This window comes from Streptomyces sp. NPDC093586, from assembly GCF_044764905.1.
Taxonomy (GTDB): Bacteria; Actinomycetota; Actinomycetes; order Streptomycetales; family Streptomycetaceae; genus Streptomyces.
Window position 1 is genome coordinate 1 of the sequence record NZ_JBIWJA010000043.1, and the last position, 42,459, is coordinate 42,459.

At 73.1% G+C, this 42,459-nt stretch carries 45 protein-coding genes; 31 read left to right on the top strand and 14 right to left on the bottom strand.

What is annotated here, in order from left to right; all coding sequences use genetic code 11:
* Positions 1 to 139 precede the first annotated feature (139 nt).
* From ACIRFH_RS31000 to ACIRFH_RS31010, 3 genes are all read right to left on the bottom strand, one after another.
* The gene (locus tag ACIRFH_RS31000) at positions 140 to 553 is read right to left on the bottom strand and encodes a DUF3151 domain-containing protein (RefSeq protein ID WP_403528027.1); all 414 of its coding nucleotides are present in this window, start codon (positions 551 to 553) and stop codon (positions 140 to 142) included.
* A gap of 84 nt (positions 554 to 637) precedes the next feature.
* Complete coding sequence (locus ACIRFH_RS31005; RefSeq protein ID WP_403528030.1) at positions 638 to 1,717, bottom strand: hypothetical protein; 1,080 nt, start codon at positions 1,715 to 1,717, stop codon at positions 638 to 640.
* Between the two features lie 13 nt (positions 1,718 to 1,730).
* Entirely contained in the window at positions 1,731 to 2,750 is a 1,020-nt protein-coding gene (locus ACIRFH_RS31010) for a hypothetical protein (protein WP_403528033.1), read from the bottom strand.
* 251 nt (positions 2,751 to 3,001) lie between these two features.
* On the opposite strand from ACIRFH_RS31010, the gene ACIRFH_RS31015 reads away from it, so the two are divergent.
* The 10 genes from ACIRFH_RS31015 to ACIRFH_RS31060 all read left to right on the top strand — a co-directional run bounded on the left by ACIRFH_RS31015 (position 3,002) and on the right by ACIRFH_RS31060 (position 14,103).
* Positions 3,002 to 3,859 (top strand): tryptophan 2,3-dioxygenase family protein, encoded by an 858-nt coding sequence (locus ACIRFH_RS31015; protein WP_403528035.1) that lies wholly within the window; start codon positions 3,002 to 3,004, stop codon positions 3,857 to 3,859.
* On the top strand, positions 3,852 to 5,111 hold the full coding sequence (gene kynU / locus ACIRFH_RS31020; protein WP_403528038.1) for a kynureninase: 1,260 nt from the start codon (positions 3,852 to 3,854) through the stop codon (positions 5,109 to 5,111). Before ACIRFH_RS31015 ends, kynU begins: the two co-directional genes overlap by 8 nt.
* A 174-nt stretch (positions 5,112 to 5,285) precedes the next feature.
* Positions 5,286 to 6,182, top strand: a complete 897-nt coding sequence (locus tag ACIRFH_RS31025; protein ID WP_403528041.1) for an alpha/beta hydrolase — start codon at positions 5,286 to 5,288, stop codon at positions 6,180 to 6,182.
* A gap of 333 nt (positions 6,183 to 6,515) precedes the next feature.
* Positions 6,516 to 7,505, top strand: a complete 990-nt coding sequence (locus tag ACIRFH_RS31030) for an alpha/beta hydrolase (protein ID WP_403528044.1) — start codon at positions 6,516 to 6,518, stop codon at positions 7,503 to 7,505.
* A complete protein-coding gene (locus ACIRFH_RS31035) occupies positions 7,498 to 8,712 on the top strand; it encodes an acyltransferase (RefSeq protein ID WP_403528047.1) in 1,215 nt (404 codons plus the stop codon). The genes ACIRFH_RS31030 and ACIRFH_RS31035 overlap by 8 nt, the downstream gene beginning before the upstream one ends.
* Positions 8,705 to 10,063, top strand: coding sequence for a sensor histidine kinase (locus tag ACIRFH_RS31040; RefSeq protein ID WP_403528050.1), 1,359 nt, complete (start codon positions 8,705 to 8,707; stop codon positions 10,061 to 10,063). Before ACIRFH_RS31035 ends, ACIRFH_RS31040 begins: the two co-directional genes overlap by 8 nt.
* Positions 10,060 to 10,746: a response regulator gene (locus ACIRFH_RS31045; protein WP_403528053.1), complete on the top strand. Its 687-nt coding sequence runs from the start codon at positions 10,060 to 10,062 to the stop codon at positions 10,744 to 10,746. The genes ACIRFH_RS31040 and ACIRFH_RS31045 overlap by 4 nt, the downstream gene beginning before the upstream one ends.
* Positions 10,747 to 10,799: 53 nt before the next feature.
* Positions 10,800 to 12,182, top strand: a complete 1,383-nt coding sequence (locus ACIRFH_RS31050; protein ID WP_403528056.1) for a sensor histidine kinase — start codon at positions 10,800 to 10,802, stop codon at positions 12,180 to 12,182.
* Positions 12,179 to 12,853, top strand: coding sequence for a response regulator (locus ACIRFH_RS31055; protein WP_403528059.1), 675 nt, complete (start codon positions 12,179 to 12,181; stop codon positions 12,851 to 12,853). The genes ACIRFH_RS31050 and ACIRFH_RS31055 overlap by 4 nt, the downstream gene beginning before the upstream one ends.
* A gap of 47 nt (positions 12,854 to 12,900) precedes the next feature.
* Positions 12,901 to 14,103, top strand: a complete 1,203-nt coding sequence (locus ACIRFH_RS31060; protein WP_403528063.1) for a cytochrome P450 — start codon at positions 12,901 to 12,903, stop codon at positions 14,101 to 14,103.
* On the opposite strand, the gene ACIRFH_RS31065 is transcribed toward ACIRFH_RS31060, so the two are convergent.
* Genes ACIRFH_RS31065 through ACIRFH_RS31075 form a run of 3 tightly spaced genes read right to left on the bottom strand, consistent with a single transcriptional unit; the run spans position 14,087 to position 16,888 of the window.
* The gene (locus ACIRFH_RS31065) at positions 14,087 to 14,311 is read right to left on the bottom strand and encodes a hypothetical protein (RefSeq protein ID WP_403528066.1); all 225 of its coding nucleotides are present in this window, start codon (positions 14,309 to 14,311) and stop codon (positions 14,087 to 14,089) included. The genes ACIRFH_RS31060 and ACIRFH_RS31065 overlap by 17 nt on opposite strands.
* Positions 14,312 to 14,363: 52 nt before the next feature.
* Positions 14,364 to 15,983 carry an ABC transporter permease gene (locus tag ACIRFH_RS31070; protein ID WP_403528069.1) on the bottom strand — a complete coding sequence of 540 codons (1,620 nt, stop codon included), beginning with the start codon at positions 15,981 to 15,983 and terminating at the stop codon, positions 14,364 to 14,366.
* A complete protein-coding gene (locus ACIRFH_RS31075; protein WP_403528072.1) occupies positions 15,980 to 16,888 on the bottom strand; it encodes an ATP-binding cassette domain-containing protein in 909 nt (302 codons plus the stop codon). Before ACIRFH_RS31075 ends, ACIRFH_RS31070 begins: the two co-directional genes overlap by 4 nt.
* 74 nt (positions 16,889 to 16,962) lie before the next feature.
* Here ACIRFH_RS31075 and ACIRFH_RS31080 point away from each other — a divergent pair, with 74 nt between their 5' ends.
* A complete protein-coding gene (locus ACIRFH_RS31080) occupies positions 16,963 to 17,472 on the top strand; it encodes a GbsR/MarR family transcriptional regulator (RefSeq protein WP_403528075.1) in 510 nt (169 codons plus the stop codon).
* A gap of 256 nt (positions 17,473 to 17,728) precedes the next feature.
* On the opposite strand, the gene ACIRFH_RS31085 is transcribed toward ACIRFH_RS31080, so the two are convergent.
* A complete protein-coding gene (locus ACIRFH_RS31085) occupies positions 17,729 to 18,613 on the bottom strand; it encodes a diacylglycerol kinase family protein (protein ID WP_403528078.1) in 885 nt (294 codons plus the stop codon).
* A 184-nt stretch (positions 18,614 to 18,797) separates the two neighbouring features.
* Here ACIRFH_RS31085 and ACIRFH_RS31090 point away from each other — a divergent pair, with 184 nt between their 5' ends.
* From ACIRFH_RS31090 to ACIRFH_RS31100, 3 genes are all read left to right on the top strand, one after another.
* Entirely contained in the window at positions 18,798 to 20,081 is a 1,284-nt protein-coding gene (locus ACIRFH_RS31090) for an adenylosuccinate synthase (RefSeq protein WP_403528081.1), read from the top strand.
* 77 nt (positions 20,082 to 20,158) lie between these two features.
* Positions 20,159 to 20,359, top strand: coding sequence for a hypothetical protein (locus tag ACIRFH_RS31095; protein WP_403528083.1), 201 nt, complete (start codon positions 20,159 to 20,161; stop codon positions 20,357 to 20,359).
* 91 nt (positions 20,360 to 20,450) lie between these two features.
* Positions 20,451 to 20,741 carry a hypothetical protein gene (locus tag ACIRFH_RS31100; RefSeq protein WP_403528086.1) on the top strand — a complete coding sequence of 97 codons (291 nt, stop codon included), beginning with the start codon at positions 20,451 to 20,453 and terminating at the stop codon, positions 20,739 to 20,741.
* Between the two features lie 30 nt (positions 20,742 to 20,771).
* On the opposite strand, the gene ACIRFH_RS31105 is transcribed toward ACIRFH_RS31100, so the two are convergent.
* The 3 genes from ACIRFH_RS31105 to ACIRFH_RS31115 all read right to left on the bottom strand — a co-directional run bounded on the left by ACIRFH_RS31105 (position 20,772) and on the right by ACIRFH_RS31115 (position 23,718).
* The gene (locus tag ACIRFH_RS31105; RefSeq protein ID WP_403528089.1) at positions 20,772 to 21,422 is read right to left on the bottom strand and encodes a hypothetical protein; all 651 of its coding nucleotides are present in this window, start codon (positions 21,420 to 21,422) and stop codon (positions 20,772 to 20,774) included.
* Between the two features lie 66 nt (positions 21,423 to 21,488).
* Complete coding sequence (locus tag ACIRFH_RS31110) at positions 21,489 to 22,247, bottom strand: GntR family transcriptional regulator (protein WP_403528092.1); 759 nt, start codon at positions 22,245 to 22,247, stop codon at positions 21,489 to 21,491.
* A gap of 115 nt (positions 22,248 to 22,362) precedes the next feature.
* Positions 22,363 to 23,718: an aspartate aminotransferase family protein gene (locus ACIRFH_RS31115; protein ID WP_403528095.1), complete on the bottom strand. Its 1,356-nt coding sequence runs from the start codon at positions 23,716 to 23,718 to the stop codon at positions 22,363 to 22,365.
* Between the two features lie 187 nt (positions 23,719 to 23,905).
* On the opposite strand from ACIRFH_RS31115, the gene ACIRFH_RS31120 reads away from it, so the two are divergent.
* The 3 genes from ACIRFH_RS31120 (at position 23,906) to ACIRFH_RS31130 (ending at position 27,080) form a co-directional block, all read left to right on the top strand.
* Positions 23,906 to 24,529, top strand: a complete 624-nt coding sequence (locus ACIRFH_RS31120) for a type 1 glutamine amidotransferase family protein (protein WP_403528098.1) — start codon at positions 23,906 to 23,908, stop codon at positions 24,527 to 24,529.
* Positions 24,526 to 24,990 (top strand): MarR family winged helix-turn-helix transcriptional regulator, encoded by a 465-nt coding sequence (locus ACIRFH_RS31125; protein ID WP_403528101.1) that lies wholly within the window; start codon positions 24,526 to 24,528, stop codon positions 24,988 to 24,990. Before ACIRFH_RS31120 ends, ACIRFH_RS31125 begins: the two co-directional genes overlap by 4 nt.
* 74 nt (positions 24,991 to 25,064) lie before the next feature.
* On the top strand, positions 25,065 to 27,080 hold the full coding sequence (locus ACIRFH_RS31130; RefSeq protein ID WP_403528104.1) for a serine/threonine-protein kinase: 2,016 nt from the start codon (positions 25,065 to 25,067) through the stop codon (positions 27,078 to 27,080).
* Positions 27,081 to 27,194: 114 nt separating this feature from the next.
* Here the strand turns inward: ACIRFH_RS31130 and ACIRFH_RS31135 are convergent, their stop codons facing one another.
* A complete protein-coding gene (locus ACIRFH_RS31135; RefSeq protein WP_403528107.1) occupies positions 27,195 to 27,953 on the bottom strand; it encodes an SLATT domain-containing protein in 759 nt (252 codons plus the stop codon).
* Between the two features lie 274 nt (positions 27,954 to 28,227).
* On the opposite strand from ACIRFH_RS31135, the gene ACIRFH_RS31140 reads away from it, so the two are divergent.
* Genes ACIRFH_RS31140 through ACIRFH_RS31150 form a run of 3 tightly spaced genes read left to right on the top strand, consistent with a single transcriptional unit; the run spans position 28,228 to position 29,883 of the window.
* Complete coding sequence (locus tag ACIRFH_RS31140; RefSeq protein ID WP_403528110.1) at positions 28,228 to 28,572, top strand: YbaB/EbfC family nucleoid-associated protein; 345 nt, start codon at positions 28,228 to 28,230, stop codon at positions 28,570 to 28,572.
* A gap of 59 nt (positions 28,573 to 28,631) precedes the next feature.
* The gene (gene recR, locus ACIRFH_RS31145; protein ID WP_030183812.1) at positions 28,632 to 29,231 is read left to right on the top strand and encodes a recombination mediator RecR; all 600 of its coding nucleotides are present in this window, start codon (positions 28,632 to 28,634) and stop codon (positions 29,229 to 29,231) included.
* Positions 29,224 to 29,883 carry a DUF5063 domain-containing protein gene (locus ACIRFH_RS31150; RefSeq protein WP_403528114.1) on the top strand — a complete coding sequence of 220 codons (660 nt, stop codon included), beginning with the start codon at positions 29,224 to 29,226 and terminating at the stop codon, positions 29,881 to 29,883. The genes recR and ACIRFH_RS31150 overlap by 8 nt, the downstream gene beginning before the upstream one ends.
* Here the strand turns inward: ACIRFH_RS31150 and ACIRFH_RS31155 are convergent.
* Together ACIRFH_RS31155 and ACIRFH_RS31160 are read right to left on the bottom strand one after the other, a co-directional pair.
* Positions 29,876 to 30,478 carry an ankyrin repeat domain-containing protein gene (locus ACIRFH_RS31155; RefSeq protein ID WP_403528117.1) on the bottom strand — a complete coding sequence of 201 codons (603 nt, stop codon included), beginning with the start codon at positions 30,476 to 30,478 and terminating at the stop codon, positions 29,876 to 29,878. The genes ACIRFH_RS31150 and ACIRFH_RS31155 overlap by 8 nt on opposite strands.
* A 7-nt stretch (positions 30,479 to 30,485) precedes the next feature.
* Positions 30,486 to 30,875 carry a hypothetical protein gene (locus ACIRFH_RS31160; RefSeq protein ID WP_403528119.1) on the bottom strand — a complete coding sequence of 130 codons (390 nt, stop codon included), beginning with the start codon at positions 30,873 to 30,875 and terminating at the stop codon, positions 30,486 to 30,488.
* Between the two features lie 84 nt (positions 30,876 to 30,959).
* On the opposite strand from ACIRFH_RS31160, the gene ACIRFH_RS31165 reads away from it, so the two are divergent.
* The 10 genes from ACIRFH_RS31165 (at position 30,960) to ACIRFH_RS31210 (ending at position 39,377) form a co-directional block, all read left to right on the top strand.
* Complete coding sequence (locus ACIRFH_RS31165) at positions 30,960 to 31,772, top strand: helix-turn-helix domain-containing protein (RefSeq protein ID WP_403528122.1); 813 nt, start codon at positions 30,960 to 30,962, stop codon at positions 31,770 to 31,772.
* On the top strand, positions 31,765 to 31,950 hold the full coding sequence (locus ACIRFH_RS31170) for a DUF397 domain-containing protein (RefSeq protein ID WP_403528125.1): 186 nt from the start codon (positions 31,765 to 31,767) through the stop codon (positions 31,948 to 31,950). Before ACIRFH_RS31165 ends, ACIRFH_RS31170 begins: the two co-directional genes overlap by 8 nt.
* A gap of 235 nt (positions 31,951 to 32,185) precedes the next feature.
* Positions 32,186 to 33,295 carry a hypothetical protein gene (locus ACIRFH_RS31175; RefSeq protein ID WP_403528128.1) on the top strand — a complete coding sequence of 370 codons (1,110 nt, stop codon included), beginning with the start codon at positions 32,186 to 32,188 and terminating at the stop codon, positions 33,293 to 33,295.
* 47 nt (positions 33,296 to 33,342) lie between these two features.
* On the top strand, positions 33,343 to 33,594 hold the full coding sequence (locus tag ACIRFH_RS31180) for a hypothetical protein (protein WP_403528131.1): 252 nt from the start codon (positions 33,343 to 33,345) through the stop codon (positions 33,592 to 33,594).
* A complete protein-coding gene (locus ACIRFH_RS31185) occupies positions 33,591 to 33,980 on the top strand; it encodes a hypothetical protein (RefSeq protein WP_403528134.1) in 390 nt (129 codons plus the stop codon). Before ACIRFH_RS31180 ends, ACIRFH_RS31185 begins: the two co-directional genes overlap by 4 nt.
* Positions 33,981 to 34,039: 59 nt before the next feature.
* Complete coding sequence (locus ACIRFH_RS31190) at positions 34,040 to 34,618, top strand: Uma2 family endonuclease (RefSeq protein ID WP_403528137.1); 579 nt, start codon at positions 34,040 to 34,042, stop codon at positions 34,616 to 34,618.
* 198 nt (positions 34,619 to 34,816) lie between these two features.
* A complete protein-coding gene (locus tag ACIRFH_RS31195; RefSeq protein WP_403528140.1) occupies positions 34,817 to 36,094 on the top strand; it encodes an aspartate kinase in 1,278 nt (425 codons plus the stop codon).
* Positions 36,094 to 37,170, top strand: coding sequence for an aspartate-semialdehyde dehydrogenase (locus ACIRFH_RS31200; RefSeq protein WP_403528143.1), 1,077 nt, complete (start codon positions 36,094 to 36,096; stop codon positions 37,168 to 37,170). Before ACIRFH_RS31195 ends, ACIRFH_RS31200 begins: the two co-directional genes overlap by 1 nt.
* Positions 37,171 to 37,641: 471 nt before the next feature.
* The gene (locus ACIRFH_RS31205; protein ID WP_403528190.1) at positions 37,642 to 38,217 is read left to right on the top strand and encodes a SigE family RNA polymerase sigma factor; all 576 of its coding nucleotides are present in this window, start codon (positions 37,642 to 37,644) and stop codon (positions 38,215 to 38,217) included.
* A gap of 98 nt (positions 38,218 to 38,315) precedes the next feature.
* Positions 38,316 to 39,377, top strand: a complete 1,062-nt coding sequence (locus tag ACIRFH_RS31210) for a hypothetical protein (protein ID WP_403528146.1) — start codon at positions 38,316 to 38,318, stop codon at positions 39,375 to 39,377.
* 43 nt (positions 39,378 to 39,420) lie between these two features.
* Here the strand turns inward: ACIRFH_RS31210 and ACIRFH_RS31215 are convergent, their stop codons facing one another.
* The gene (locus tag ACIRFH_RS31215) at positions 39,421 to 40,251 is read right to left on the bottom strand and encodes an SURF1 family protein (RefSeq protein WP_403528149.1); all 831 of its coding nucleotides are present in this window, start codon (positions 40,249 to 40,251) and stop codon (positions 39,421 to 39,423) included.
* Between the two features lie 120 nt (positions 40,252 to 40,371).
* Between ACIRFH_RS31215 and ACIRFH_RS31220 the strand changes: the two genes are divergently transcribed.
* Complete coding sequence (locus ACIRFH_RS31220; RefSeq protein ID WP_403528151.1) at positions 40,372 to 42,228, top strand: S9 family peptidase; 1,857 nt, start codon at positions 40,372 to 40,374, stop codon at positions 42,226 to 42,228.
* Positions 42,229 to 42,459 lie beyond the last annotated feature (231 nt).

Below are 42,459 nucleotides of genomic sequence, written 5' to 3' on the forward strand. Positions count from 1 at the left end.
CGCGGGGCGGGGCGGCGGGCGCGGGGGGGGCGGGGCCCCCGGGGGGCCCCGCGGCAAATACAAACACGCCCCCCCCCCCCCCCCCCCGGCCCCCCCCCCGGGGGGGGGGGCGGCCCCCCCCCCCACGCTCGGGAAAGCGTCAGGACAGGGTCTGCGCCGCCGTCGGCGAGCTGTCCTTCAGGAACTGCGAGCAGCGCTCGTACTCCTCGGTCTCCCCGATCGCCTGCGCCGCGCGGGCGAGGGCGTGCAGGGAGCGCAGGAAGCCGCGGTTCGGCTCGTGCTCCCACGGCACCGGGCCGTGGCCGCGCCAGCCGCTGCGGCGCAGGGCGTCCAGGCCGCGGTGGTAGCCGGTGCGCGCGTACGCGTACGACTCGACCGTCCGGCCGGCCCGGAAGGCGTCGTCCGCGAGCTGCGCCCAGGCCAGGGACGACGCGGGGAACCGGGCGGCGACCTCCGACGGGTCGGTGCCGCTCGCGAGGAGGTCACGCGGTCCGGGGTCCTCGGGCAGGTGGGTCGGCTCCGGTCCGCCGAGCAGGTTCTCGTGAATTGCCATGGGTGCCAGTCTGCCATCCGGCGCCGGGTGCGGGACGGGCCCGGGACGCGTCGCGCACCCGGGCCCGTCCCGTATCGGTGCAGGTCAGCGCACCTGGACGGATGACACCAGTGTGTTGAGGTCCGGCCAGAGCTTCTTGTTCGTCTCCGGCAGCACGACCCACAGCACCGACGGGCGGACCCGCCCGGTGTCGACCACGAGGACCGCGTTCAGGTCCATCGTGGACGGCACCCCGCGCTGGTGGAAGTGGATCTCGCTGACCAGCAGCCAGGCGTCGTGTCCGTCGACCTTCAGCGGCTGCGAGGCGACGTCGACCAGGACCGCCTCGTCCCGGGGGTACTCGTAGCGCCGCCGCTCGTCCATCACCGCGTCCGCCACGCCACGCAGTTCCCCGGTGCCGCCGGCCGCGGCCATGATGTCCTCGTCGACCTGCGTGGACTTGACGAGGGCGCGCTGGCGCCCCTCCTGCTTGCGGGTGAAGCCGTCGAAGACCGGGTCCAGCGGCTTGCTCCGGTCCCATGTGCCGCCCAGCTCCGCGTACTCCAGGGAGGAGTCCGTGACGGTGCCGACGACCGGCGAGCCCTCGCCCGGGTAGTCCGGCATCTCGACGGTCCCGGTGATCCTCCGCTCCTTGGGCAGCGGGGAGGCGCCGGGGGTGAGGGAGGGCACGGGGATGCCCCGCTGCGGGGCGTCCGCGGTGCTGCCCGCGCAGACGGCGGACGAGGAGTCCGATGTGCTGTGCGCCTGCTGGACCACCTTGCCGTCGACCAGCACGGTGCAGGTGAGGGTGCCCCCCTTCTGGTCCTCGCGGCTCTGGACGTCCAGATAGAAGTCGGCGTCCGCCGCCAGCGTGACGGTCTTGCGGTACGGCAGGAGGACGACCCGGTGGGGCACGTGGCCGTTCGCCTCCCCGACGGTGAGGTCCACCGAGGGATGGTCGCCGGTCGCGATGTAGGTGACCTCGACCCGCCGGGGGCCCTTGTCCGCGGATGCCCCGTCGTCGTCCGGGCCGACGGCCCGGGCCAGGCCCACCGCGCCGAGCAGGACCACCTCGAGCAGGATCACCAGGAAGCCGACCAGGAGGAACCCGTCCGGAACCCGGTCGAAGGTCTTCCTGCCGCGGCCGGAGTGGTTCTCGCGTCTCGGCTGGGATGTCTGCGTCATGTCGTCCTCCCCCTCACGCCCGGCCGCTGTCGCCGGCCGGGCGGCCGGCCGGCTCGTCGACGGACCGCGTGGCCAGCAGCCCCGCCTCCCGCGCCTCGTCCAGCATCCGGTGCAGGTCATGGAGCCGGGACCGGTCGGTGAGCCCCTCGATCTCGGCGACGGCCAGCTCGTCCCGCACCGTGTTCGCCACCAGCTCGTGCATGTCCTCGCCGAGTCGCTCCAGATCCCGTACGGCCTCCCACTCGCGGTAGGCCGCGTCCGCCGCGCGGGTGATCTCGGCGTACCGCTCCAGCGCCTCCACCCGCTCCTCCAGCGCGCTCGACGACAGCCGCAGCGCCCGCCGCTGCGTGCGCAGCACCTCCTCCACCCGCGCGCCGGAGGCGTCCCCGGCGGCGGCGCGCACCTTGCGTGCCAACCGGGTCAGCTCGGCCAGGCGCTGGGCGATCTCGTACTGCTGGGCCGGCAGCGTCACGTCGTTGGCGATGTCGTCCAGCAGCCCGGCCCGGTCGACCTGCGACGCGAGAACCGTCGTCACGGCGGCCTGGGCGCGCTCCATCCGGCGCAGCGGCGAGTGGCCCAGCAGATCGCGCAGGGAGTCGTCGCCGAAGTCCTCGGCCAGGTAGTAGCGGCCGTGGCGCAGCCGGGCCACCCGCTGCCGCTCGTCGGTCCCGCAGCCGAGGACGACGATCAGCAGCCAGACGAGCAGGTGCACGCCCACGAGGGTCAGGATGAACGCCTCGACCCCGAACTGGACCCCGACCCAGACCATCGCCGCCTGCGCCGCGAGCCCGACGGCCAGGCCGGCCCACACGCCGATCAGCGCCCACAGGATCGTCACGGGCAGCAGCGCGCACACCGCGGAGACCCACAGGGACCCCCAGATGTCCGCCTTGGTCCGGCCGCCCAGCCCCGGCTCCTCGGGCAGCGGCAGCGTGGCCGGGAAGAGTCCGTCGGCGGACGTCTCCAGCAGCGCGCGCTCCGCGTCCTCCAGGGCCGGATCCACCACCGGCCGCAGCGCAACCTCTTGCGCCATACAGCAACACCCCCCACAGGTTGGGGGAGATCGTGACACACGCCGCGGGGGCCGCCCCACGCCGCCCCTGGTCCGCCGCCGCCGCCGCCGTCCGGCCCCGTGCCCCTCCCGCCCGACCTTGCCCTCCTCCGGTTCACCGCGCATCATTCGAGGTGGGTCCGGTCGGTGCCGGGCCCGAGGGGACCGGGGCCCTGTTGCCGGAGAGGAAGGGGCGGACCGCTACCCGGCAGCACGTAGACACGGAGACAGCGATGTCCTCTGATCCCACGCCCGCGCACGCGCCCTCGCAGGACAGCGAGCCGGACACGCCGAACCTCGACTTCGCGGGCACGACCCCCTACGAGGACTACGTCAAGGCCGACGTCCTCACCCATCTGCAGCACACCCTCTCCGACGATCCCGGAGAGATGGTCTTCCTGGTCACCACCCAGGTGATGGAGCTGTGGTTCACCGTCGTCGTCCACGAGTGGGAGACGGCGGCGAAGGCGCTGCGGGGCGACGACGTCCCGACCGCGATCGCCGCGCTGAAGCGGTCCGTGCGGGAGCTGGAGGCGCTGAACGCCTCCTGGAAGCCGCTCGGCCAGCTCACCCCGCAGCAGTTCAACTCCTACCGGTCCGCCCTCGGCGAGGGCTCCGGCTTCCAGTCGGCGATGTACCGGCGGCTGGAGTTCCTGCTCGGCGAGAAGTCCGCGTCCATGCTGGTCCCGCACCGCGGCGCCCCGCGCGTGCACGCCGAGCTGGAGAAGGCGCTGCACGAGCCCAGCCTCTACGACGAGGTGCTGCGGCTGCTCGCACGGCGCGGGCACCCCGTGCCGGAGGAGGTGCTGCGCCGGGACGTGTCGCGGCGCTACGAGCCGTCGCCGCAGGTGGAGCAGGTCTGGACGGGCGTCTACGCCGGGGACCAGGACGACGAGCTGGCCCGTCTCGGCGAGGCGCTGACGAACGTCGCCGAGCTGGTGTGGCGCTGGCGCAACGACCACCTGGTCGCCACCCGCCGCGCGATGGGCGCCAAGGCCGGCACGGGCGGGTCCGCCGGGGTGGCCTGGCTGGAGAAGCGGGCCCGCGGCAACGTGTTCCCCGAGCTGTGGACGGCGCGGTCGTATGTCTGAGCCGAGCATCAGGGCCGAGCTGGGCACGCGGGCCGAGAAGCTGGACGGTGCCGACGAACTGGCCGCCAAGCGCGCCGAGTTCGTGCTCGACACGGTGTCCGATCATGCGGCTGACGCCGCGGGGGTGTACCTGGACGGCAACTCGCTGGGCGCCCTGCCCGCCGCCGTCCCCGGCCGGGTCGAGGACGTCGTGCGCCGCCAGTGGGGCGAGCTGCGCATCCGGTCCTGGACGGAGGGCGGCTGGTGGACCGCGCCCGAGCGGATCGGCGACCGGATCGCACCGCTGGTGGGCGCGGCGGCCGGGCAGATCGTGGTCGGCGACTCGACGAGCGTCAACGTGTTCAAGGCGGTCGTGGGCGCGGTGCGTCTCGCGCGGCACGGCGACGCGGCGCGTGACGAGATCGTGGTCGACGCGACCACCTTCCCCACCGACGGGTACATCGCCGAGTCCGCCGCCCGCATGACCGGCTGCACCCTGCGCCCCGTCACCCCGGCCGAGGCGCCGGGCGTGCTCGGGAAGCGCACCGCGGCGGTGCTGCTCAACCACGTCGACTACCGCACCGGCCGGCTGCACGACCTGCCGGCGCTCACGGCAGCCGCGCACGAGGCGGGCGCGTACGTCGTGTGGGACCTGTGCCACAGCGCGGGCGCGCTGTCGGTGGGCCTGGACGCGCACGGCGTGGACCTCGCGGTCGGTTGCACCTACAAGTACCTGAACGGCGGGCCGGGTTCACCGGCGTACCTGTACGTGCGGCGGGACCTGCAGGACCGCTTCGACTCACCGCTGCCCGGCTGGAACTCCCACGCGGAGCCCTTCGGGATGCGCCCGGACTTCGCCCCGGCGCCGGGCGCGCCGCGCGGCCGGGTCGGCACGCCCGACATCCTGTCGATGCTCGCCCTGGAGGCGGCGCTGGAGGTCTGGGACGGGGTCTCGATCGAGGCGGTGCGGGCGAAGTCCCTGGCCCTGACGGACTTCTTCCTCCAGTGCGTGACGGCGTACGTCCCCGAGGGCCGCGTCGAGTGCGTGACACCCCGGCCGCACGACGAGCGGGGCAGCCAGATCGCCCTGCGCTGCGCGGACGCGGGCGAGGTCATGCCCCGGTTGATCGAGCGGGGCGTGGTCGGCGACTTCCGCCACCCCGACGTGCTGCGCTTCGGCTTCACCCCGCTGTACGTCGGTTTCGCGGACGTGGAGCGGGCGGCACGGGTGCTCGCCGAGGTCCTGGCGGAGGGCCCGGCGCCGACGGCCTGAGGAACGGACCGCCGGTGAGGGCGGCGCCGGGACGGCCCGACCGGGCCGGGCGCCGCCCTCACCCAGCGTGACATCCCCGTGTCCGCGCACGTCACCGGCCTGATACCGTCCCGCCGACGGCCGGTTCCCTTCCTCCGGTCCGCCAACACCGTGTCGCCGCTGAGAGGTTGGAGCATGCCGGACGCCGCCGCAGAACCGGGCACCGCTGCCGCGCGGAACGCCGCCGAGGAGGCCGCGGCCCTCTCCCGTCCGCCGGTCGCTCCCGACAGCACCGCCGCCTACGGCGACCACCCCGACCAGGTGATCGACTTCTACGTCCCGCGCGGCACGGGCGGCGGCCCCGGTGTGCCCGCGCCCGTCGTGGCGGTCCTGCACGGAGGCGCGTGGCGGGCCCCGTACGACCGGCGTCACGTCAGCCCGTTCGCGGGTTTCCTGGCCCGCCGGGGCTTCGCCGTGGCCAGCGTGGAGTACCGGCGCGGTGCGCGGGACGGGGGCGGGGGCGACCCGGTCGCGGGACGCTGGCCCGACACCTTCGACGACGTGGCCGCCGCGCTGGACGCGCTGCCCGGCCTGGCGGGGCGGCATCTGCCGGGGGCGGACGCGCGCCGGACGGTGCTCACCGGCCACTCGGCGGGGGGCCACCTCGCCCTGTGGGCGGCCGCCCGGCACGTCCTGCCCGCCGACGCGCCGTGGCGCCTGGACCGTCCGCCGTCCCTGCGCGGGGTGGTCGCGCTCGCGCCGATCGCCGATTTCGAGGCGGCGGGGAAGCTGGACGTGTGCGGGGGAGCGGCGCGCCAACTCCTGGGCGGCGAGGAGCACTACGCCGAGCGCCGGCCGTACGCCGACCCGGCCCTGCTGCTGCCCACCGGCATCGCGACGACGCTCGTCCAGGGGCGTGCCGACGTGGACGTCCCGCAGGCGGTCGCCGAGGCGTACGCCGACGCGGCGGCGCGGGCCGGCGAGGTGGTGGGCGTGACGCTGCTGGAGGACGTCGGCCACTTCCCGCTGATCGACCCGGCGGCGGACGCGTGCGCGGTGGTGGCGGAGGAGATCGCCCAGCTGGCGTGGTGAGGGGGCGGGGGTTCTTTCGGGGGCTGGTGGCGGGGGCGGGTGGATGCCGCTGGTTGCCGGTGGTGGGTGACTGGCCGCTGGTTGACCGGGCGTTGGCCGTTGGTCGTCGGTGGCTGGCTTCCGGTCCCCGGTCCCCGGTTCCCGGTCTCCGGTTCCCGGTCCCCGGTCCCCGGTCCCCGGTCTTCGGTCTTCGGCGGGGCGTGATGTCACACCCGTAGTACCTGAGAGCTACCTCGCAGGTGAGCTCTCCGGCGGGACGCCGGTTACCCGCTCCGTTCCATAACTTCCCTTCCAGACAGGCCCGATGAGCGGGCGGTCGGGAGGGGAGCGGCCATGAGGCCCGGTACGGCGGTACGTTGGCGGCGGCGCGTCGGCAGATGGCGCAGGGCCGCACTGGCCACCCTCGTCGTCGGCGCCGTGGCGTACCCGCTGTCCGGCGCGGCGCGGCCCGAGATCCCCGCCCCGCCTCCCGTCGCGCTCGCCGCTCCGACGGCGGACACGCTGACGGACGTGTACGCCGCCAACCGGGCCAACGCGGCCGAGGCGGCGCGGATGGCCGAGGCGTACGGCGACCGTCACCGCGCGGCGGCGGACCGCGGGCTGGCCGGCCCGTCCCGGCAGCTGCTCACCTTCGACGGGCGGGGCGAGGGCCTGGTCACGGAGGTCCTCGGCGACCTGGCCCACGCCGACCGCGTCGCCGTCCTGGTCCCCGGCTCGGACACGGGCCTGGACACCTACGGCCGCTTCCGCGCCGCCGCCCTCGCCCTGCACCGGCAGCTCGTCGCGGAGGCGCCCGGGGGCGTCCGTACGGCGGTCGTGGCCTGGCTGGGCTACGAGACGCCGGGCACCGTCAGCACCGCGGTGGCCACGACCGGCCGCGCCGACGAGGCCGCCCCGAGGCTGCGCGGCCTGGTGGACGCCCTGCGCGGTGTCACCGGCCCCGGCGCCGAGGTGGCCCTCCTGTGCCACTCCTACGGCTCGGTCGTCTGCGCCCGGGCCGCGGACGACCTGGACGTCGCCGACATCGCCCTGGTCGGCAGTCCCGGCACCGGCGCCGACTCCGTGGCGGGCCTGCGCACGGGTGCCCGGGTCTGGGCGGCGCGGGGCGCCGACGACTGGGTGGAGAACGTCCCCCACCTCAGCGCCGACCTGTTCGGCACGACCGTCGGCTTCGGCACCGACCCGGTCTCCCCGGCCTTCGGCGCCCGGGTCTTCGACGCCGGCGACGGCGGCCACAGCGACTACTTCGACCCCGGCTCCCTCTCCCTGACGAACCTGGCCCGGATCGCCCTGGGCGAGACCACGGAGGTGACCCATGACTGACGTGAGGCCACCGGCCGGGCGCGGTGCCCGGCACGCCCTGCGGCACACCGCCGCCCGGATCGACGCGGCGACACCCGCGTCCAGGGACCGCGCGGTCGACGGCCTGCGCGCCCTCGCCGTCCTCGGGGTGGTCCTCGGCCACTGGCTGGTGACGGCCCTGGTCGCCGACGGCGGCGGTCTGCACACGGCGAGCCCCCTGCAGCACATGCCCCGGCTGGCCCCGGTGTCCTGGGCCTTCCAGACCCTCGCGGTGTTCTTCCTGGTCGGCGGGCACGTGGCCACCCGGGGCTGGGCCGCGGCCCGCGACCGGGGCATGCCGTACCGGCGGTGGCTGGCCGCCCGGCTGGGCCGGCTGTTCCGGCCGGTCGTGGCCGTCCTCGCCCTGTGGACGGTGACGGCGGTCCTGCTGCTCCTGACCGGCGCCGACTACGGGACCGTCCGCACGCTGGTCAAACTGGCCCTGTCCCCGCTGTGGTTCCTCCTGGTCTTCGCCGCGCTGACCGCGGCGACGCCCCTGCTGGCCCGGCTGCACCCGCTGTGGCCGCTGGCCGTCGTCCTCCACGTCGACCTGCTGCGCTTCGGGCTCGGCGGGCCCGCGTGGCTGGGCTGGGTCAATCTCGCCGCGGGCTGGACGGTGCCCTACACCCTCGGCGCCGCCTGGACCCGCGGCGAACTGGAGCACCGCAGGGCGGGGTGGATCCTGCTCGCCGGCGGAACGGCGGCGACCGCGGCGCTCGTCGCCCGGGCCGGCTACCCGGCGTCGATGGTCGGCGTCCCGGGTGCCGCCGTGTCGAACCTCAACCCGCCGACGCTGGCCGCGGTGACCTTCGGCCTGGCGCAGTGCGGCATCGCCCTGCTGCTGCGCGAGCGGCTGCGCAGGACCCTGCGGCGGCCGGTGGCCTGGGCGGCGGTGGCGCTGGTCAACCTCTTCGCGATGACGGTCTTCCTGTGGCACCAGACGGCCATGATGGCGACCACCGCCACCGGTCTCCTCGCGGGCCGGCTGCCCGGGCTGCACACGCTCCCCGACGGGATGGACTGGGTCGCGGTCCGGCTGGTCTGGCTGCCGGTGTTCGCGCTGGCCCTGGGGGTCTGCTGGGCGGCGTTCCACACCTTCGAACGCGGCGGCGGCCGGCGCCGCTCACGGGTCGTCCGGACGGGCCTTCCGCGGGACCGGGCGACGACGAAGGTCGTCCACCATGTCTAGGCTGGGCGGCGTGACGTCAGGGGGGAGCATGCGCACGAGCGGGGGCTCTGTCATGCGTCGGCTGGGGGTGCTGCGCGACGACCTGTGGACCGCGCGGGTTGATCCGCTGCCGCCCTCGGTGTGGCTGCGCTGGTTCCCCCACGGGATCGTCTGGCTGGCCGCCTTCGGGGTACTGCTCGGCGACGCGGCCCAACTCGGCGACAACGGCGGACTCAACGAAGGGCTCGCCTTCCTGATCGCCCTCGGCCAGAGCGGCGCGATGGTCCTTGCCCTGTGGCGGCCGATCCCGGCGTGGTGGTTGTCGATGGCGGCCATGGTGGTGGGGGCCTTCGCGGTGCGGGCCGTGATGGTCGCGAGCGGTGAGAAGTTCACCTGGCCCTGGCCGGCCGCCGGGATCATCGGGCACGTGTTCGTCATGCTGCTGCTCGCCCTGCGGGTCCGCACGCGGGTGGCCATGGAGACGCTGGCCCTGAGCGCGCTGGCCACCTACGTCGTGCAAGGCGCGGTGGGGGCGGTGAACTACCAGCCCACCGGCCAGCTCGCCGTCATCCTGTTCACGGTCGTCGTCGTGCTCGGCATCGCCCTGCGCGGCCGCCGCGAGGCCCGCACGCAACTCGCGGAGCAGACCTCGCTCACCGCCGAGGAACGCGCCCGGCGCACCCTGCTGGAGGAGCGCAGCCGCATCGCACGCGAGCTGCACGACGTGGTCGCCCACCACATGTCGGTCATCTCCATCCAGGCCCAGGTGGCCCCCCATCTCGTCGAGGACCCGCCGGACGAGCTGAAGGAGAACCTCGCGGGCATCCGGCAGAACGCGCTGGAGGCGCTGACCGAACTGCGCCGGGTGCTGGGCGTGCTGCGGTCCGAGCACCCCGACGCGGCCGGGACGCCCGACCGGAGCGGTACCGCCCCGCACGCCCCGCAGCCCACGCTCGACCGGCTCGACGCGCTGGTGGAGAACACCCGGGCCGCCGGACTGGCCGTGACCGTCGAACACAGCGGCCGGCGCCGGCCGCTGCCGCCCGGCGTGGAGCTGTCGGCGTACCGGATCGTGCAGGAGGCGCTCAGCAACGTCCTGCGGCACGCCCCCGGCGCGAGCGCCCGGGTCCACCTCACGCATCTCCCGATCGGCTTGCGCGTCGACGTCTTCAACACCCGGCCCACGCGGGCCCCGGCACCGTCGCAGGGGGCGGGACACGGGCTGCTCGGCATGCGGGAGCGGGTCGCGATGCTCGACGGCACCCTGAAGGCCGAGCGGCTGCCGGACGGCGGCTACCAGGTGGCCGCGTTCCTGCCGACCGACGGCCCCGGCCACTCCACCCACGACTTCACCGAGGACGACACCCCATGACGACCGGCAGCGACGGCCGTGTGATCCGCGTACTGATCGCCGACGACCAGCAGATGGTCCGGCAGGGCTTCACCGTGCTGCTCAACACCCAGCCCGACATCGAGGTGGTCGGGCAGGCGGTCGACGGCCTGGACGCCGTGGCCAAGGTCGCCGAACTCGCGCCGGACGTCGTCCTGATGGACATCCGCATGCCCGAGCTGGGCGGCATCGAGGCCACCCGCCGCATCACCGGGGCGACCCCGCAGATCAGGGTGCTCGTGCTGACCACCTTCGACCTGGACGAGTATGTGTACGAGGCGCTGCGGGCCGGCGCGTCCGGGTTCCTGCTGAAGGACGCCTCCGCCGACCAGCTCGCCGAGGCGGTCCGGGTGGTGGCGGACGGGGACGCGCTGCTCGCGCCGGGCATCACCCGGCGGCTGCTCACCGAGTTCTCCCGGCTGAGCGACCGGCCCCGTGCCCCGCTGAAGGAACGGATCGGCGGCCTGACCGAGCGGGAGACGGAGGTGCTCGCCCTGATCGCGCAGGGCCTGTCGAACGCGGAGATCGCCCAGCGGCTGGTCGTCGCCGAGCAGACGGTGAAGACCCACGTGGGCCGGATCCTGGTGAAGCTGGGGCTGAGGGACCGCACGCAGGCGGCGGTGTTCGCGTACGAGTCGGGGGTGGTGCGGCCCTCCGGGTACTGAGCGAGGCGGGACCCGTAGTACTTGAGACGGATGCCGCAGGACCCCTCTCACAGGTGACGTCCGCGGCCCCGGCTGCGCCTACCGTTGCCAGCGTGACCGAGACGACCCAGACACGGACCGCCCCCTCGGGGGGTGGCGTCGCGCGCAGCCCCGAGTACCGGCTGGCCATGGACGCCCTGAGCGGACTGCGCCAGGACCTGTTCCACGACGCCTTCGCCTACCGCCCGCTGCCGCCGATGGCGACGGACGGCCCGCTGACCCGTCGGCTCTCCGGCAGGCTGCGGTCGTCCGCGGCCCACCTGCCGCACATGGTGGTGGCGGCCGTCGCCCTGATCGCGATGGCCGGGGGTTCCGGCGCCGGCGGCGGCGCGGACGGGCCGGTGACGCTGCTGATCGGGCTGATGTGCGCGGTGCCGGTGCTGGCCACGCTGATCCGGCCGGTCGGCGCCTTCTGGATGTCGATGGCGGCGACGCCGCTGATCGCGGTACTGGACGGCAGCCTGGCCGAATGGCCCTGGCAGCCCGGCGTCTTCATCTGCCATCTGACGGTGCTGGTGGTCGTGGCCATACGCACCCGTCCCCGCACGGCCGCCTGGATGTGGGTGCTCACCGCCGCCTACGCCCTGTTCGTGGAGACCGTGATCGGCGACGGCGAGTACAACACCTCCGCGCCCATGCTGCTCCTCTCCGCCCTGGCCCTGCTCATGGTCGCCGTCCGGCACGTCCGCCGCGAGGCCCGGCAGGAGGTGACCGCCCAGCGGACGGTCACCGCGCACGAGCGGTCCCGGCGCACCCTGCTGGAGGAGCGCACCACGATCGCCCGGGAGCTGCACGACGTGGTCGCCCACCACATGTCGGTGGTCGCCATCCAGGCCGAGGCCGCGCCCTACCGGGTGGAGAACCCGCCCGAGGAGCTGGAGCGGGCCTTCGCCACCATCCGGGAGAACGCGGTGGCCGCGCTGACCGAGCTGCGCCGGGTCCTCGGTGTCGTCCGCGCCGAGGACTACGAGGCGCCGGACGCCCCGCAGCCCACGCTCGCCGACCTGGACGCGCTGCTCGCCAATGTGCGCGACGCGGGTCTCGCCGTGGACAAGGTGGTGACCGGCGCGGTGCGTGAACTGCCGCCCGGCGTGGAGCTGTCGGCGTACCGGATCGTGCAGGAGGCGCTCAGCAACACCCTGCGGCACGCGCCCGGCGCGACCGCCCGCGTCGAGGTCTCCTACGTCCTGGGCGGCCTGGGCCTCAGAATCGTCAACGGCCCGGTGCCCCAGCCGTCGTTGGCGAAGCCCTCGCCCGGTGCCGGGCACGGCATCACGGGCATGCGGGAGCGGGTGTCGATGCTGAACGGCGAGATGACGGCCGGCCAGACCGGCGACGGGGGTTACGAAGTGGCGGTGTTCCTGCCGGTCACCGCCGTGGACGAAGGGGACGCATGACCGGCCGCACGATCCGGGTCCTGATCGCCGACGACCAGATGATGGTGCGCGAGGGCTTCTCGGTTTTGCTGAACGCGATGCCGGACATCGAGGTCGCCGGCGAGGCGGTCAACGGCCGGGACGCGGTCGACAAGGTCCGCGAACTCGCCCCGGACGTCGTCCTGATGGACATCCGCATGCCCGAGCTGAACGGCATCGAGGCGACCCGGCGGATCATCGCCGCCGACGGCGCGGCGAAGGTGCTCGTGCTGACCACCTTCGACCTGGACGAGTACGTGTACCAGGCGTTGCGCGCGGGTGCCTCCGGCTTCCTCCTCAAGGACGCCTCCGCCCGGCAACTGGCCGACGGCGTGCGGGTGGTGGCGGCCGGCGAGGCACTCCTCGCCCCCTCGGTCACCAAGCGGCTGATCACCGAGTTCTCCAAACTGTCCGACAGCCCCCGCCCCATGCTGTCCGCGCACGCGGCGTACGGCGACCTGACCGAACGGGAGACGGAGGTGCTGGTGCTGATCGCGCAGGGCCTGTCGAACGCGGAGATCGCCGAGAACCTGGTGGTCGCCGAGTCGACGATCAAGACCCACGTCAGCCGGGTCCTGGTGAAACTGGGCCTCAGGGACCGCACCCAGGCCGCGGTCTTCGCCTACGAGGCCCGCCTGGTCACACCGGGCTGAGCGGCGGGCCCTGGTCAGCGGCGGTGCGGCCGCGCTAGCGTCCGGCCATGGCAGCCTTCGACCCGTGGGACCCGGCGTTCGTCGCCGACCCCTACCCCGCCTTCGCCGAGCTGCGGGCCCGGGGACGCGTGCACCACTACGAGCCCACCGACCAGTGGCTGGTCCCGCACCACGCGGACGTCTCGGCGCTGCTGCGGGACCGCCGCCTGGGCCGCACCTACCGGCACCGCTTCACCCACGAGGACTTCGGCCGCACCCCGCCTCCGCCGGAACACGAGCCCTTCCACACGCTCAACGACCACGGCATGCTCGACCTGGAGCCGCCGGACCACACCCGCATCCGGCGCCTGGTGTCGAAGGCGTTCACCCCGCGCACGGTGGAGCGGCTGCGGCCCTACGTGCACGGACTGGCGGACGACCTGGTGTCCCGGCTGGTGGCGGCGGGCGGCGGCGACCTGCTGACGGAGGTGGCGGAACCGCTGCCGGTCGCCGTGATCGCCGAGATGCTGGGCATCCCGGAGTCCGACCGCGCGCCCCTGCGCCCCTGGTCGGCGGACATCTGCGGGATGTACGAGCTGAACCCGTCCGAGGAGACGGCGGCGAGGGCGGTCCGCGCGTCGCTCGACTTCTCCGGCTACCTGCGCGGACTGATCGCCGAGCGCCGCAAGGAACCGGGCGACGACCTGATCTCCGGTCTGATCGCGGCGCACGACGAGGACGACCGCCTCACCGAGCAGGAGATGATCTCGACCTGCGTCCTGCTCCTGAACGCGGGCCACGAGGCCACGGTCAACGCGACGGTCAACGGCTGGCTGGCCCTGTTCCGCAACCCGGACCAGCTGGCGGCCCTGCGCGCCGACCACGCCCTGGTCCCCACCGCCGTGGAGGAGCTGCTGCGCTACGACACCCCGCTCCAGCTCTTCGAACGCTGGGTGCTGGACGACATCGAGATCGACGGGACGACGATCCCGCGCGGCGCGGAGATCGCGATGCTGTTCGGCTCCGCCAACCGCGACCCGGCCGTCTTCACCGCCCCGGACCGCCTCGACCTCACCCGCCGCGACAACCCCCACATCTCCTTCAGCGCGGGCCTCCACTACTGCATCGGCGCACCGCTGGCCCGCATCGAACTGGCGGCCTCGATGAACGCCCTGCTGGAGCAGGCCCCGACCCTCGCGCTCGCGGCGGAACCGGAACGCAGGCCGAACTTCGTCATCCGGGGGCTAAAGGGGCTCAGCGTCGTGCTCTGACGCTCCGGGCCAGCACCCAGAGCCCGAGGCCGGCGGCGGTGCCGCCGAGCACCGCCAGCGGCAGTTCGGCGTAGAGCACCCGCCAGTCGGGTGACTGCTCGAAGCGCCAGAACCGGCTCCGGAAGCCGGCGGACCAGACCGCCAGCCCGGCGCCTGCGCCGAGAACCGCCGTCAGACAGCCCCCGGCGGCCTCCGTCCGTTGTCCCATACGGGGCAGGACGTGTCCGGGCTCCCGCCCGGTTCCGCCCGGGCGGGAGCGGTCACGCCGTCAGGTCGCGCCGCCGCAGCCCCGCCAGCCCGGCGCCGGTCAGCACGGCCGCGATCCCGGTCAGTGCCAGCAGCGGCGGCCAGGTCAGGTCGCCCCCCGGCACCTTCGGCAGATGCCCGAACGGTGACACGTCGAGGACCCCCTGCGGCACGTCCAGTGCCGGCCCGACCCACCCGAGCAGCAGCACCGCCCCGGCGACCCCCCACGCCGCCACCGCCCCCCGCGGCAGCACCCCGTGCAGGAGCACCGCCGCCCCGCCGATCACCCACACCGCGGGCACCTGCACGAGACACGCGCCCAGGACCGCCCCGGTGTCCTTGCCGTACCCGGCGGCGAAACCGAGTCCCGCGAGCAGCATGATGAGGACCGATCCGCCGAAGGCGATCACCAGGTGCCCGCAGGCCCACCGCAGCCGTCCCACGGCCCCCGCGAGCACCGGTTCCGCCCTCCCGGACGTCTCCTCGCCGCTGAGCCGCAGCACCGACGCCACCACGTACAGCGCGGCGATCAGCCCGAGCATCCCGACCATCGCCGACACGAACGCGTCCGTCAGCCCCGCCTGCCCGCCCATCCGCTCGATGATCCGCCGGGCCTGCTCGTTGTCCCCGACCAGGTCGGCCGCCCCCTCGGTCATCGAGCCGTAGACGGCCCCGGCGAGGAGGAAGCCGACGCTCCAGCCGAGCACGCCGCCCCGCTGCAGCCGCCAGGCCAGCGCACCGGCCGTGCCCAGCCGGCCGTACGCCGGGCCCGGCCGGGCCGGCAGGAAGCTCATGCCGAGGTCCCGGCGCCCGGCCAGCCCGTAGGCGACCACGCCCTGCGCCACCGCCGCGCCGACGATCAGCGACAGCACCCACCACCGCTCGGCGGCGAAGGCCCGCAGGTTCTCCAGCCAGCCCAGCGGCGACAGCCACGTCAGCACCGACGAGCCGTCGCTCCTCGCCGAGTCGCCCGCCGCGCGCAGCACGAAGGCGCCGCCCAGCACGGCCGCCGTCAGCCCCCGGGCGAGCCGCGCGCTCTCCGTCAGCTGCGCGACGACCGCCGCCGTCGCCGCGAAGACCATCCCGACGCCCGCGACACCGAGCCCGAGGGCCACCGCACCGGACGTCCCCCGCCCGGCCAGCCCGGCGACCACCAGGGCCGCCAGGACACCGTTGGCGACCGCCGCCGCCAGCAGGGCCGCGGTCAGCGGAGCACGGCGGCCGACCGTCCCGGACGCGACCAGCTCCTGACGGCCGCTCTCCTCCTCGTCGCGGGTGTGCCGTACGACGACCAGCAGGCTCGTCACGGCCGCGAGGGTGGCGGCGTAGACGCCGACGCGCCAGGCCGTGAGCGCGCCGAGCGAGTCGTCGAAGACGGGGCCGACCATGGCGCGCAGGGAGGAGTTGGCCTCCATCTGCCGCATCAGACCGGCGCGTTCGGCCGCGGTGCCGTACAGGCCCTTGAGGGTGCCCGGCATGGAGAGCACCATCAGCGCGTTCACGGCGACCCAGACGGGGATCAGCAGCCGGTCGCGGCGCAGGGCGAGGCGCAGCAGCGTGCCGGTGCCGGCCAGGGGGCGCGAGCCGCCGGACCGGACCGCGAAGGCCCTCGTGGCGGGGGCGGCGGCGGTCATCGCGACGCCACCTCCTCGGCGCCCTCGGTCCGGTAGTGCCGCAGGAACAGTTCCTCCAGCGTCGGCGGTGTCGACGTCAGCGACCGCACGCCGGACTCGGTCAGGGACCTGAGCACCGCGTCGAGCTTGTCGGTGTCGACCTGGAGCCGCACCCGGCGGCCCCGGACGTCGAGGTCGTGCACGCCCGGCAGGCGGGCCAGCCCGTTCGGGGCGCCGGCGAGTTCGGCGGTCACGCTGGTCCGGGTCAGGTGGCGCAGGTCGGCGAGGGATCCGCTCTCCACCGTGCGCCCCTTGCGGACGATGCTGACCCGGTCGCACAGCTCCTCGACCTCGCCGAGGATGTGGGAGGAGAGCAGGACCGTGCGGCCGCGCTCGCGTTCCTCGGCCACGCACCGCCGGAAGACCTCCTCCATCAGCGGGTCGAGACCGCTGGTCGGCTCGTCGAGGATCAGCAGGTCCGCGTCCGAGGCGAAGGCGGCGACCAGGGCGACCTTCTGCCGGTTGCCCTTGGAGTACGTCCGGCCCTTCCTGGTCGGGTCGAGTGCGAACCGCTCGACCAGTTCCGCCCGGCGCCGGGCGTCCAGGCCGCCGCGCAGCCGCCCGTAGAGGTCGATGACCTCGCCGCCGGAGAGGTTGCGCCACAGCGTCACGTCGCCGGGCACGTAGGCGATCCGGCGGTGCGCCTCCACGGCGTCGGCCCACGGATCGCGGCCGAGCACCCGGGCGGTGCCCGAGTCGGCGCGCAGCAGGCCGAGCAGGACGCGGATGGCGGTGGACTTGCCGGCGCCGTTCGGGCCGAGGAAGCCGTGGACCTCGCCGGTCTCGACGTCCAGGTCGAGGCCGTCCAGGGCGTGCGTCCGGCCGAACGACTTGTGGAGTCCGGCGACGCTGATTGCCTTCGTCATGGTTCGGAACGTACGCTTCTTTCAGAAATTTGTGAAGTTAAGAAACCGTCAAGGTGGTGAGAGATGATCGGAGGATGACGGAAGAAGCGGATGCGAGAGGACCGGGGCGCGACCCCGAGGCGGTGTCGAGGTTCGTGGAGGGCTTCGCCGCGCAGCTCGTCGAGGCCGGGATGCAGCGCATGCCGGCCCGGGTGTTCGCCGCGCTGCTCGCCTCCGACTCGGGCTCCCTGACCTCCGCCGAACTCGGCGAACGGCTCCGGGTCAGCCCGGCCGCCGTCTCCGGGGCCGTCCGGTACCTCGCCCAGCAGCACATGGTGTCGCGGGAGCGGGAGCCCGGCTCCCGGCGGGAGCGGTACCGGGTGCACAGCAACCAGTGGTACGAGGCGCTGACCAGCCGCGAGGCGGTCCTCAAACGGTGGGAGGGCGCCCTGCGCGAGGGCGTCACCAGCCTCGGCGCCGACACCCCGGCGGGCCGCCGCATGGCCGAGACGCTCGCCTTCTTCGAGTTCGTCGACGGCGAGATCGCGGCCATGATGGAGCGCTGGCGCGAGCACCGCGAGAAGGTCTTCGGCGGCACCCTCTAGTGCCGCGGCAGGCGACGTTCGCCCGGTGAGGAGCGGTGTCCGGCGCGTGCTCCGGGGATCCCCCCGGCCGGAGGCTGGGGGGAGTGCCGGCCGGAAGCCCTCGTACCGGACGTACGCGGGCGTTCGTCCGGTACGGCGAGTGGGGGCACCCCCTCCGGGGGAGCGTGCCGGGCGTCGCGACGGGGCGAACGCCGCCTGCCGCGGCACTGGTCCGGCGACGCCCCCTGGCGGGACGCCGGCCCGGTACCGGGTGGCCTCACTCCGGCAGCGTCAGCCCCCACGCCCCCTCCCGGGCCACCCACGTCCGCGTGAGCACCGGCCCCGACACCACCGCGTCGGCCCGGTACCGGTAGTGCGCCCCCGACACGGTCACCGTCCGGCCCGTCGCCGTCAGTGGCATCGCCTGCGCGCCCACCGACACCGGCCGCACCTCCACCTCGGCCAGCCCCCGGGAGCCCGGCAGGACCGACACCGCGTCGACCGGCCGGTCCAGGTCCACCAGGGTGACCCCGTCGACCTCCACCCGCAGCCGGGCCGGACCGGACGCGCCGGGGCCCGCGGTGATCCGGGCCGGCCGCGCGGGGGCCAGCGTCCGGACCAGGGACTGGCAGGTCCGCAGCCAGGGCCGGCCCGCCGGGTGCGCCCCGGCCTCGGTGTCAGCGTCCGCGTCCTCGCGGACCGCGACCGGCGGGATGCCCACCTCGCCCAGCACCACCCCGTCGCTGTCGTCGACGAGCAGGTCCAGCCGCCGTACCGCCCCGTCCAGCACCGCCCGCGCCGCCGCCACCGCGCCCGTCGGCACACCGAGCGACCGGGCGAGGCCGAGCACCGGCCCCACCGGCACCACCGACAGCGCGCACCCCGCCAGCTCCCGCTGCCGGTGCAGCAGCGTGACGGCCCGCAGCAGCGCACGGTCGTCGCCGATCACGACGGGGCGCCGCGACCCCCGGCGCCGCAGCGCCCGCGCGAACTCCTCGGGGTCCGCCGGCAGGCACACCTTCGTGTGCGCGGCACCCGCGCGGAGCACGTCCCTCGCGATGCGGACGGACTCGCCGTCCGTCCGACGGGCGACCGGGTCGACGACCACCAGGAGCTGATCGGGCGTCGCGGACGATCTCGCGGAAGTCGCCACCTCGGCCATGCCTCGCTTCCTCGGGTAGCATCTTTGTGCAAGAGCCCCTTGCGCTATTGCGCCAGGGGCTTCGTCTATTCCGGGGCATCCGGTCCGACGGTTGGCGGCCAACGACGGTCGCGGTGCACGCGGCGGAGACCTCCGCGTACGCCCTCGACCTTGGACATGCCCCACCCGGAAGGGGTGTACGCGCGTGCCCGCACTTGTGCTGCTCGGTGCTCAGTGGGGTGACGAAGGCAAGGGAAAGGCGACGGACCTGCTCGGTGGTTCCGTCGACTATGTGGTGCGCTACCAGGGCGGCAACAACGCCGGCCACACGGTAGTCGTGGGCGACCAGAAGTACGCCCTCCACCTGCTCCCTTCCGGGATCCTGTCCCCCGGCTGCACGCCGGTCATCGGTAACGGCGTCGTCGTCGACCCGTCGGTCCTGTTCTCCGAGCTGAGCGGGCTGAACGAGCGAGGCGTCGACACGTCCAAGCTCCTGATCAGCGGTAACGCGCACATCATCACGCCGTACAACGTGACCGTCGACAAGGTGACGGAACGCTTCCTCGGCAAGCGCAAGATCGGCACCACCGGCCGCGGCATCGGCCCGACCTACGCCGACAAGATCAACCGCGTCGGCATCCGCGTCCAGGACCTGTACGACGAGTCGATCCTCACCCAGAAGGTCGAGGCGGCGCTCGACGTCAAGAACCAGATGCTCACCAAGCTCTACAACCGGCGCGCGATCGCCGTCGACCAGGTGGTCGGGGAGCTGCTGGGCTACGCCGAGAAGCTCCGTCCGTACGTCGCCGACACGGTCCTGGTCCTCAACCAGGCCCTGGAGCAGGACAAGGTGGTCCTCTTCGAGGGCGGCCAGGGCACGCTCCTCGACATCGACCACGGCACGTACCCCTTCGTCACCTCGTCGAACCCGACCGCGGGCGGCGCCTGCACCGGCGCCGGCGTGGGCCCGACGAAGATCAGCCGCGTCATCGGCATCCTCAAGGCGTACACGACCCGTGTCGGCGCCGGACCGTTCCCGACCGAGCTGTTCGACGAGGACGGCGAGGCCCTGCGCCGCATCGGCGGCGAGCGGGGCGTGACGACCGGCCGGGACCGCCGCTGCGGCTGGTTCGACGCGGTCATCGCCCGCTACGCCACCCGCGTGAACGGCCTGACCGACTTCTTCCTCACCAAGCTCGACGTCCTCACCGGCTGGGAGCAGATCCCGGTCTGCGTGGCGTACGAGATCGACGGCAGGCGCGTCGAGGAGCTGCCGTACTCGCAGTCCGACTTCCACCACGCGAAGCCGGTCTACGAGATGCTGCCGGGCTGGAACGAGGACATCAGCAAGGCGAAGACCTTCGCCGAGCTGCCGAAGAACGCGCAGGCGTACGTCAAGGCGCTCGAGGAGATGTCCGGCGCCCCGATCTCCGCGATCGGCGTGGGCCCGGGCCGGGACGAGACGATCGAGATCAACTCGTTCCTGTAGGCCCACCGGGCCTTCCCGGCCGCCGTTCGGTCCTCCCGGCCGGGCGGCGGCCGACGGCGCGGTGTGGGATCGGGGACATGACCGACCGTGACCGTGCCGCTGTCTGCCAGGGCCCGTACGGCGTCGAGGGCGACCCCGGGGACTGCGGCGACCCGGCCCGTTTCGAGGTCGTCCGGTACCGCCGGGCGCCGCTGACGGTGTGCCCCGTGCACCTGGGGCCGGCGCTGCTGCTGGCCGAAGGGGTGCTCTGGCCCCCGGAGATCCACCTGATCCGCTGACCCGGCCCCGTTCCGTCAGAAGGGGCATACGCCCTGTACCGGGCATAGCCTGAGGCTGTACACGGCGCGTCGGCAGGAGAAGGTGAGTGCGATGCGCGTGCTGCTCAAGGCGACTCTGGACACGGAGAAGACCAACGACCTCATCCGCAGCGGCAGGATGCCGGACGTGATGAGGGAGGCGCTCGACAGGACCAAGCCGGAAGCCGCCTACTTCGGCCTCCTCGGCGGCCGGCGGACGGCCCTGCTGTTCTTCGACATGCAGGACAGCGCCCAACTGCCGCCGCTCGGCGAACCGTTCCTCGTCGAGATGAACGCCCGGGTCGAGGTCTGCCCGGTCATGAACCCCGACGACCTGACGAAGGGCCTCTCCGAGCTCGGCTGACCTGACCTGACCGGTGCCGATCCGGCGCCGTCAGCTGAAGACGATCATCGACCCCTGGGCCAGGCTCCGCGTGGCCGCCGCGTGCAGCCCCAGCCACACGTGGCGCTCCCGGGCGAAGGGGCTGGGATCGTACGGCCCCGGCACGGCCGGCTCCTCCAGCTCCGTCGGGGCGAGCGGCGGCTGCGGCGGCGAGGGCGGGTTGGCCGGGTCGACACCGAGGGCCGGGGCGACGGCCTCCAGTTCCCGCAGGAGGGTGTGCGAGGAGCCCAAGGGGCCGCCGTTCTCCAGGAGTTCGTCGCTGGACAGCGGGCGCGGGAAGTCGACCGGGACGTAGGCGCCCGCGTGGTCGTAGTGCCAGACCAGGTGCGACTGCTGGGCCGTCGCCTCGAACATCTCCAGCAACTGCTCGTAGTCGCCGCCGAGTTCGTCCACCGGTGTCACCGGCAGCCCGCACACCTGGAGCAGGTAGGCCCGGCGCAGGAAATGCAGCGCGTCGTAGTCGAAACCGGCGACCGGGGCGACCTCGCCCGACAGGCCCGGCATGTACGGGTACACCGGCACCGGCGGCAGCCCGGCCTCGGCGAGCACCTTGTCGTATTGCGCGAGTTCCTCGGCGAACGGGTTGTCCGGCGTGTGGCACAGGATGTCGACGAGCGGTACCAGCCACAGGTCACAGGCCAAAAGAGGACTCCTCACACAGCACGGTGGTCAAGGAAGGGTAGTCGGTGCGCGGTGCGTGCAGGTCCCTTACCCATCTGGGGCCGGGCCACGACACGTCGGGCGTTGGTCATCCCCGGCCTCGTCCCCGCTTCCGTCCCCGGTGATCCGCTCGATGAGGGTGAGGGAGTGGGCGTTGTAGGCGTCGACGAGCGCGTGGGCGGCCCGGACGTCGCGGCGGGCGAGGGCGTCGACCAGTTCGGTGTGCCCGGACCACAGGGCGCCGCGCAGATCGCCGATCCGCCGCAGGTGCTGCACCGTGCACACCCAGCTCTGCACGCGCAGCCGGTGCAGGAAGTCGGAGAGGTGGGGGTTGCCGAACAGGGCGGCCAGCTCCCGCCAGAAGCGCAGGTCGTAGCCGATGAGGACGGTGAGGTCACCGGCCACGGCGGCGCGCTGGGCCTCCTCGCCGCGTCTGCGCACCCCCGACAGGGCGGCGACGAGCCGCTGGCCGTCGGGGAGCCGCAGGCCCCGGTGGTCGCCGGCGAGGGCGGTGAACATCCCGTCGGTGACGAGGCCGCGGGCCTCGACCATGCCGCGGAAGTCGTCGACGGAGTACTCGTGCACCCGGAAGCCGCGGTGGTGGTCGGTGTCGAGGAGCCCCTGCGCGGACAGGTCGACCAGGGCCTCGCGCACGGGCGTCGCGGAGACCCCGTACTGTTCGGCGATCTCCTTGACGGTGAACTCCTGTCCGGGCCGGAGCCGTCCGGCCAGCACCTCGTCGCGGAGCGCGTCGGCGATCTGGCGCCGCAGGGTGCTGCGCGTCACGGCGCCGCTGGAGCCGGGCATGGTCGGGCGTTCTCCTCGTCGGGTGCGGGCGGCGTGCCCGTACACCTGGCCGGTGTGTACGGGCACGTCACCTTACGCGCCCGGGGCGCCCACGGGTCCGGTCGGCCGGCGGTTCCTACTCCGTGTACTCGTCCGCCACGGACAGTGCCGTGTCCAGCGCCGCGAAGCCCTCCTTGAGCTCGGCCTCGCTGACGGTGCACGGCGGCACCACGTGCGTCCGGTTCATGTTGACGAACGGCCACACGCCGTGGGCCTTGGCGGAGGCGGCGAACGCGGCCATCGGGGTGTTGTCCTGCCCGGTCGCGTTGTACGGCACCAGCGGTTCCCGGGTCTCCCGGTTCCTGACCAGCTCCAGCGCCCAGAACATGCCGGTGCCGCGCACCTCGCCGACGCTCGGGTGGCGCTCGGCCAGCTCCCGCAGCGCGGGACCGACGACCTCGGCGCCGAGCCGCGCCGCGTGCTCGACGACGCCCTCCTCGGCCATCACGTTGATCGTGGCGACGGCGGCGGCGCAGGCCAGCGGATGCCCGGAGTACGTCAGCCCGCCGGGGTAGGGCCGCTCGGCGAACGTCTCGGCGATCTTCGCGGAGATCGCGACGCCGCCCAGCGGGACGTAGCCCGAGTTCACGCCCTTGGCAAAGGTCATCAGGTCCGGCACGACGTCGTACAGGTCGGCCGCGAACCACGTGCCGGTCCGCCCGAACCCGGCCATGACCTCGTCCAGGACGAAGACGATCCCGTACTTGTCGCAGATCTCGCGGACCCCGGCCAGGTAACCGGGCGGTGGCGTCATGATCCCCGCCGTGCCCGGGATCGTCTCCAGGATGACCGCGGCGACGGTCCCCGGCCCCTCGAAGACGATCGTCGACTCCAGGTGCTCCAGCGCCCGCGCGCACTCCTGCTCCTCGGTCTCGGCGTAGAAGCGCGAGCGGTACAGGAAGGGCGCCCAGAAGCGCACGACGCCGGCCGTGCCGCTGTCCGAGGCCCAGCGGCGCGGGTCGCCGGTGATGTTGACCGCCTGCTGGGTGCCGCCGTGGTACGAGCGGTACGCCGACAGCACCTTCGGCCGCCCGGTGTGCAGCCGCGCCATGCGCACCGCGTGCTCGACGGCGTCGGCGCCGCCGTTGGTGAAGAAGATCTTGTCCAGGTCGCCGGGCGTCCGCTCGGCGATCAGCCGCGCCGCCTCCGAGCGCGCCTCGACGGCGAACGCGGGCGCGAACGTCGTCATCCTCGCGGCCTGCTCCTGGATCGCGGCGACGACCTTGGGGTGCTGGTAGCCGATGTTGGTGTAGACGAGTCCGCTGGCGAGGTCGAGGTAGCGCTTGCCGTCGTAGTCCCAGAAGTACGACCCTTCGGCGCCCGCGACGGCGAGCGGGTCGATGAGCTCCTGCGCGGACCAGGAGTGGAAGACGTGCGCGCGGTCCGCGGCCTTCACGGCGGCGCCGGCCTGGGGGTTGGGCTGAGGGGTCATGCGGCCGAGCGTAGGTGTCCGCGATGCGGAAAAGGAATCGGCGTCCTGTATGCGGTCGGGGGCTTTCCACGACAGGTTGTCGACGCGGTGGGGGCCGACGGGAACCGGCGGAGACCGGGAAGAGATTGACAGCATGCTGTCGAACTGACAGTCTTCTGTCATAGCCCCTTTGCTCCGAGGAGGAGTCATGACCGGCACCGCGAACGGCACCCGCAAGCCCGTCCACCTCGCCGTGTACGACACCCTCGCCGACTGGGAGACCGGCCACGCCACGGCCCACCTGGCCCGCGGCGGGTACGCCATCCGCACCGTCGGCCCCACCACCGACCCGGTCACGAGCATCGGCGGCCTGAGCGTCCGGCCCGACCTCGCCCTGGCCGGCCTGCGCCCCGAGGACAGCTCCCTGTTGATCCTGCCGGGCGCCGATCTGTGGGACACGAGTGACGACCTCGCCCCCTTCGCCCGCACCGCCCGCGCCTTCCTGGACGCCGACGTGCCCGTCGCCGCCATCTGCGGCGCCACCGCCGGTCTCGCCCGCGAGGGCCTGCTCGACGACCGCGCGCACACCAGCGCCGTCTCCTTCTACCTGGCGGCGACCGGCTACGCGGGCGGCGAGCGGTACGTCGAGACCGACGCGGTCACCGACGGCGGCCTGATCACCGCCGGCCCCACCGAGCCGGTCGCCTTCGCCCGCGAGGTCCTCGGCCTGCTCGGCGTGTACGAGGGCGAGGTGCTCGACGCCTGGTACCGGCTGTTCCACGACTCCGACCCCACCGCGTACGCCGTACTGGAGAAGGCGGGCGCCGCGTGAGCAGCCGGCGGCAGGACCTGTTCAGCCGCAGCGCGCTCGGCGTCTTCCGGCTCAACGGCCAGTTCCTCGCCGTCGCCGAGGAACTGGCCCGCCCCGCCGGACTCACCGCCGCCTGGTGGCAGGTGCTCGGCGCGGTGCTGCCCGAGCCGCTGCCCGTCTCCGGGATCGCGCGCGCCATGGGCATCACCCGGCAGAGCGTGCAGCGCATCGCCGACCTGCTGGTGGAGCGCGGCCTCGCCGAGTACCGGCCCAACCCGGCCCACCGCCGCGCCAAACTCCTCGCGCCGACCGACGCCGGCCGCGCCGCCGTCTCCCGCATCGACCCGGGGCACGCGGCCTTCGCGGACCGGCTGGCCGAGGCGTACGGGGGAGAGGCGGAACTGGCGGCGGCGGTCGAGGCCCTCGAACGCCTGTCGAAGGCGTTGGGCGAGCTGGAGGGTCCGCCTGTTACGGAACCGTAGACAACGCTGGGTCACCGGCCGAGCACCCCGCACTATCCTCGGAATGTTGCTCACGTGGGGGAAGGCGGCGCACCATGCAGAATCTCGGGGGCGGGGATCCGCAACGGATCGGCGCGTATCGACTGCTGGGGCGGCTCGGCGCCGGCGGCATGGGGCAGGTCTACCTCGCCCGGTCGGACCGGGGGCGCACCGTCGCCGTCAAGCTGGTGCGCGAGGAACTGGCCGCTCAGGAGGAGTTCCGCCGGCGGTTCCGCCAGGAGGTCGAGTCCGCGCGCCGGGTCGGCGGGTACTGGACGGCGCCCGTGCTGGACGCCGACACCGAGGCCGCCGTCCCGTGGGTCGCCACCGGGTACGTCGCCGGGCCCAGCCTCCAGCAGGTCGTCGGGCACGACCACGGGGCCCTCCCGGAACGCTCGGTACGGACCCTGGCGGCCGGGCTCGCGTACGCCCTCCAGGACATCCACGCCGCCGGGATCGTGCACCGCGACCTCAAGCCGTCCAACGTGCTCGTCACCATCGACGGCCCCCGCGTCATCGACTTCGGTATCGCGCGGGCCCTGGAGACCGTGACCGACGGCGGACTCACCCGTACCGGCGCGCTCGTCGGCTCGCCCGGCTTCATGGCGCCCGAGCAGGTGCGCGGTGACCGGATCACGCCCGCCTGCGACGTCTTCTGCCTCGGCTCGATCCTCGTCTACGCCGCCACGGGCGACCTGCCCTTCGGCACCGCGGGCAGCGGCGTGCACGCGCTGATGTTCCGCATCGCGCAGGAGGAACCCGACCTGGAGGGCGTGCCCGAGGGCATCGCCGACCTGGTCCGCGACTGCCTGAAGAAGGACCCGGCGGCCCGTCCCTCCCTCGCCGAGGTGCTGGAGCGCACGGGCGCGCAGGACACCGTCGCGGAGGGCCGCTCCAGGGACCCCTGGCTCCCCAGCGCCCTGGTGGCCCAGCTCGGCCGGCACGCGGTCCAGCTGCTGGACACGGAGGACCCGCAGGACACGGAGAACCCGCAGGACGCGGGGGCGCCGGGATCACCGGCACAGGGATCACCGGCACCGGGACCACCGGCACCGGGACCACCGGTTGCCGGGGGGTCCGCCGCAGCAGTGGCCTCCGCCGCCGGTTCCGGCCCCGGCCGTCCGGGACAGTCACCCGCGCCGCACCCCGGCGACCCGGAACCGGGCGCCGCCGTGCCCCCGGGGCCGCCGCCCCCGCGGCAGCCGGGCAACGGAGCGCCGACGAACCACCTCCCCACGCTGGTCGTGGGCGGCCAGGGCACTCCGACGCCGCCCCCGCTCCCGCCCACGAGCCCCGCGCCCGCGCACGGCCACCCGCGACAGCACCCCGCCGAGCCGATCGCGCACGGCTACGCCCCGGCACCGGCCTGGAACCAGCCACCCGGAGCGCAGGGGACCCCGCCGCAGTACCAGCCGTACGGCGGACTCGGCTCGACCCCGCCCTACGGCCCGCCGCCTTACGGCCCGCCGCCCCACGGGCCGGCCCGGGAACCGTCCCGGAAAGGCCGTTCCACCGCGCTGCTGGTCGCCGTCGCCCTGGTCGTCGCCCTCGGCGCCGGTGGCTCGGTCTACGCGCTGATGAGCGGCGGCAAGGACGACGACCGGGCGGGCGGCGATCCGACGACCGCCCCGACCGCCTCCGCGACCCCGGGCACCGGCACGTCCGGACCGGCCCCGGCGAACGGCACGCCGAGCGCGCCGGCCACCTCGCCCTCCCCGGAGGGCACGATCCCGGCCGCGTACCTGGGGACGTGGACCACGACCATCGACAACGCCTCCGGCGTGCACACCCGCCGGCTGACCGTCCGGCAGGGCGAGGTCGGTGACACGGTCATGTCCCTGGTCGCCGAGGGCCCCGCCGGCAACGGCACCTATCACTGCGTCTTCGAGGCCGACCTGACCGCCGCCCCGGGCACCGACGGCCCCCTGCGCCTGGGCCCCTCCACGGTGACGACGGGCCCGTCCTCGACCTGCACCCCGGGAGAACCCACCGAGGTCAGGTCCCTGCCGAACGGCACCCTCACCCGCACCAACACCACGACGGGAGAAACCCTGACCTACACCCGCGAGTAGCACCGAGCCGCCCCGCTGCGCCAGTACGGGGCCGCGCACCCCACCCCACGCACAACCGAACGCCGGCCCGCACACCCCGCCCTCACCGCACCGACCCCACAGACGCCCCGCGACTCACCTCGGCTCCGGCGGCCTCTGGCGGGGCATGTTCGGCCGAGCTCCGTTGGGTGCCACCGAGAACCTTCCCGGCGCCCCCGCCTCCACGTCCGGCCGCCCCAGCCCTCCGGCACCCCCCACCGACTGAAGCCCCAACGGCGCCGACCCGGTCCGGAAATCCACCATCCAGTCCGCCGTCTCCGCCCGCACCAGCTCCGTCATGTCCTCCGAGAACCGCCGCAGCACCCCCAGGCAGCGCTCGGCCGCCTCGCTCGCCGTCCCGTCCGCCGGTCCCAGCACCTCCCGGACACTCTCCGACGCCCAGTCGAACTGCAGCGCCTGCAGCCGCCGCTGCACCGCCTGTGCCGTCGCCACGTCCCGCATCCACCCGGAGGTCACCCGGAAGTACCGGTCCGCCGCCACGCACGCGGCCCCGAGCAGCAGCGCGAGGTACCCCCAGGGCGCGGCCCCGCCCGCGACCCCCGTCATGTCCAGCAGCGGCAGCACCGCCCCGGCGAGTGCCCCCACCGCGGCCCCGCCCCGCAGCAACCGCGCTCCCCGCCGCTTCCCCACCCGGTCCGCGAGATACCAGGCCGCCGTCTCCAGCGCGCCCCGCTCCACCCACCGGTACAGCTCGTCCAGTCGCTCGGCGGGCAGCGCCCAGTCGCCGAGCGGAAGCGCCCGTCCGGTCAGGTCGCCCGGAACGTGCCCGGCCGCCCCCTCGCCGCGCGGCCCGTCCTGCGGCAGCCCCTCGGGCTGCATCTCCGGCTGACCCACCCGGCACTCCCTACTGCTCACCGTCCGTGAAGACCTCGTGGCGCTCGTGCGACGCCCGAGGTGACGCGCCGGACTCTTCCTACCGCCCAATGGGTGGCGAAGAGGCGGTTTTGGCCACTTATCCGCCCGGAAGAGGGCCTTGATCAGGTATAGGGCGCACGCTCGAATCACTCGAAAGAGTGCTGGGGCGAGGGCCGCCCGGACCACGTAGGCTCGTGCCGAACGGGAAAAACCCGCCGCGACGGCGCGGCGACAGCGGTGACAGGAGCTGAACGTGATCCCCGGTGGTGGCCAGCCCAACATGCAGCAGCTGCTCCAGCAGGCCCAGAAGATGCAGCAGGACCTCGCGAAGGCGCAGGAGGAGCTGGCGCGGACGGAGGTCGACGGACAGGCGGGCGGCGGCCTGGTGAAGGCCACCGTCACGGGCTCCGGCGAGCTGCGCGGTCTCGTGATCGACCCGAAGGCGGTGGACCCGGAGGACACCGAGACCCTCGCCGACCTGATCGTCGCCGCCGTGCAGGCGGCCAACGAGAACGCGCAGAGCCTCCAGCAGCAGAAGCTCGGACCGCTCGCCCAGGGGCTGGGCGGCGGAAGCGGCATCCCCGGTCTGCCCTTCTGAGGCGGACCGAAGCCCTCTACCGTACGTAGTGAAGGAATCTCAGGAAGGACGGCAGTCCGTTGTACGAAGGCGTGGTCCAGGACCTCATCGACGAACTGGGGCGTCTGCCCGGCGTCGGTCCCAAGAGCGCGCAGCGGATCGCCTTCCACATCCTCCAGGCGGAGCCGACCGACGTGCGGCGTCTCGCCCAGGCCCTCATGGAAGTGAAGGCCAAGGTCCGCTTCTGCGCGACCTGCGGCAACGTCGCACAGGAGGAGCAGTGCACCATCTGCCGTGACGCGCGCCGTGATCCTTCCGTCATCTGTGTGGTGGAGGAACCGAAGGACGTCGTCGCCATCGAGCGCACCCGCGAGTTCCGCGGCCGGTACCACGTGCTCGGTGGCGCGATCAGTCCGATCGACGGAGTGGGCCCCGACGATCTCCGCATCCGTGAACTGCTCGCCCGTCTCGCGGACGGCACGGTCACGGAACTGATCCTGGCCACGGACCCGAATCTGGAGGGCGAGGCCACGGCCACGTATCTCGCCCGCATGATCAAGCCCATGGGCCTCAAGGTCACCCGCCTGGCCAGCGGCCTTCCGGTGGGCGGCGATCTGGAATACGCGGACGAGGTGACCCTCGGCCGTGCCTTCGAGGGGAGACGACTCCTAGATGTCTGACGCCACGCTGCACGCGACCCATCAGAACCCCGACGACTTCGCGGTCCAGATCGCCGACCAGATCGAGAGCTTCCTGGTCGCGGTCACGGAAGTGGCCAAGGGCGACGAACCGGATTCGGCCGTCCCCTTCCTCCTCCTCGAGGTCTCCCAGCTCATGCTGGCCGGCGGACGCCTGGGCGCCCACGAGGACATCGTCCCCGACGAGCGGTACGAGCCCGACCCGGGCCCGGAGCTGGACGTGGACGAGCTGCGCGAGAACCTCGCCCGCCTCCTGGAGCCGATCGACGTCTACTCCGAGGTCTTCGACCCCTACGAGCCGCGCAAGGCCCCGGTCCCGGCCCGTATCTCGGACGACCTCACCGACGTCATCACCGACCTGCGCCACGGCATGGCCCACTACAAGGCGGGCCGCACCACGGAGGCGCTGTGGTGGTGGCAGTTCTCCTACTTCTCCAACTGGGGCTCCACCGCCTCCGCGACCCTGCGCGCCCTCCAGTCGGTCGTCGCCCACGTCCGCCTGAACCAGCCCCTCGAGGAGCTGGACGGCCTCGACACCGACCAGGACCCCGGCGACGACGCCCTGGAGCGGGAGGCCGGCCGGGTCATGGTGCGGGAGATCGCGGGGCCCCTGGGCCTGCGCCAGGTCAAGTAACGGCGGCACCGGCAGCGCGCAGGGCCTGTGCGATCTGCTCGTAGCGAGGTCGTTTCTCCTCGTCCCGGCCCGCGTGCCGCTCCGCGCAGTCGCGAGCCGTGTCCGTCACCTCGGCGCCCCGGCCGAGCAGCTCCAGTACCGCCTCGACCTGTCCGAAGCACGCGGCCCATTCGAGAGCCGTCCGGTTCTTCATGGCCCGGTCCTCGATGTCCGCCCCGCGGTCCAGGAGCAGGGCGACGGTCTCGGCGTGGTTGGCGCCGGACGCCACCACCAGCGGCGTGTACGGAATCCTGTCCTGCGCTCCCACGGACACCCCGGCGTCGAGGAACGCCGCGACGGCGTCCGTGCTCCCGTACATCGCCGCGCAGGTGAGCGGGGTGAGGTCGTGATAGGGCCCGGCATGCGCCGCCGTGTCAGCGCCGGCCGCCAGCAGCGCCCGGACCACGGCGGCGTGGTTCTCCTGGGCCGCCAGGTCCAGCGCCGTCCGCGCTCCCTCTCCGAGGGCGTCCACCGCGACACCGGCGTCCAGCAGCCGGGTCACCAGCGCCAGGTCCCCGTCCTTCGCCGCCCGGGTCAGCTCGTACGATCTCTCCACCCGCACATCATTCCAGCGCGAGCCGCAGCTGGGCCGCGCACACGTACGGCGCGGTCGGCGTGGGCGCGCTGTACCAGCGCAGTGGCCAGGTGTTGCCCTCCAGGGCCGGGACGCCGACGTAGGTGACAGTACGGGGCCTGCCGCCCAACTGCTGTACCCCCAAGGGCCAGTCGTGCGCCGAGACCTCCCCGGGCGCCAGCAGGAAGTACACCCATCGCCCACCCCCCGTCTCGCACACGATCGGCCCCGCGTCGTCGTCCGTCGCCTCGACGAGCCAGTCGGCGACCAGCTCCCCGCGGATGCCGTCGACCCGTACGGCGTCGAAGTGCACGCCGGTCACGTGCAGTTGATGTCCGGCGGCCGGGACCCAGCCGGGGCGGTGAAGTGCGTTCGTCATGGTCACACGCTGACGCCGACGGGGCTACGCTCGGTAGCGACTGAGGTGATACACGCCGTGGTGTATCGGTCGGAGGTGCGTGCCGTGTCGGTCCAGTACAACTCCCAGCCGCCGGTTGCCTGGCGCTACAGCGGTAACCAGCTGAAACGCTGGCGCACCAAGGCCAATGTGAGCAGAGAGCAGCTCGCCGAAGCCGCCAGTTACTCGCCGGACACCATCAAGTCCATGGAACAGGGCGTCCGCATGCCGACGCCGCGAGTCCTGGACGTGGCGGATGAGCTGTGCCGCGCGGAAGGGCTGTTGAGCGCCGCGAAGGAGTACTTGCGGCGTGAGAAGTTCCCGGCGCGGGCTCAAGACTTCATGGAGCGGGAAAGAGAGGCGATCAGCCTCGGATGGTACGAAGTTGCCTTAGTCCCAGGGCTGTTGCAGACCGAGGGCTATGCGCGTGCACTGATCGAGAATAGGCACCCGCCACTGGAACAGGACACGGTGGAGGAACGCATCGCTGCGCGAATGGAGCGACAGGCCATTCTTACCGAGCGGAAACCTCCGGTGTCCTTGAGCTTCGTGCTGTACGAGGCCGCTCTGCGAAACCCCATGGTGGACGTCAAGCAACTGAGTCGATTGCTGGAGGCGTCGAAGCTCAGGAACGTCGTCTTGCAGGTGCTGCCGTTCGAGCGGGTCATCAGCGACGCGATCATGGGGCCGATGGTGCTCCTGGAATCCCGAGACCACGAGCGCTGCGCCTTCACGGAGGGCCCGTTCGCCAGTGAACTCTCGGCCGACCCGGGGGTTGTCAGCCGTGTGTCGGAGCGGCTTAGCATGATCCGCGCGCAGGCCCTCAGCCCTGCTGAGTCGGCTCGCTTCATCGAGGAGATGGTGGATCGTCGTGAGTGACCAGCTGACGTGGATCAAGTCCAGCTACAGCGACAACGAAGGCGGCGCCTGCGTCGAGGTAGCCCTCGCCCTCGCCATCCACATCCGTGATTCCAAGTCGGCCCCCGAGGGCCCCGAACTCCGCGTCTCCGCGCCCGCCTGGTCGGCCTTCATCGCCGCAGTTCGGCCCGGAGCTTGAGCCCCGGGACCCGAGCTCTTCCCCTGGGTTTTCTGGTCTGGTTGAAATACCCAACCAACCAAGTCTGAACGTGAATTGAGACGCCGTACCTCGTGCGGGTGACGTTCCGTGATCGGCTTGCGCCGCTGCGTAAAGCCGCTTTAGGTTCGCGGCAACCGACCAGACATGAGTCGGCCCCGGCGGTGCTGGCAACACCAACTCCGGGGCCTGACCAACGCATCGAAGGACAAGTTCGATGGTGGCTTACGCCAACCCTAGTCCCGCCCTGCCCTCCCCGTCCCACCCCATGGCCAATCCGGGCTACGGAAAGCGCCTCGCGGGCGACGAAGACCCGCACGCCGACCCGGACTTCGCACACCTGCTCCCGCGCGACGCCGAGGTCGCCGTCTTCATCGACCACCTCGACACCGGCCACACGATGGGCCACAAGGCGCTCGCGGCGGAGCACCCCCGCTACGGCCAGCAGGCGATGCGCAGCTCGCTCACCCGCATCACCGAGGCCGGCCACCTGCGCTGGATCAAGGAGCACATCACCGTCGAGGACAACACCATGCGGTGGGTCACGCGGACGTACTGGTCGCGTACCCGCAGGTCGGCGGAGTGGTGGGCGGAGTTCGCGCGGGAGCGGCACGGCAAGGACGTGACCCGGGACCACCAGCCGGGCCTGGCCCGGATCGAGGAGCTGGTGGCCGCCGTCGCCGTACCGGAAGCCTCCGAGCCCACCCCCGAGCCCGAGCCCGAGCCCGAGCCCGCTCCCGAACCCGGATCCGAGCCGGTCAGCGCCGCCTACCGCGCGCTCACCGCACTCCGCGCCGCCGACGCCCGCATGCCGCTCACCGAGGGCGACTGCCGTTCCCTCGCGCCTCTCGCCGAGGAATGGCTGTCCCGGGGCGCCACACCCGACGACATCACCCGAGCCCTGACCGAAGGGCTCCCGCCCACCGTCAGCAATCCGGGCGGACTCGCCCGCCGACGACTGGAGTCGAAGATGCCTCCGCAGCAGCGCGAGCCGCGCGCGAAAGTGACCCGCGTGATCATGGCCTGCGCCACCTGTGACCAGGACGAACGCACGGTGAAGATCGACCGCGGTATCTGCGAGGACTGCCGCCGGGAGAACGAGGCCAACCCGATGTCCGACGAGGACATCGTCAAGGGCTTCGAGGAGATCGCCCACCTGGGCACGGCGTCGGCGTACTTCCTGAAGAAGAAGCTGGAGCGCGCCACGGGTGGTCCCGTACCGGACACGTTCCGTCCGGTGCCCATCGAGGACCGCGTCTTCTACCACTACCGCGACAACCGCGACCGGATCGCGAACGGCCTCCCGCCGAGGCGCTGGAACCCGTAGAGCGTCCGGAATACATTCGTAATATGGCGGAGAAGGCGAAGTTCAGCGTGAGTATCGACGCAGAGCTCGGGACGGCGCTGCGGCAGTTCGCCGCCGCCGAGGACGAGCAGATCTCGGCAGTGATCAGCCGGGCACTGGAGCAGTACCTCGCCAACCGTCGCCTCCTCCGGGAGGGGATGCGTGCGATGGAGGAGCACTTCGACGAGTACGGGTGGCCCACCGCCGGCGAGGTGGCCGCAGCCGACGCGCGCATCGACGCCCTCTTCGGAGGAACGCCGGAGGAGCGGCGCAGCGCATGAGCCACATCATCTACGACACCGGTGCGCTGATCGCCGCCGCGAAGAACGACCCGGCCTTCCTGCACATGCACTACAGGGCGATGGGCAGGGGAACGACGCCCGTCGTTCCGGCCGGGGTTCTGGCGCAGGGCTGGGACTCGCGCCCCAGGGCGGCAGCCCTGCATCGCGTACTGCACGGCTGTGAGGTGCTGCCGTTCACCGAGGCCCTGGCGAAGGCGGCGGCCGTGCTATGCCGGGAGAACAAGACCTCCGACGTCATCGACGCGAGCGTCGTTCTCGCCTCCATCACCTACGACGAGGCCCCGATCCTCACCGACGACCTGGGCGACATCCGGGCTCTGGCCGACTGTGCGGGCCGGAAGCGTATTCACGTGGAGCGCCCGTGAGAAGTACTGAGGTGCAGGAGGCGCTGGCCGGGGCACCATGGTGTCGAGGAGGCGACGCCATGATCCCCAGGACCGAGCACCAGCCACTGATGTCCGTCGAGGAGTTCGAGGAGCTCGATCGCCGTGCCCCCGAGCTGGTGCGGCTGGAGTTCATCAGGGGAAAGGTCGTGGTCAAGCCCATGCCGGACGGCAACCACAGCGAGATCGTCGCCTGGCTGCAAAGGCTCTGTATGCAGCACCGCCCCGATCTGTGGCTGCACGCGGAGCGGGGTCTCATGACGGAGGGCTACCGCAAGGGCCGGGCGCGAGCGGACGGGGTGCTGGTTCCCCGCGGCGCTTTCAAGGGGCACGGCGAGTGGTCAGCGCCCGACGGCGCTCTGATGGCTGTGGAAGTCACCTCATGGGACTCCGATGCCGCGCAGCGGGACCGCGTGGACAAACCCGATGGGTATGCGGCTGCCGGGATTCCGGTCTACCTCCTCATCGACCGGGACAACTGCTCCGTCGTGGTGTTCGACCAGCCGGACAACGGCCACTACCAGCACGAGGAGAAGCTGCCCTTCGGAGCGACCGTCCAGCTCCCCGCCCCCGTCGACATCACCCTCGACACCGCCCCTCTCAAAGAGCTGGCCGACTGAGCCGCCCCGCTTGTGAACGTGTGACTCGCGGCACTTTCCCGAGTGGCCCGCCTCCCCCTGGGCATGAGCCTGCCTGGACGGGCCCCGAAGTCTCACCATGCGGTACCGCAGGGGGGAATTTCGGACGCTCGATAGAATGAGCCGACCGCAGTACAGGTACGTACGTGCGGAAAATGACGGATTGAGCGAGGAGCGCACGTGGGCCTTGTCGTGCAGAAGTACGGAGGCTCCTCCGTAGCCGATGCCGAGGGCATCAAGCGCGTCGCCAAGCGGATCGTGGAAGCGAAGCAGAACGGCAACCAGGTGGTCGCCGTAGTTTCCGCGATGGGCGACACGACGGACGAGCTGATCGATCTCGCCGAGCAGGTTTCCCCGATGCCTGCCGGGCGCGAGCTCGACATGCTGCTGACCGCCGGAGAGCGGATCTCCATGGCCCTGCTGGCCATGGCGATCAAGAACCTGGGCCACGAGGCGCAGTCGTTCACCGGGAGCCAGGCAGGTGTCATCACCGACTCGGTCCACAACAAAGCCCGGATCATCGATGTCACGCCGGGCCGCATCCGCACCTCGGTGGACGAGGGCAACATCGCCATCGTGGCCGGCTTCCAGGGCGTCAGCCAGGACAGCAAGGACATCACCACGCTGGGCCGCGGCGGTTCCGACACCACGGCCGTCGCCCTCGCCGCCGCGCTCGACGCGGACGTCTGCGAGATCTACACCGACGTCGACGGCGTGTTCACCGCCGACCCGCGCGTGGTGAAGAAGGCGAAGAAGATCGACTGGATCTCCTTCGAGGACATGCTGGAGCTCGCCGCCTCCGGTTCCAAGGTGCTCCTCCACCGCTGCGTGGAGTACGCCCGCCGGTACGACATCCCGATCCACGTCCGGTCCAGCTTCAGCGGACTGCAGGGCACGTGGGTCAGCAGCGAGCCGATCAAGCAAGGGGAAAAGCAGGTGGAGCAGGCCCTCATCTCCGGAGTCGCGCACGACACGTCGGAGGCCAAGATCACGGTCGTCGGTGTGCCGGACAAGCCGGGCGAGGCGGCCGCGATCTTCCGGACGATCGCCGACGCCCAGGTCAACATCGACATGGTCGTGCAGAACGTGTCCGCCGCCTCCACTGGTCTGACGGACATCTCCTTCACCCTGCCGAAGTCCGAGGGCCGCAAGGCCATCGACGCGCTGGAGAAGAACCGCTCCGGCATCGGCTTCGACTCGCTGCGCTACGACGACCAGATCGGGAAGATCTCGCTGGTGGGCGCCGGGATGAAGACCAACCCCGGGGTCACCGCCGATTTCTTCACCGCGCTGTCCGACGCGGGCGTGAACATCGAGCTGATCTCGACCTCCGAGATCCGCATCTCGGTCGTCACCCGCAAGGACGACGTGAACGAGGCCGTGCGCGCCGTGCACACCGCCTTCGGCCTGGACTCCGACAGCGACGAGGCCGTCGTCTACGGGGGCACCGGGCGCTGATGTCCGACTTCCCGGGCGCCGGGCGCACCGGACGGCCGACCCTGGCCGTCGTCGGGGCGACCGGCGCCGTCGGTTCGGTGATGCTCCAGATCCTGTCCCAGCACGCGGACATCTGGGGGGACATCCGTCTGATCGCCTCGCCCCGCTCGGCCGGCCGCAAGCTGGCCGTGCGCGGCGAGGAGGTCGAGGTGGTCGCGCTCACCGAGGAGGCCTTCGACGGGGTCGACGTCGCCATGTTCGACGTACCCGACGAGGTGGCCGCCCGGTGGGCGCCGGTCGCCGCCGCCAAGGGCGTGGTGGTGGTCGACAACTCGGGCGCGTTCCGGATGGACCCGGAGGTGCCGCTCGTCGTGCCCGAGGTCAATCCGCACGCGGTGCGGATGCGGCCGCGCGGCATCATCGCCAACCCCAACTGCACGACGCTGTCCATGATCGTGGCGCTGGGCGCGCTGCACGCCGAGTTCGGGCTGCGCGAGCTGGTCGTCTCCTCGTACCAGGCGGTGAGCGGGGCCGGGCGGGACGGCGTGGACACCCTGCGCCGGCAGCTGTCTCTGGTGGCCGGCACCGAGCTGGGGACCAGCCCCGGTGACGTGCGGCGGGCCGTCGGCGACGACACCGGGCCGTTCCCGGAGCCGGTCGCGCTGAACGTCGTGCCGTGGGCGGGTTCGCTGCGCGAGGACGGCTGGTCGTCGGAGGAGATGAAGGTGCGGGACGAGTCCCGCAAGATCCTCGGGCTGCCGCGGCTGCCGGTGGCGGTGACGTGCGTACGGGTCCCCGTGGTCACCACGCACTCCCTGACCGTGCACGCCCGCTTCGAGGGCGAGGTCACCGTCGACAGGGCGCGGGAGATCCTGGCCACCGCGCCCGGCGTGGTCCTCTTCGACGACCCGGCCGCCGGTGAGTTCCCCACCCCCGCCGACGTGGTCGGCACCGACCCGACCTGGGTCGGCCGGGTACGGCGGGCACTGGACGACCCGACGGCGCTCGAACTCTTCGTGTGCGGGGACAACCTGCGCAAGGGCGCCGCGTTGAACACCGCTCAGATCGCGGAGCTGGTGGCGGCCGAGTTCGGCTGAACCCGGCGGCGGGGCGCGAAGCCCCGGCCGCCGTGGACGTCGTTCGCAGGATCCGTGCACGAGATGTGATCCGGAAGTCGGTCCGGACCACTTGTAACCGACACCTGCGGCATCAGAGGATTTGCTCCCCGCCCTCCGCAACCGTGCGAAGGGCGGGGAGCGTCTTTGCGGTCACCCATCTCGGGGCGTGGGGCGCGTGGATCGGCGCGGGGACGCCGAGAGCGGGCGTGGGGACGCTCGTTCACATGGGACATAGGGGAAGAGCGCGACGATGAGGGCCTATGACGCACCGTCAGCCGGGTGGCTGCCCGGAAGACACGGGAACATGACGCCCGGCACGTACAACCCTCATGGGGCCGGGCGTGTCCAACTGGCGTGGCAGAGGTACTCGAATTCACCGCAGCGCGTGGCCCCGCCGTGCGGGCTCCCGCCCGGCCCGCCCGTCCCCGTGCGGCCGGCGCGGCCGGTGGCATGCCGGTGATCGCGCCGATGCCCGCAGCGCGGCCGGCCCGCATGTCGAACCAGCGTGACGGCACCGAGGACGTCGTGGCGGCGGGGACCACCGTCGACCACCTCACCCAGACCTACCGCGCCCACTACCGGTCGCTGCTCGGTCTCGCGGCCCTCCTCCTCGACGACACGGCCTCCTGCGAGGACGTCGTCCAGGAGGCCTTCATCCGCGTCCACTCGGCGCGCAAACGCGTGCGCGACCCCGAGAAGACGCTGGCCTACCTGCGGCAGACCGTCGTCAACCTCTCGCGCTCGGCACTGCGCCGCCGCATCCTCGGTCTCAAGCTGCTCTCCAAGCCCATGCCGGACATGGCGAGCGCGGAGGAGGGCGCCTACGACCAGCTGGAGCGCGACTCCCTGATCAAGGCGATGAAGGGACTGCAGCGCCGCCAGCGCGAGGTCCTGGTCCTGCGCTACTTCGCCGACATGACCGAGGCGCAGGTCGCCGAGACGCTCGGCATATCGCTGGGCTCGGTGAAGGCGTACGGATCACGCGGCATCGCGGCGCTCAGGGTGGCCATGGAGGCGCCGGCATGAGCGACGGCAACGAGGCACGGCGTGACGCCCACGGGGGTCACGAACCGGCCGGGCCGACCGGGCAAGAGCCGAAGCAGACGCACGCTGGGAACGGAACTGTGAACCACGGCCCCGCCGCCAAGGGCCCCGACACTCAGGGACCCGCCGGGCTCGCCCCCGACGAACTGGCGCTGCGCAGGATGCTGCACAGCGCCGTGCAGGACGTCGAGCCGAGCGACGGCACCCTGGAGCACCTCCGCCGGGCGGTACCGGCCCGGCGGGCCCGCAAACGGCAGGCGGCCGTCGGCATGGTCGCCGCCGCCCTGTTCATCGGCACGGCGGTCCCCGCCCTCGTCCACGTGTCGGGCACCACCGGCCCCGGCGCCGACCCGTCCGTGGCCGGCAACGCCTCGCAGGCGCAGGGCGGCACCAGCCAGGGCAGGGACCCGGCCGCCGGACAGGGCGGTGACACCGGTTCCGCCGGGAAGACCGAGGACGAGGAGAAGTCCGAGCCGACCCGGCAGCCGACGGACAAGGAGACCGGCGGCTCCGCCGCGGGGACGGCCACCGGCGCCGGGCCCTCCGCCAGCAGCCCCGCTGACCTCCCGCCGTGCACGGCGCAGCAACTCGGCCCGGCCGTCGCGAGCAGCGCGGCCCCCGACTCCGCGGGCGCCGTCTACGGTTCCTTCCGCGTCACCAACGTCTCCTCGGACAGCTGTACCGTCGCCGGTCCCGGCAGCGTGGCCGCCACCCCCCAGGGCGCGGCGGACCCGGCCAGGATCGGCACCGCGCGGCACGCGGCGGGCGATGCCGCGGCCGCACTGCCCGACCCGTCGCTGGAGTCCGTCTCGCTGACGCTGGCCTCCGGCGCCTCCTACGAGGTGAGGTTCGCCTGGGTGCCCTCGGAGACCTGCCCGACCACCGGCGGCGGCACCACGGGCGGCGGCACCGGCGATCCGTCGCCGGACCCGTCGCCCACCGGGGAACCGGACGCCACCACCGGCACCTCCACGGGCGGCGACACCGGCACCACGACGCAGCTGGTCACCGAGGGGGGCCAGGCCGACGGGAGCGTGACGGTCTCGTACACCCCCGAGGGAGGCTCGGGGCCGGCCGCGGTCACGGTGCCGGGCGCGTGCGCGGGGACCGTGTACTGGACGGGAGTGCTGGCCGGGACGTGACCGGCGGCGGCCGGCGCTCGGGCGGCGCCGGGCGCGTCCGTGCTCAGACGCCGGACGGGCTGGGGCGGGACTCCTGCCCCGCGTCGGCGCCGGCGGCGGCCTCGCCCTCGTTCCCCTCCGGGGCCAGGCCCAGCTCCGTGTCCCGGGCCAGCTCGGCCTCCCGGCGCAGCAGCCGGAACCACATGAAGACGACGAAGCCCACGAAGGCGAACCACTCGGCGGTGTAGCCGAGGTTCTGGAAGGCCTTCAGGTCCAGGCCGGAGTTCTGCGGCGCGCTCACCGGCACGGCCCGCATCCCGGAGTCGCCCTTGTTCAGCGTGACCCAGGCGTCGTACACGTCGTACGGCACGAGGTTCACCAGCGTCGCCGCGCTGATGGCGCCGGTCTGGCCCTTCGGCCACCCGGAGCGGGAGCTGACGCCGTTGTCGCCGGGCGTCTCGGACGCCTGCAGCGCACCGGTGACGGTGACCTCGCCGGCGGGCGGGGCCGGGGCCTTCGCCGGGTCGGGGGCGCCGGGCAGCCAGCCCCGTACGACGGGCAGTGCCCGGCCGGTGTCGGTGCGCAGCAGCGTGAGGACGTAGTACCCCTGCCGGTCGTCCAGTTTCCGGTCCGGCACGAGCAGCTGCTCGGCGTACCGGCCGCTCACGGTGGCCTGCTTGCCGACCGTCGCCTTGTCGACGGGCAGCAGTTCGCCCAGCGGGCGGGCCGGTTCGTGCCGGGCCGTCTCCGCCTGGGTGGTGGCGCGGTGGTGGTCCTGCACCCGGTCCTCGAACCGGCCCAGCTGCCAGGACCCCATGAAGATGCAGAAGGGGATGGCGAGCACGACGAAGACGTTGATTCCCCACCAGCGGGGGGTCAGCAGAAACCGGTACACGCCCTCCACGGTACGGGGCACGCGCCGGTGTCCGGCCCGCGGGGCTGTGGATGAGTGGGGTTGTCCACAGGCTGGGGACGCGGTCTGCGCGTTGGCGGTGCGGCGGGGCACTATGGGGCCATGACTGAGAGCAACGGGTCCGTCTCACCGGATCAGCAGGGCGTGCGGGACGCGCGGGACGGCGCGCGGGGACAGGGCGAGGGGATGCCTGACTGGGAGAAGCGGTTCCGAGCGCCGCGGGTCTCGCTGCCCGACTGGGCCGAGGACGCGCCGGACCGCTCCCTGTTCGTGTCGAACGCGACGGGGACGTACGAGCTGTACGCCTGGGACCGCTCGACCGGCGAGCAGCGGCAGGTCACGGACCGGCCCAACGGCACGACGGACGGCGTGCTCTCCCCGGACGGCGCGTGGATCTGGTGGTTCGACGACAAGGACGGCGACGAGTTCGGCGTCTGGCGCCGCCAGTCCTTCGCGGGCGGCGAGGACGAGCTCGCGGTGCCGGGCCTGGACCCCTCCTATCCGGCGGGCCTCGCCCTCGGCCGGGACGGGCGGACGGCGGTGATCGGCCGCTCGACCGACGAGGACGGCACGACGATCCACCTCGCGCACGCGGGCGACGCCCCGGTGGAGATCTACCGCCACCGCGAGTCGGCGGGCGTCGGGGACCTCTCCCACGACGGCACGCTGATCGCGATCGAGCACACCGAGCACGGGGACGCCATGCACTCGGCGCTGCGCGTCCTGCGCCCCGACGGCACGACGGTCGCCGAGCTCGACGACACCGAGGGCGGCGAGAAGGAGCTGGGCCTGGAGGTGCTGGGCTTCGCCCCCGTCGACGGCGACACCCGTCTGCTCATCGGGCACCAGCGCCGGGGCCGCTGGGAGCCCCTGGTGTGGGACGTGGCCACGGGCGAGCAGACGGACCTCGCCCTGGAGCTGCCCGGCGACGTGAGCGCCGAGTGGTACCCGGACGGCAGCGGCCTGCTGATCGTGCACGGCTTCGAGGCCCGCAGCGAACTGTTCCGCTACGACTTCGCCGAGCGCGAACTGGTGGAGATCGAGACCCCCGCGGGCACCGTCTCCGGGGCGACGGCCCGCCCCGACGGCACCGTGGAGTACCTGTGGTCCTCGGCCGCCGAGCCGTCGGCCGTCCGCTCCACCGGTGGGCGGGTCGTCCTCGACCCGCCCGGCATGAAGTCGCCCCGCTCGGTCCCGGTGGAGGACGTGTGGGTGGAGGGCCCGGGAGGCCGCATCCACGCCCTGGTCCAGAAGCCGGCGGGCGCGACCGGACCGCTGCCGACCGTCTTCGACATCCACGGCGGACCGACCTGGCACGACAGCGACTCCTTCGCCGCGGGCCCGGCCGCCTGGGTCGACCACGGGTACGCGGTGGTCCGCGTCAACTACCGGGGCTCCACCGGATACGGCCGGGCCTGGACCGACGCCCTCAAGCACCGGGTCGGTCTCATCGAGCTGGAGGACATCGCGGCGGTGCGCGAGTGGGCGGTCGCCTCCGGGCTCGCCGACCCGGCCCGCCTGGTCCTCACCGGCGGCTCCTGGGGCGGCTACCTCACCCTCCTCGGCCTCGGCACCCAGCCCGAGGCGTGGACCCTCGGCATCGCCGCCGTCCCGGTCGCCGACTACGTCACCGCGTACCACGACGAGATGGAGGCGCTGAAGGCCCTCGACCGCACGCTGCTCGGCGGCACCCCCGAGGAGGTCCCCGACCGCTTCGAGGCGTCCTCGCCCCTGACCTACGTCGACCGGGTCAAGGCACCGGTGTACATCTCGGCGGGGGTCAACGACCCGCGCTGCCCGATCCGCCAGATCGAGAACTACGTCAAGCGCCTGGAGGCGAGGGGCGCGGTCCACGAGGTCTACCGCTACGACGCGGGCCACGGCTCCCTGGTGGTCGACGAACGCATCAAGCAGGTCCGCCTGGAACTGGACTTCGCGGCGAGGCACCTGCCCGCCTAGTGCCGCGGCAGGCGGCGTTCGCCCCGTCGCGGCGTCCGGCACGCTCCCCCGGAGGGGGTGCCCCCACTTGCCGCACCGGCCGGAAGCCCGAGTACGTCCAGTACGAGGGCTTCCGGCCGGCACTCCCCCCAGCCTCCGGCCGGCACTCCCCCCAGCCTCCGGCCGGCACTCCCCCCAGCCTCCGGCCGGCACTCCCCCCAGCCTCCGGCCGGCACTCCCCCCAGCCTCCGG

What these genes read in the sequence shown, in the direction of transcription:
- ACIRFH_RS31000 (WP_403528027.1), bottom strand. Translation starts at nt 553, where the DNA reads ATGGCAATTCACGAGAACCTGCTCGGCGGACCGGAGCCGACCCACCTG.
- ACIRFH_RS31005 (WP_403528030.1), bottom strand. Translation starts at nt 1,717, where the DNA reads ATGACGCAGACATCCCAGCCGAGACGCGAGAACCACTCCGGCCGCGGC.
- ACIRFH_RS31010 (WP_403528033.1), bottom strand. Translation starts at nt 2,750, where the DNA reads ATGGCGCAAGAGGTTGCGCTGCGGCCGGTGGTGGATCCGGCCCTGGAG.
- ACIRFH_RS31015 (WP_403528035.1), top strand. Translation starts at nt 3,002, where the DNA reads ATGTCCTCTGATCCCACGCCCGCGCACGCGCCCTCGCAGGACAGCGAG.
- kynU (WP_403528038.1), top strand. Translation starts at nt 3,852, where the DNA reads ATGTCTGAGCCGAGCATCAGGGCCGAGCTGGGCACGCGGGCCGAGAAG.
- ACIRFH_RS31025 (WP_403528041.1), top strand. Translation starts at nt 5,286, where the DNA reads ATGCCGGACGCCGCCGCAGAACCGGGCACCGCTGCCGCGCGGAACGCC.
- ACIRFH_RS31030 (WP_403528044.1), top strand. Translation starts at nt 6,516, where the DNA reads ATGAGGCCCGGTACGGCGGTACGTTGGCGGCGGCGCGTCGGCAGATGG.
- ACIRFH_RS31035 (WP_403528047.1), top strand. Translation starts at nt 7,498, where the DNA reads ATGACTGACGTGAGGCCACCGGCCGGGCGCGGTGCCCGGCACGCCCTG.
- ACIRFH_RS31040 (WP_403528050.1), top strand. Translation starts at nt 8,705, where the DNA reads ATGTCTAGGCTGGGCGGCGTGACGTCAGGGGGGAGCATGCGCACGAGC.
- ACIRFH_RS31045 (WP_403528053.1), top strand. Translation starts at nt 10,060, where the DNA reads ATGACGACCGGCAGCGACGGCCGTGTGATCCGCGTACTGATCGCCGAC.
- ACIRFH_RS31055 (WP_403528059.1), top strand. Translation starts at nt 12,179, where the DNA reads ATGACCGGCCGCACGATCCGGGTCCTGATCGCCGACGACCAGATGATG.
- ACIRFH_RS31060 (WP_403528063.1), top strand. Translation starts at nt 12,901, where the DNA reads ATGGCAGCCTTCGACCCGTGGGACCCGGCGTTCGTCGCCGACCCCTAC.
- ACIRFH_RS31065 (WP_403528066.1), bottom strand. Translation starts at nt 14,311, where the DNA reads ATGGGACAACGGACGGAGGCCGCCGGGGGCTGTCTGACGGCGGTTCTC.
- ACIRFH_RS31070 (WP_403528069.1), bottom strand. Translation starts at nt 15,983, where the DNA reads ATGACCGCCGCCGCCCCCGCCACGAGGGCCTTCGCGGTCCGGTCCGGC.
- ACIRFH_RS31075 (WP_403528072.1), bottom strand. Translation starts at nt 16,888, where the DNA reads ATGACGAAGGCAATCAGCGTCGCCGGACTCCACAAGTCGTTCGGCCGG.
- ACIRFH_RS31080 (WP_403528075.1), top strand. Translation starts at nt 16,963, where the DNA reads ATGACGGAAGAAGCGGATGCGAGAGGACCGGGGCGCGACCCCGAGGCG.
- ACIRFH_RS31085 (WP_403528078.1), bottom strand. Translation starts at nt 18,613, where the DNA reads ATGGCCGAGGTGGCGACTTCCGCGAGATCGTCCGCGACGCCCGATCAG.
- ACIRFH_RS31095 (WP_403528083.1), top strand. Translation starts at nt 20,159, where the DNA reads ATGACCGACCGTGACCGTGCCGCTGTCTGCCAGGGCCCGTACGGCGTC.
- ACIRFH_RS31100 (WP_403528086.1), top strand. Translation starts at nt 20,451, where the DNA reads ATGCGCGTGCTGCTCAAGGCGACTCTGGACACGGAGAAGACCAACGAC.
- ACIRFH_RS31110 (WP_403528092.1), bottom strand. Translation starts at nt 22,247, where the DNA reads ATGCCCGGCTCCAGCGGCGCCGTGACGCGCAGCACCCTGCGGCGCCAG.
- ACIRFH_RS31115 (WP_403528095.1), bottom strand. Translation starts at nt 23,718, where the DNA reads ATGACCCCTCAGCCCAACCCCCAGGCCGGCGCCGCCGTGAAGGCCGCG.
- ACIRFH_RS31120 (WP_403528098.1), top strand. Translation starts at nt 23,906, where the DNA reads ATGACCGGCACCGCGAACGGCACCCGCAAGCCCGTCCACCTCGCCGTG.
- ACIRFH_RS31130 (WP_403528104.1), top strand. Translation starts at nt 25,065, where the DNA reads ATGCAGAATCTCGGGGGCGGGGATCCGCAACGGATCGGCGCGTATCGA.
- ACIRFH_RS31150 (WP_403528114.1), top strand. Translation starts at nt 29,224, where the DNA reads ATGTCTGACGCCACGCTGCACGCGACCCATCAGAACCCCGACGACTTC.
- ACIRFH_RS31160 (WP_403528119.1), bottom strand. Translation starts at nt 30,875, where the DNA reads ATGACGAACGCACTTCACCGCCCCGGCTGGGTCCCGGCCGCCGGACAT.
- ACIRFH_RS31175 (WP_403528128.1), top strand. Translation starts at nt 32,186, where the DNA reads ATGGTGGCTTACGCCAACCCTAGTCCCGCCCTGCCCTCCCCGTCCCAC.
- ACIRFH_RS31185 (WP_403528134.1), top strand. Translation starts at nt 33,591, where the DNA reads ATGAGCCACATCATCTACGACACCGGTGCGCTGATCGCCGCCGCGAAG.
- ACIRFH_RS31190 (WP_403528137.1), top strand. Translation starts at nt 34,040, where the DNA reads ATGATCCCCAGGACCGAGCACCAGCCACTGATGTCCGTCGAGGAGTTC.
- ACIRFH_RS31200 (WP_403528143.1), top strand. Translation starts at nt 36,094, where the DNA reads ATGTCCGACTTCCCGGGCGCCGGGCGCACCGGACGGCCGACCCTGGCC.
- ACIRFH_RS31205 (WP_403528190.1), top strand. Translation starts at nt 37,642, where the DNA reads ATGCCGGTGATCGCGCCGATGCCCGCAGCGCGGCCGGCCCGCATGTCG.
- ACIRFH_RS31220 (WP_403528151.1), top strand. Translation starts at nt 40,372, where the DNA reads ATGACTGAGAGCAACGGGTCCGTCTCACCGGATCAGCAGGGCGTGCGG.